The organism is Aestuariivita sp. (assembly GCF_049276915.1).
In the GTDB taxonomy this organism is placed as follows: domain Bacteria; phylum Pseudomonadota; class Alphaproteobacteria; order Rhodobacterales; family Rhodobacteraceae; genus Aestuariivita.
Genome location: NZ_JBASXK010000108.1, coordinates 1 through 46,857, shown reverse-complemented (window position 1 = coordinate 46,857; position 46,857 = coordinate 1). Strand labels below are relative to the sequence as shown.

Genomic DNA, 46,857 nt, shown 5'->3' with positions numbered 1-46,857 from the left:
GCGGAGACCGGGAAAGGCGGGCTGCTTGGGCATCGGCGAGGCTCCATTGTCGTCCCCGACAGTCTATCTCAAACCGCTCAGCACGCGAGGTTTTTCAGACGTTCCTTATGTTCTGTTTCAAGACGGGTTGGCCCCGGTCACCTACCCGGCAGATGGAAAGTCTTGGGAACGCTACTCCTACATTGACCGGGAAGGTGCTGTGGTTTGGCACCAAGAAGGCTAAACCGCGCGACGTGATCACGCATCAGAAACTGAACACTGTCGCGGGCATTCGTTGCGTTTGCAGCTTGGTCAATGTGGGCTCTGCCCGGTCGTTGGTTGCGGCTGTGCCAAGGACCGCTTGCGGCCAAACTATATTATCTTTGCCTTCTTGCTGCAGGCCCTCTCGAAACCGATATGAGGTCAACACGCGGCAGCATGTCACGTCGGAGGGTTTCCTTGGAATACCTGTACATAATAACCGGCTTGGTCGGTTTGTTTCTTGGTGGCGAAGCACTTGTCCGAGGGAGTGTGAGCATTGCCCAGCGGATGTCGATCTCGCCGCTCATTATTGGATTGACGGTGGTGGGCTTTGGCACGTCTTCTCCTGAGCTATTGGTATCGTTGCAAGCCGCTTTGCGCGGTGTTCCTGATATTGCAGTTGGCATTATCATCGGGTCAAACATTGCAAATATTTTGCTGATTGTAGGTCTGACCTCGCTTATATGGCCAATTCGAATAGCCTTCGCCACAATACGGCGAGACATAGCATTCATGATCGTATCAGCACTGGTGCTGGTGCCACTTTTTGCCTTTGGCGCAATAGGCCGGATTGCCGGCCTGCTGCTTGTAGCGGCGTTATGTGTCTATTTGGTTTGGACCTTCCTCATGTCTCGACAAGACACCCCCGAGGATGAAACGCCAACAGCACAATCTCCTGTGATCATACCTGTACTGTGGGTGGTCTTCGGCTTTACGGCATTGTTGTTTGGCGCGCAGTTTCTGGTTGACGGGGCAGTATATGTCGCCCGTGATTTCGGCGTGTCTGAGGCATTTATCGGCCTGACCATCGTTGCCGTAGGGACGTCACTCCCAGAACTTGCAACATCGCTTATCGCAGCGTTCCGTCGCCAGTCTGATATCGCGATTGGAAACGTCATAGGGTCCAACATTTTCAACGTGCTGGGTATCCTTGGGGTGACGTCTCTTATCGCACCCATCACGGTTTCGGCGCGTTTCTTGACTTTCGATTTGCCGGTCATGATCGGGGTATCTTGTGTCTTGGTCGGTCTGCTGCTGTTGCGTCCTCAGATCGGTCGCGGTGCTGGAGTGCTGATGGTGCTGGGTTACGCAGTTTACGTTTTCGCAGCGCAATGAGGGAAACAGACGTTCGTCGCATTGCACAAAACCATCGAGCTTGCCTCTGCCCGGACCTTCGCTGCGATCTGCGCAAATGACTGCTCGGCGGACAAAGCTGTTGTTGGTTGCCAATGCGGATTGGCTATCTCTTGCGTCATCAGATACTTGTGGGACAGCAATCGATTGGTTCGCGCTCGGGCGGAGAACGCGTGACTTGCCAAATACGTTGAAAGACCTTGGAAAAAGGAATTCGGTTTGTCTGACACCTTTGAACGGATTGCGGATTGGTTGCAGCGGGTTGCCCTCCTGGACGTCAGCCTCGAGGAGCTGATTGAAGGATTGGGCACGCGGCTTGTCGAGGCAGGCGTTCCGGTGGTTCGGATTTCACAGGGCCGGCTGCTCATGCATCCCATTATCGGGGTCATCGATGTGACCTGGGACGCCGATGCCAAGCGGACGAACTCGGACATCTACCCTCGCTCGGGCTTGTCCGATGGTCTTGCAATACAAGAAAAGTCACCCTTTGCCGACCTCAACGACGCCAATCAGGAGATTGCCAAATCCCAGAGCCATCTGCGGGGTATGGAACTCGCAGATGTTGTCACTGACCTGCCATTCATCCACGATGATCTGACCGATCCGGATACACTTGAAAAATACCCGCTCTACAGGCGTCTGGCCGCTTCTGGCATCACCGGGTACGTCGCCCTGACGGCCCCCTTCGGAAAGCAGGCCGTCATGATCGAAGAAATGGAAGAGGGTTACCTCGGCTCTACAATTTCTTATGCGACGCGGCGGCGATCGGGTTTTACACCTCGGGAAGTCGACGGTTTTCGCCGCATCAACATGCCTCTGATGGCCGCTTTGCGTATCGTGACAGAGAAGTTCTTTGTCTCGGAAGTGATGGAAGCCTATCTTGGGGGACTTCCGAGCCGCGCGGTCCTGAGCGGTCAAATCGCCCGAGGCGATGTCCAACGCATTGACTGCGCCCTGTTTTACAGTGACATGCGCGGATCCACGGAACTGAGCCAGAGGCTTTCGCCGGAAGAATACGTGGCCGCCATTAACCGTTATTTCGATTGTGTAGCGGGCGCTGTGCTTGAATACGGCGGTGAAGTGTTGAAATTCATAGGTGATGGCCTGTTGGCCATTTTTCCCTTCGATGGCGCGCGGCGGACTCCGGAAGACATGTGCGCCGCCGCCCTGTCAGCCGCGCGAGAGGCGTTCCAGCGTCGCGACGATTTTGCGGCAGATCTTGCTGTGGATTTTGGTATCGCACTTCATACCGGGGAGGTGATTTTCGGCAACGTGGGAACCGAAAAACGACTGGACTTCACCATTATTGGAGCAGCCGTGTCCAAGGTCAGCAGAGTGGAGGACATGACCAAAAAGCTTGGCTTTCCGCTTTTGGCGACCGGGGCCTTTTCCGCGCGGATCCCGGAGCCGGCACAGAAACTGGGCCCCCAAACGTTGCGCGGTTTTGATGAAGTTGCCGACATTGTCGCTTATGATATTGCTGACTGAAATCGGCCGCCTCATCCAGCGTTTGCCCACCGGCTCCTGCGGATTCTCCCCGCTCGTTCGCCGCGATCTGCCTCAATGACTGCTCTGCGGACGAAGCGGTCGCGCGAAGTCCCGAAAGACATATCCCGCCGATTGCCCTCGGCCTGGTCGAGGCGCTACTGCCCCAAGACTTCCAGAAGCACATCGCCCGCGGCACCGGACGGAGGCCGGGTTTGTGCCACCGAAGACAGGGTCATCGCCACATCAACCGTGTGAACGCGCCGCGATATTCTTTGTGGTTCCAGGCCATAGCCAGCAAACATGATCGGCACGAACGTGTCATAGCGCCAGGGCGATCCGTGGGTCACCGTAACCGACAATCCGTCCATGTCATTGATGAACCATTCCGGCTGGAACACGAGGTAGATGTCCCCGGATCGGTCCGGATGATAGTTGTTCAAGACCGCGCGCATCAGCTCATTGTCGGGCAGCGAGCCCTCGCGAAGACGCGAACTGGGCACAGCATAGGCCACTCCCTCGAAGGCGACCAACTCATCGGCGATCGCAGTCTCAAGCGCGATCCTGTCAATATCCGGATCGTTGCGAATAGCATCTGACAAGGTCAGGTACGGGTGGTCGTAGCCCACGAACAAAGGCCCGCTCAGGCCAAAGCGCTCCTTGATCCGAGCCACGGCCGGAGCGGAGTCCCATGCATCAGGCGTCACGTAACCGCCCGGCATCCCAAGTGACTCAAGATACCCGGGCGCTTCGGGCGCGCCGTGATCCGACGCAAGCACAATCAGAGTGTTTTCCAGACCGACCTCGGCATCGACATAGGCAAACAGGTCGGCAAGCGTACGATCGAGTTGCAACAAATTGTCCTCGGCCTCGAGGCTCGAAGGGCCGAAGAAATGACCGACATAATCCGCGACCGAAAAGCTGACCGCGAGGAAATCGGTCACATCGTCATCGCCCAGCCCTTCAGCATCGATGAGGGTCTTGGCAAAATCGGCGGTCATTCGATCTCCGAACGGGCTGAGCGTGAGAAGCGTGGTGAAATACTTGTCCTCGACCGTCCCCAGCGGGTGAGGGAAGGTCCGTCCAAACCCTGCAAAATCCGGCTCCCAGGGCTGGTCGTCCTTTTCGCCAAAAAGGTAGGTTTCGATCGAGTGCAACAATTCCCATGACTGACCGCTGTAACTCTGCGGCAATCCCTTGGCGTTCCACGCATCAACCCAAGTAGGATAGGCGTCATAGTAATAGCTGCTCGTCACGAATTGTCCGGCTGACTTCGAGAACCAGAACGCCTTACCTACATGTCCCGCCATTGCGACCGCGCCGCGATCCTTGATCGAGACACCAAATACCTTCGAGCGTCCTGCGGTTGAAAGGGCCAATTCGTCCCCGAAGGTCGATGTGAGGATCGTACGCGGAGATCGCCCGTCACTGGTTGCAGCACGCTGCGTCGGGTCGATCTCGGTGGAGTCGTCGACATCTGCACCGCTGGTCAGAATCGAATAGTCCGGGTCTTCAATGTTGTAGACGGTCCGTCCTTCTGAGCGATCATACCAGAGGTTACCGACCATCCCATGAGCCGCGGGGTTCGCGCCGGTTGAAAGCGTCGTATGCCCGACGATCGTCTCGGTATTGGCATGTGTATGGTGCGCGTTGTCATAATGAATACCTTCTTCAAGAAGGTATCTGAACCCGCCTTCGCCGAACTGATCGATGTGCCGGTTCGGCAGGTCGCCTCTTAACTGGTCAACCGTAATCTGAAGGATCAACCGAGGTTTATCCTGAGCGTTCGCGCAAACGGGGAACATGCCCATGGCCAGCAACAGCAGGATGGGCTTGGTCGTCAAAGATGCCATGGTTGGTCCAGTCATTTCTTGAATACCAGGACCACCATGCAATGATCGATCGTTGAAAGGCAACCTTGCGGGTGCCGCGTATCTCACCACCGGCTGTCAAACTTGGCTGCAGCGCAATCGACGGTCCGGAGTGTTGCAACTCCGCCAGCTAGCGCTTGACCGGGCGTTTTTCGAAGGCCGGGATGCCTTCGGGGATGTGGTGAAAGCCTTGCTGATCGCAGGTGAAAATCGCCGCCTGAGCCTTGAATATCGATGGGTCATCCAGAGTGCCCACTTTCACGATCATCGAATTGGGGCGTGACGGGCTGCGTGATCCGATGCCAGTGCCGCAGGTCGGGCAGAAATGGCGATGCACGGGCGTTTCCAGATCGCTGCGGGCGAAATTGGACACCGCGCCTTGGGTATAGGCGAAATCATCTGCCGCAAAGACCATGACGACATTGGGATTGCCGCCGGTGATGTACTGGCATTCCCGGCAATGGCACTGAAATGCGCCCTCGATCGGCCCGTCGATCCGATACCGGATCGCGCCGCAATAGCAGCCTCCTGTGGCGTTCATCCAGTTATCCTTTCGGGTTTGCGGTCACGTCTTCTGGAAATGATAGATCGTCACCGGTTGGGTCAGCGTAAAGCCAGCCTCGTCCCTTTCGCTCAGCCTGTCAAACCGTGCGCGCATCTCGGCCCGTGCCGCCGGGAAGGCGGCGGCGCGATCCGGGCTGACGCCGATCAGGTTGCGGGCAAGCGCGTCGAAATCCGCGCAGCGCCGCCTGAGAACGATCCGGCTTTGTTCGACCAGAACCAGCGGCGTGAAATTCGGCAGGCTGCGCAGATGCGCGGCCGCGGCGGTGCGTACCTCGGTCTCGTCATCCAGCGGCTGCACGATCTGCGTGACGTTCCCATCCAGATCCGGCTCGGCCACGTGGAGCCGGCCCCCGATGCGCAGAACGCGCATCGCTTCGTCCGTCGCAGCCCCGTAATGCGCCTGCGGAATGTGGTGAAACGAATGGATGAACGTCATCAGATCCGCGCTGTAATCGGGCAGCGGCAGCGCCTCGGCATAGCCCTGCAGAAACTGCGCCACGTCGCCATGGGCCGCCTGTGCCCGCGCGACCTTGCCGGCCTCGACCTCAAGCCCGATCACCCGTGCACCGCGCGCCGCCAGTTCGGCGGCAAACCCGCCATCCCCCGCGCCCACATCGACCACGTCCCAGTCCTTCAGCGTCCACAACAACCGGGCAAGCTCGTCGATCTGTCCCATTCAGTGCCCGCAGCAGTTGCCGGACAATACCGGACCCTGAACGCCCGAGTGGTTGCAGCATCCGCCCTTCCACCAATCCGCACCCGGACCATGGCAATACTTGTCATCGGCACCGGTCATGGCCATGAACATCGGGTGGTAATTGCGGCAGACCTCCAGCTCGGTCTTGACCCAGTGCAGCGGGTCGCGCCCGTAATGGTCCCAGTAATCGCCGTCCATGTTCAGCCCCGGCACAGCGGGGTTCCAGGACTCGTCCAGCCACAGATCGACATCGCCATATTTGGCGCAGAGCTTGCGGATCTCCGGATCGTCCAGCGCGCCCAGGCGGCCGTTCTCGATCAGCGTCTCGTTATCGCCTTCCCGCTCCATCATGTAGGTCGGGAAATAGAGATGCAGATGCCAGTGCCCCACAAGATTGCCAGCCCGCGCCGCGCGCCGTTCTGCCATGGAACTGATGATAGTGCCAAAGCCCATGTGGATGACGCCCGAGCGCACCCGCTCATAAAGGCAATTGACGAAGCCCGAAGGGAAATCCTTGCGCGGGCGGTGCACATGCGGGTTGGTGCCGATCGAGGCTTCCCACCAGTACATCAGGCCCTGGCCCGGGAATTCGGGATACTGGATGTGATCCGTCTCGGCCTTGAGCTTGCGCAGCTTGTCTCCGAACACACCGCCTTCGTTGATCTGGGTGATCTGCGAGTTCTCGACGATCAACTGGGTCCAGTCGCAGGGCGCGATGTGATTGGTGGTGCCCGCGATCACGCCATTGCCGTCTTCCTTGCCCGGCAGGAACATCCAGGGGCGGCCCGTCACATGGCCCGGCAGATAGGTCTTGCCGAAATGCTCGTTCCCGGTCCAGGTCGCTTGGGTCAGTTCGGCGTTATAGAACTCGCGTCTGCTATCCCAATAGCCGGCGTGATTGGTGAATTCGATATCCGTCCCTTCGGGATCCACGATACGGGCCCGTTTACAGGTGCGCACCCGGTCCCATGTCCATTTGTCGATGGCGTTCAGCACCTCGATCGGCATCGCATGGGCGGGTGAGGCCAGGATCTCCGGCGTGATGAAGGGCATGCGCTGGATCTTGATGAAGCGTTCGGCCAGTACCGGTCCGCCATAGCCCATCAGGATCTTGTCATATTGCTGCTTCTTTTCTTCCTCCTCCCACATGTCCATCCACTCGGCGAGTTCCTTGGTGCGGAAAAGGTAGTAATCGACTTCGTCGGCTCCGATCCATTGCGGCACCGGACCCCGGTCGATCACCTTGATCTCGTATCTGACGCCGTATTTCTCGAGGATCTTCTGGCAGGCCTGAATGACCATGTCGCTGTGCCAGTTATCGACACGCAACAACACGCGTTCGCCCGGTTTCAGATCCCAGCACGCGTTCAGCCCGTGGTTATAGGGCCGCTGCGCCACATGTTCGAGATAGGGCAGCAGCTGGTCGGGATGCGTCACTTCCACAAAGGGAGGGCAGCGCGGCGGTCGCAGGGATTTGAGAGGTGGCGTCTGAAACCGCGGCGCGCCGCCGGGGCGGGCCGACAGGATCTGTTCGCGTCCGGGCGTGGCCGACAGGCTGTGTTTTTCGCGCTCGGACGCGATGCGGGTAAAATCCTCTGGCATGGTTGTCTCCCTTTACGAGGCCTTCGCCGCGGCCTTCAAATCCATCAGCAGGAACCTGGCCTGCTGGTCCTCGATCTCTTCAAAACCAATGAAGTTCTTGAATTCGGCCATGCTCATCACCGGATGGGGCAGGGCATGCGTGTTCTTGTCCGCCATCAGTTGCGCAAAGTTGTCCTGCATGGCGCGGGCCACGGTCATCAGGCCGACCAGCGGATAACAGGCCAATCCGGCAACCTGGCCGATCTGTTCCTGGGTGAGGTCCTTTTCCAGCCAGCCAAGGATCTGCAGCGACAGCGGCACACCCACTGCCGCGCGCAAGCGTTGAAGGCCCGCGAAATCGGTGAAGGTGCGGCTGATCGGCTGGATCAGATCGGCACCGGCCTCAACATACATCCTGGCGCGCGCGATGGATTCATCTTCGGTCATGGCATCGGTGCGCGCGATGATCAAGGTGTCGGGATCGCGGCGCGCCTCAACGGCGGCGCGGATCTTGGCGGCATGTTCATAGGCGGGAATGATCTCGACCTGGTTGGCGGCAGCGGCACAGCGTTTGGGCGCGGTCTGATCCTCGAAGATCATGGCGCAGACGCCGGCCTGCTCGAATTCCCGCACGGTGCGCATGACATTGATTGCATTGCCATACCCGGTGTCGGTATCCGCCACCACCGGGACCGAGACCGCATTGGCGATGTTGCGCACCACCGTGAGGTTTTCCGTCATCGTGTAAAGTTCGACATCCGGGAACCCCAGATGGCTGGCCGAGACCGCAAAACCCGAGGTGAACACCGCGCTCGCCCCGGCCTTTTCGGCCATGAGGGCCGACATCGCATCGAAACATCCCGGCAAGATCTGAGTCTCGCCCGCGCGCAGTTTCGCGGCAAAAGCCTTTTTCATTTCGGCGTCGATCATGTCGCGGCCTCCTCTTCTTCGCGGGCGTGCAGATATCCGACGATCCCACCAGCTTCGAGCATCAGGCGATCCCCGTCACTGAGTGGCTCAAAGGTCAGTTCGGTGCCCTGTGTATGATTGCGCAGCAGGCTTGTGGCCCAATCCACTTCGATCTCGTCCCAGCGATTGACCGATTTCAGAATGCCGGGGCAGGCGACCTGCGGGAATCCCATCGCGATCTCGCCGCGCCAGTATCCCGGTGAAAAGCTTTCCGCGATCACACCGGCCACGCCAAGGTGGCGCATGCCGATCATCGGCGGATAATGCGGATGGCCATATCCGAAATTGTGATTGCCGATCAGCAGATCACCGGGTTTCACCTTTTCGGCGAAATCGGGTTCTTCGGCAGCCATGCACAGGCGCGCCAGTTCGGCCGGGTCCTTGATCTTGATGTTCTTGACGCCGACGATCTGATCGACGTCGAAATCTTCCTCTTCAAAGATCCAGGCGACGCGGCCTTTCAGATTTGCCAGCGCCATGTGTCTAACCCTTCAGATAGGGGCGCGGATCGGCGATCTTGCCCTCGATGGCGGCCGCCGCCACGGCGGCTGCGTTGACGATGTAGATTTCGCTGTCGGGCGAGCCCATGCGCCCGCGAACGTTCAGCGTCCCGGTAGAGACCGCGCGCTGCCCGTCGCGCATCACGCCCATGCGGCCAAAGCAGTAGTCGCAGGAAGATGAGCTGATGAAGGCCCCGGCATTGATCAGCCGGGTCAGGATGCCCTGTGCGGCGGCCTGTTCCATGATCTCTTGCGAGGTGGGAATGACATGCAGTTGAAAGCCGTCCTTGACCTTGTGGCCCTCGAGCACGTCGGCTGCAAGCGCCAGATCCTCGACCCGCCCCGACGCGCAGGAGCCAAGATAGCCGACCTGAACCTCGGTGCCCGCCACTTCGCTCAGATCTCTGGTATTGGCGGGGCTTGGCGGAATGACGGCGATGGGTTCCAGATCGGTCACGTCAATCGCATGGCGCGCGTGATAGGTGGCGTCCTCATCGGAAAACAGCGGGTCGATATCCAGCCGTTGCCGCTCGCGGATATAGCTCAGAGCCTTTTCATCCGGGTTCATAATCGCGGTGATCGCACCGGTGAACATCGCCAGGCAATTGATCGTCTGGCGTCCTTCCAGGGACAGCTCGGCGATGCCGTCTCCGCCCAGTTCCATCACCATGCCCCGGCAGGACCGCGGACCCAAGACCCGCACGATGTGGTGAAAGACGTCGCGCGCGGTGACACCGGGCTGCAACGACCCGGTGATGTCGATCCGCACGGTTTCGGGCACCTTGAACTTGATGCGTTCCTTGACGAAGGCCTCCAGCAGATGCCGCCTGACGCCCACGGCCAATGTGCCGAAAGTGCCCAGCTGCGAGATATGGCCATCGAAATGCACCACGAAAGCGCCGGGCGTGGCATAGCCCAGTTCGGCAGCCACCTGGTGACCGATGCCTTTGCGCTCATAGACGGGGACATTGTTCTTCTTGCCCCAGCTTCGGGTGATCTCGTGCAGCTCTTCCTCGGCAGTGGTGGCGGCCGGCACCATATGGTCGATGAACAGCGCAAAGCGATCCGGTTCAGCGACCTTGTCGATGCCGAATTCCTCTTCCATCTGGCGAAAGATCACATCCGTGTAACCGGGGAAGTCATAGGCAATGACAAAATCGGGTTTCGCCAGGACCTCGTCACCTGCGCGGACGGTTTCCTTATCCGAGACCCGCGCGAGTATCTTTTCTGCAATGGTTTGACCCATGCGCCGACCTCCCTTCGGACATGTTCAAGCGATGTTCGTCCCATCGCAAAACAATGTCAACAAACAACAAAGATTTCATCAGGTGAAATAGTCATCGCAATCCGCGGACAGCCTTGAGCATCTCGGCCGCGGCATGTTGCATGGCTGCCAACATGTCTGCCTGTTCGGCACCCACATATCGCGGTGTCAGGCCGCCGGTCGAAATGGCTGCAAGGATCTGCCCGTCATCATTCAGCAAGGGCACGGCCATGGCCGACAGGCCCACGGCAATCTCATCATGTTTGACGATGAAGCCCTGGGCGCGAATATTCTCGAGTTCGGCGCGCAGCGGAGAGTCGTCGCGAATACCAAGCTCGGCAAGAATGCGGCTCTGCTTGTCGGGCTCAAGATGCGCAAGCAGGATGCGCGGGCCTGTTCCGAGGTTGAACGCACGGGTCTCGCCGACCGCCCACCAACGCACTTCAATCGCCTGTCCGCCATTGTGCCGCGCTGTGCACAGCGCCATGTCACCCTGTGAAATCGACAGGTAGACGGTTGTTTGTGTCTCTTCTGCCAGTCGGATCAGCATCGGCTCGACCAGGCTGGTCAGGGTCAGCGACTCCGGCACCGCGCGGCTGAGTTCGACCAGCCCTGTCCAGGCGCTGTACCGGCCCGAGACAGGGTCCTGATTGACCAGCCCTTCGTCGCGCAAGGTGACCAGAATGCGCCGTGTGGTGCCCGCATCCAGCCCCGTGGCGCGCACGATTTCATTCAAGGCAAGGTAGGGATTGGACGGAGAAAAGGTGCGCAAGATCGCCACTGCACGTGAGATCGCCCGCACACGGGGCAAGGTCGCCCCTTTTTGCCCGCGTGGTTTGGTGGAAACGGTCACGCCGGAATATTCCTTATATTTCATCAGGTGAAATATGATTTATTTGTTGACACAGTGCAAGCCCACCATGTGATATTGGTGCGACTGGTCTAAAATGGCCGGCACAGGGAGGATAACGAATGAAACACTTGATCAGCGGATTGCTGGTACCCGCAGTTATGGCTGCAGGGCTGGTTTTCACATCACTACCAACGTCAGCCGAAGCGCAGATGCGCGAATTGCGATTTGCCGAGTTTGGCCCCAACCGCGGCACCCGCGCAGCGGCGATCGAATGGCTTGACCAGGAAATGCGCGACCGCAGCGGCGGCACGCTTGGCCTGGACATCACCTGGGGCGGTGCCCTGCTGGGTGCCAAGACGGCCGCACAGGGCCTGTCTGACGGCGTGGCCGACATGGCGTCGATCGTGCCTGTCTACGCACCCGGCCAGCTGGTCGCCTATGAGGTGACCGACACGATCCAATTCGGTGACGAATGGGTCGGCATGATGGCCACCTATGAATTCATGACCACGAACGAAGCCGCCCTTGATGAGCAAAAGAAAGCCAACATCAAGTATTTCGGCAATTACACGACCGGCCCCACCCAGCTTCTGATGCGCGACACAGCCGTCGCGACGGCCGCTGATCTGGACGGCAAGACAATTCGTGCCACCGGTGCCTTCGTTCCGGCACTCGAGGCCAAAGGAGCCTCGACCGTGTCGCTGTCCCAGCCTCAGGTTTACGAGGCCATCTCCAACGGTTCCGTGGATGGCTCGACAACCTATTACTATGTGGCCAAGGCCTATAAGCACTATGAGGTGGCCAAATACATCACCGAGCTGGACATGGGTCAGGTTCTGGCCTTCGGCATCGGGATGAACATGAACACCTACATGAGCCTGACACCGGAACAACAGGCTCTGGTCGATGAGCTGGGTCGCGAATTCACCGTCTTCATGGCTGAAAAGATGTATAACTCGCGCACCGGCGTCAAAGCCGAGCTTGAGGCCGGCATTGATGGTCATCAGATCACCATGGTGCAACCCACGCCTGAGCTGCGCGCAGCGCTGGTGGAGATCGCCAATGCCGATGTCGAAAGCTGGAAACAGAAGGCCACCGAAAAAGGCATGGATGCCGAAGGTGTCTATGGTGCCTTTGAGGCCCTTGTTGCCAAATACACGGCTGAACGGGATGCCAATGGCTATCCCTGGGATGCCAAAAGCAACTGATCTGACATGATCCGACAACCGATCCGGAGCACGCGTGCTCCGGGTCGGTCCGTTTCCCAGCAAAGTGCGCCCCCATGTTGTTGCGTCTTCTGACCGCCATCGAGAATATCGCGCTCTGGGTCGCCTGCATCGCGCTGTTGGTGATGGGTGCGCTGGTGACCGGCTCGGTTCTGGGCCGCAGCCTGTTCAATCAACCCATTCCCGACGACCTGCTGATGATTGGCCTGATGATGGTCTGTGTCATCGTCCTGCCGCTCAGCTATGTCGAGCGCGGCAATGGCCATATCGTGGTGACGGTGATCGCCGATCGCCTGCCGGGCTTTGTGCAAAAGGGGCTGCGTGTCATCGGGCGACTGATCTTTGCGGCCTTTCTGGGGACGATGGGCTTTGTGATCGCGCGCAAGATCCCGTCGGAATTCGAGCAAAACCTCTATTACGACGGCCAGCTCGAAATCCCGACATGGCCGATGAAAGTCATCTTTGCCTTCGGCATAGCGGTGTTCCTGCTGCGCCTGCTGTCCAACATCATTCAGGATCTGCGCGGCACGCTGCCGACCGCACAACATACGGACGCAGGCTAGGGACATGGACCCACTCTCAGTTGGTATCTACGGGCTGATCGCCACGCTGGTTCTGCTTGCGCTGCGCGTACCCATTGCGGCGGCGCTGGGCGGGGTGGCATCGGTCGGCATCTTCATCATCTTCGCCTGGCGTCCCGGCGCAGAGTTCACGCCGCAATGGGCCTGGCAGCCGACCTTTTCGCTGCTGGCCAACAATCCTTATGCCTTCATCACCAGCTATACGCTGTCCACGATCCCGCTGTTCATTTTCATGGGCCATCTGGCCTATGAGGCGGGCTTTACCACCGACATCTACCGCGCTGCACGGCTCTGGCTGGCCAGGCTCAAAGGCGGGGTGGCCATCGCATCCGTGGTGGGCTGTGGCGGGTTTTCGGCCATTACCGGCTCTTCGGTTGCCTGTGCGGCGGCCATGGGGCGCATCGCGATCCCCGAGATGCTGCGCTTTGGGTATTCCAAGTCGCTGGCCTCGGGTTCGGTCGCCATCGGCGGAACACTGGGTTCGCTGATCCCGCCCAGCGTGCTGTTCATCCTCTATGGCGTCTTTGCCGAGCAATCCATTGCCAAGCTGTTCATCGCCGCCGTGATCCCCGGCCTCCTGTCTCTGGCCGCCTATATTCTGGTGATCTACATCTGGGTGTCACGTCGCCCGCAGGATGCGCCGATCCCCCAAGAGGAAATCTCGCGCGAGGACAAGATGAAATCCCTGCGCGATTGCTGGGCCATCGTTACGTTGTTCATCGTGGTGGTGGGCGGCATCTATGCCGGCTTCTTCACACCGACCGAAGCCGCCGGTATCGGGGCTGCCGCCACGCTGGTGCTGGGTGTGGTGCTGGGCCGGTTGAACCTGTCGCGGATTTTCGCAGCCCTTAAGGAAAGCGTCTATCAATCCTCGATGATCTTCGTCATCGCGATTGGCGGAAAGCTGTTCGTGAACTTCATGGCGCTGACGGGGCTGGCCAGCGAGATCACCGTCTGGATCGAAACCTCTGGCGTGTCGGTTGTCACGGTGATGCTGCTGATCGTGCTGCTCTATCTGTTGCTGGGCATGTTTCTTGATCCGATCGGGATCATCCTGCTGACCCTGCCTCTGACCATTCCGATCGTGGAAAACTTCGGCTTTTCGCTGATCTGGTTCGGCGTCGTGGTGATCAAGCTGCTTGAGATCGGTCTGGTGACGCCACCGATTGGGCTGAACGTCTTCGTGATCAAGTCCATCGTGGGCGACAAGATCGCGTTGGAAAAGATATTCGGCGGCGTGGCGTGGTTCTTGCTGATCGAGATTTTCGTGCTGGCCGCGATCATCCTGATCCCGGCGCTTTCGCTGTATCTTACCGCCTTCGTCTAGGCCGCGCCCGGGCGTTGGTGACGGGTGCCGCGAAAGGTCGTTTGACTCCGGCCACCATGTGGTTTCCCATGACCTTCCAGTCCTAGCCATGTCCGGAGCCCATGCCCTCACCTGCGCTCACCCTTGATTCGTCCGGAAAAACGGCCACCCTGCGGCTGTCCGGCGACCTCGTGACCAAATCACTGGGCATGATCGAGACCGCTTTCGAGCAGGTCACGACCTCGCAGCCCCTGATCCTGGACCTGGGGGCGCTCGACAGCCTTGATACCGGTGGGGCGCTGTTGATCCTGACGCTCAAATCCCGGCTCGAGGCAGAAGGGGCCAGCGTCACCCTGACCGGGGCCAACGGGGATCAGCAGGCGCTGCTTGACACCGTCAGCGCGGCCATGCCCGCGGAAGAAGGCCTCGAGGAACCGCCCCGCGGTTTCATCCCCTGGCTCACCCATGTGGGTGAATTCACAGCCGGGGCAGGGGCATCGCTGCGCTCGTTGATGACGTTCTTCGGTCTTACGCTGCACCGGTTTGCGCGCATGCTGATCCAGCCGCGCCGCCTGCGCACCGCCGCGTTGTTCAGCCAGATGCAGGAGGTGGGCCTCAACGCCGTTCCGATCATTGCGCTCATGGGTTTTCTGATTGGCGTCGTGCTGGCCTTTCAGGGGGCCACCCAGCTCAGGCAGTTCGGTGCCGAAGTCTTTGTTGTCGACCTGATCTCGATCTCGATCCTGCGCGAACTGGGTATCCTGCTGACCGCCATCATCGTCGCGGGCCGCTCGGGGTCGGCCTTCACGGCTTCCATCGGGTCGATGAAGGTGCGCGAAGAGATCGACGCGATGCGCACCCTCGGCCTTGATCCGATCGACGTGCTGGTGTTGCCCCGCGTCATGGCGCTGATCATCATGCTCCCGGTGCTGGGGTTCATCGCCAATGTCTCGGGCCTTTTCGGCGGCGCATTGATGAGCTGGATCGACCTTGGCGTGAGCCCCGGCATGTTCGTCACGCGCCTGCATGAAAACACCGATATCTGGCATTTGGCCGTGGGCATGATCAAGGCACCGTTCTTTGCGGTGGTCATCGGCATCGTGTCGTGCTGGCGCGCCATGCAGGTCAAGGGCTCGTCCGACAGCGTGGGGCGGGAAACCACCGCCTCGGTGGTCCAGTCGATCTTCCTGGTGATCGCGCTTGATGCGGCCTTCTCGATCTTCTTTTCCAACGTGGGTGTGTGATGGACGGCAGCGCGGCCCCAAAGACCAGTCAAGCGGACTCCCGGCGCGAAGCGGTGATCAAGGTGCGCGGCCTCGTGAACCGCTTTGGCACGCAGGTGGTACATGATAAGCTTGACCTTGATGTCTATCGCGGCGAGGTGCTGGGCATCGTCGGCGGTTCGGGCACCGGCAAATCCGTGCTGCTGCGCACCATCGTCGGCCTCAACCGGCCCGCTGCAGGTTCGATCGAAGTGCTGGGGGTCGATGTTCTCAACGGCCCCGAAGCCGAAAGGCGCAGCGTCGAAAAACGCTGGGGCGTCGCGTTTCAGGACGGGGCGCTGTTTTCCTCGCTTACGGTGCTGCAAAATGTCATGGCTCCGCTGCGCGAACACATGAACCTGTCACCAGGTCTGATGAAGGCGCTGGGCGAGCTGAAGATCAGCCTCGTGGGCCTGCCGCCGCTTGCCTGCTCCAAGCTTCCCTCGGAACTGTCGGGCGGAATGCGCAAACGCGCAGCCCTTGCCCGCGCCCTTGCGCTGGATCCCGAGATCGTCTTTCTGGACGAACCCACCGCCGGTCTCGATCCGATCGGGGCTGCGGCCTATGATGATCTGATAGGCGAATTGCAGCGCTCGCTGGGCCTGACGGTCTTCATGGTCACCCATGATCTGGACAGTCTCTATGCGATTTGTGACCGTATCGCGGTGCTTGCGGAGAAACGTGTTTTGGTAGAAGGACCTATCGAAATGATGACATCCGTGGATCATCCTTGGGTGCAGGAATACTTTACCGGCCCGCGCGCCCGCGCGACGCAGGAGAAAGGGAACTAGGGCTCAGAGCAGACATGGAGACCAAAGCGAATTACCTGCTGATCGGCATCTTCACACTTGCCTCCATTCTTGGAGCATTTGCGCTGTTCCTGTGGCTGGCCAAGATCCAGGTGGATCGCCAGTTTGCCTATTATGACGTGCTGTTTGATGATGTCTCAGGCCTCAGCGCGGCAGGAGATGTGCGCTATAACGGTCTGCCCGTGGGGCAGGTGGTGGATCTCAGGCTTGATCCCGAAGACAGTTCCAAGGTCCGCATCCGTATCGAGGTCGGCGCAGAGACGCCGGTGAATTCCGAAACCGTCGCCGAGCTGCAAAGCCAGGGCGTGACCGGCGTCAGCTATGTGGCGCTGTCGGGCGGCTCGACCGCCTCGTTGCCGCTGCCAGAGGGGGCGGTAATTCCTTCGCAGCGCAGCGCCCTGCAGTCGGTGTTCGAAGGCGCGCCGCTGCTTCTGGAAAAGGCGGTAGTCCTGCTTGAAGATGTGAATGCCGTCTTCAGCGACGAAAACCGCGATGCCATCAGCGCCATCCTTGAAAACGCCGCCAGCGCCACCGAGCGTCTGGATGCGGCGCTGGAAAGCTTTGAAACCCTCTCGGCCGATCTCAGTGCCGCCGCGCAAGAGGTCGCCGCCTTCTCAAGCCGGCTGGACTCGCTGGCGGACACGGCAGATACCACGCTCAGCACCGCGACCGAGACCCTGTCCTCGGCGACCACCACATTCGACGAGGTGACGGCCTTTGCCCAGAACGACCTGCCGGGTATCGTCACGGATATCCGCACCGTGGCCGACACGGCCAATCGCGTGATCGACCAGCTTGGCACCGACGTCAGCACCGCTGTCACTGAATTCGAAGGGCTGGCCTCCAGCGGCACCACGGCCCTTGAGGGGGCCAATGAGACCTTTGCACGTGCCAATGACACGCTGGACGCGGTCACCCGCGCGATGGACACGGCCGACAGCACCCTGATCGCCGCTCAACAGACCGTTGCCGGGATCAACGATATCCTGAACACGCAGGTCGACGGCATCATTGTCGATCTGCGCGAGGCCGTGAATGTGTTTTCCACCTCGGTCACATCCGCCTCCCGCGATCTTGCCGAAGTCGCGGTGGAAGTCCGCTCGGCCTCGACATCCGCGGCCTCCTTCCTCGGGACGCTGGATGATCTGGTCCTTGGCAACAGCCGGCAGGTCTCGGACTTCCTGCGCCTCGGGCTGGCCGAGTTCACGCGCCTGACCGAAGAAGCCCGCCTTCTGGTGTCCAGCCTCGACCGGCTGGTGGACCGTGTCGAACGCGATCCGGCCCGGTTTCTTCTGGGCACAACCAATTCGGAGTTCCAACGATGACCTTATCCTTGCGGCATTGCGGCGTTGGTCTGGCTCTGATCCTGAGCCTGACGGGATGCAGCGGTCTGCAGCGACTTGAATCCGCCGCCACTCCAAGTGAGCTTTATGCCCTCACGCCCAAAAGCACCTTCTCGTCGGGTTTGCCCAACCTCTCGCAACAGCTTGTTGTCGAAGTGCCGACCGCCACCGCCGCCGTCAACACCGACCAGATCGCGGTTCAGCCATCCGCGCTGCGCGTGCAGTACCTGCCCGGCGCGCGCTGGGTCGACCGCGTTCCGCTGTTCGTGCAGGCGCTGTTGATCGAAAGCTTCGAGAATTCCAACCGCGTGCCCGCCGTGGGTGGCTCGGGGATCGGCCTGCGGGCGGATTACTTCATCACCTCCAATATCCGCGAGTTTCAGGCCAGCCTGCCAGCAAATGCCACAGCCGAAACACCGCTGCGGATTCAGGTGCAGATCAGCGTCAAGATCGTCGACGCCGATGTGGACCGGATCTTTGCCTCACGGTCGTTCAACGAATATGCAACCGCAGCCAGCGATGCAGCCGCCGATGTTGCAGCCGCCTTTGACGAAGCACTGGGCGACGTGATGCGCGACGCCGTGGAATGGAGCATTCGCAGCATCCACAGCTACGCCAGCGAAAAGGAACGTCAGGCCGTGCAGGATCGCCGCCCCGAACCCAGACCCTCGCCGCTGGATGCCCCGGCCGCCGCGCCCGAACCCGCGCCGGCACCCGAAACCGCGCAAGACAGCGATTCCTGAGCCCTCTTTCGGATCGGACTCAGTCCAGCTTTCCACCCATCACACGGGTCAGAAAGCCGACGACAAAGGCCGTGGTGATCCCGAACATGAGGATTCCACAAGCCGCCGCCATGGCACCGAAGATCCGGTGATCCACGCCCAGCGTCACGTCGCCATATCCAAGCGTCGTATAGGTCACGAGCGAGAAATACAGCGGCTGTTCATACCCCGGTAGCGCCCCCATCAGCCAAAGCGCGGCCGCCCAGAAATAAATATGCAGCGTATGCGAAAGCAGCAGCGCCGTCACGAAGATCGAAATCGTCCTGAGCAATTCAGCCGGAGCCGGTGTGCCCGCCAACTGTTTGGAGCGGCGCACGAACAGAATGATCCTCCAGCCCACAATCAGATGGGTACTGGTGCACAGCAGCAAGATCGCGCTGCCCAGAGCAATTTGCGTCAGAACCTGCATGAGATCTGCCCGTTTGTTCTTTACTGTTCCCACAGCTTAGCGCGCGCGGGTCACGGGATGAAGCACAGGCATGTCGCGCGCCCGCTTGAAGATCGAAAAAACTCTGGTCAGGGTGGTACAAAACGGCCAACCGGGCCTCTCAGGGTGGTACAAAATGGACAAAACTCGGCAAAATCCGGCACAGTCGCTGATCGCGCGCTCGGGCGTCGCAACGATCGCAGGTCTCTTTTCGCAACAGGTCGCCTCAAGCCCGGATCACCTTGCCATCGTGGACGGGGCACGTCGGATGAGCTATCGCGAGCTGGAAGAGCGCACCAATCGGCTTGCGAATGTTCTTCTGAATCAGGGGCTTGGCGCGGGTGCGCGGGTTGCCATCCTGTCGCGCAACCGTCTTGAGTATCTTGAACTCGAACTGGCCGCCGCAAAGGCGGGCCTGATCGTCGCCGCCCTGAACTGGCGCCTGGCCAAGCGCGAAATGGCCCATTGCATCACCCTGGTCAATCCCGATCTGATCCTTGTCGAGCCCGCTCTGAGCGATCAGCTGGCGGCGCTGGATATTCCGTCTGTTGATCGGATAACCATTGGAGAAGATTATGAAAATCAGCTTTCCCAGGCGTCGCCGGAAGCGCCCGTTTGCGATCTTGATCCCGAGATGGGCCTCATCATCCTTTACACATCCGGCACCACTGGCCTGCCCAAAGGGGCCCTGATCAGCCACCGCGCCCTGATCGCGCGGGCGATGTCCTTCGCCTCGGAACTCCAACTGCCGCGACAGGACACATTCTGCGCCTGGGCCCCGCTTTATCACATGGCCTCGACGGATCACTCTCTGGCGAGTTTGATCCGGGGCGGTACGGTGCATGTCGTTGACGGCTATCAGCCTGAAAAGATGATAGAATTTCTTGCAGAAAACGAAACAGGCCTGTTCTTTCTGCTGCCGGGAATGGTGCGGCGATTCATCGACGACTGGCGTAAGAAAGGGGCCCGTGCACGCGGTCTTGTCGCCTGCGGAGCCATGGCCGATCTGGTCCCGCCCGAGGATATCGCCGAGGTCACAGCCCTGTTGAATGCACCCTATTTCAACAGTTTCGGCTCGACCGAAACCGGCTTGCCTCCGGCCTCTGCCAGCTTTCTGGAAATTGGTAAGCTACCGAAATCATTGTCGAAAAAGCAGTCTGCCATGTGTGAACTGCGCCTTGTGGACGACGATGACATCGATGTTGCTCCCGGCACGCCCGGCGAAGTCGCCCTGCGCGGGCCCACGCTGTTCAGTGGCTATTGGAACGCAGACACCACGAACCTGAAGGATTTCCGCAACGGTTGGTTCCACATGGGCGATGTCATGCGCCGCAACCCGGACGGCACGCTCGACTATGTGGATCGCAAGAAATACATGATCAAGTCGGGCGGCGAGAACATCTATCCCGCTGAAATCGAAGCCGTTCTTCTTACCGACCCAGGCGTCGCTCAGGCCATCGTGGTCAAGCAGGCCGACGCCACCTGGGGCGAAGTTCCGGTGGCCTTTGTCGTGCCCAAGGACACCCTTGATCCCGCCGCGCTTCAGGAGCATTGCACCAGTCATCTGTCCCGCTACAAACGGCCCAAGCGGATCATTCTCATCCAGGATTCCGACATTCCGCGATCAACCACCGGCAAGGTGCAACGTCATGTTCTTGAAGAGAAATTAGGCCGCTCACAGATCTGATACAGTGGCGGCAAGGCTCAGAAGGTCGAGAAATACTCGGTCTGCTCCCAATCGGAAACGGTCATGGCATAGCGCTCCCACTCGGCGCGTTTGAGCGTGGAGAGATAGTCGACGAAATCATCCCCCAGCATATCGCGATAGAGCGGTGAGGCTTCGAAATGCCCGATCGCCTCCAGCAAGCTGGTGGGCAGCAGTTCGGCACCGTCGTCATAGGGCCGCGTCAGCGGTGCCGGCGCGTTCAGCCCCTTGGTCAGACCATCAAGCCCGGACAGGATCTGGAAGGCCAGCGCGAAATAGGGGTTGGCCGTGCTGTCTGCCACCCGGTTTTCCACCCGGGACGCCGGATCGCCCACATCCATCAGCGCACGCACCATGGCCCCCCGGTTGTCGGTGCCCCATCCGATGCGGTTGGGTGCAAGCTCATAGGGTTTATAGCGTTTGTACCCGTTCACTGTCGGTGTCGTGGCGATGCACGAGGCCGCTGCATGCTCAAGAAGCCCGGCAATCCAGGCACTGGCCAGGGGCGAAAGCGTCTCGCCCTGTTCGGGGGCAAACAGGTTGTTGCCTTCGGGATCCGAGATCGACTGATGGATATGCCAGCCATTCGCCGCGGCATTGGGCAGGTTCGGTTTTGCCATGAAGGATGCGTGCAATCCTTTGCGATGACACACTTCCTTGACCAGCGTGCGGAAATTCACCGCCATATCTGCCACCGACATCGGATCGGCGGGTGCAAAGGTGAATTCGAACTGGCTTGGGCCCATCTCGATCTCGACGCTGCGCACGGGCATGCCAAAGTCCTGCGCGGTGCAGCGTAACAGATCGAGGATGTCTTCCACTTCGCCGTAGCGGGTTTCCGACAGGTACTGATAGCCCTGGGTCAGCGCCCGCGTGCGCGGCGGCTGTGGCGGCATGGTGGTATCGGCATGCTCCAGCGCCGGATCGATGACCTGGAAGATCTGGAACTCGACCTCGAGCCCCATCACGGCGCGCAATCCACGATCGGCCAGAGCATCCATCGCGTGTTGCAACACGCTGCGCGCCGCAAAGGATACCGGAACCCCCGAGGTTTCGACCACACCACAATGGATCAGCGCGGAATGCGGCGACCAGGGCAGCACGCGGAATGTATCGGGAACCGGGGCAAGCACCACGTCGCCCGCGCCGCGCATCGGGGCGGGGCCATCTTCGGCCCAGACAGGAAAGACCGTGCGCTGGGCCGTGTCCTTGAGCAACAAGGTGGATGGTACGCGAATGCCCGCGGTAAAGGCCGAAACCAGGGCCTCCTGCGTGATCGTCTTGCCGCGCAGAATGCCATGAGGGTCGGCAAACAGCACCCTTATGGTCTCGATCCCGTCGGCCTCAACCCCTGCGATCACCGCCGCAGCCTTGGCCTGATCCTGATATGACAATAGCCCGTTTCGGGCCAGAAATCCGGCGCTCAGCCTGGCGTGAAGGTCGCTGTCCGCGCTCACACCCGGGCATCCCAGGGACAGGCGGCGCGCCGTTCTTCATCCGCGGCGCGGCTGGCTTCGGCCCAGTCGGCCTGATCGGTGATCGTATCGTTGGACAAGGGCCCGACGATCTGCGTCAGGTCACGGTTGCCGCGCATGGGCAGCGCCCCTTCATTGCCCTCGGCCAGATTCTGGATCGCGGCGCGCAGCATCCGACGATAGCGGATGATCCCCACGTCGGTCTGCCCCAGATGTTCCTGCGTTCGATCCTGAATGGCGCCCATGCTCTCCACCGCCCACTGATCGTGCACGTTAATGTCCAGACCCATGCCTGTATAGGTCTCACGCGCCTGTTCATCGGGGTTGTATCCGTATTGATTGCGGCTGTTTTTCAGCGGCGCATAGTCCGGCAGGCTGTGTTCCCTGAGGCGTTGTTCGCGCATCAAGGTCTTGTTCACGGGGGCATCAAAGCTGGTGAACATCGAATACCAATAGCAATTCTCGTTATCGATCGGCACGTGCCACTGGGTGATTGTCATCTCGCGGCTGATTGGGATGCAGATCGCCTCGGGAAAGATCTGGTTGGTGATACGCACATGGGTGATGCCGCCTTCCATATGGCGCAGCGAGGTCAGTTTCATGCCGAACTCGGTTTCCTCCACCTCGATCTTGGGGCGGGGATAGTCACGCAGCACCTTGGTCATCGGGATGTCGGTGCTGCCAGCGGTGTCGCGGAACTGTTTGCCATAGCTGTCGGCAGGGTCCTCGTCCTGCAAGAAACGGTGCAGAAACGAGGCATGGGCGGGGTCGATACCCACCTCCATGGCCTGTAGCCAGTTGCACTCCCATTTTCCCTTGAAGGCAAAGACATGCGTGTCCGGTGCGCGGAAACAGTCGAAATTCGGAAAGTCGGGGGGCGCACCGGGACCCATATAGGCAAAGATGATCCCGTTTCTTTCAACCACCGGATATGAGGCGGTTTTGATCCTCTCGTGCATGCGCGAGTCTTCGGGTTCACCGGGTTGTTCGACGCATTGGCCGTCGCGGTTGAAGTGCCAGCCATGGAACGGGCAGCGCAGACCGTTGTCTTCCAGCCGCCCATAGCACAGATCAGCGCCACGGTGCGGACAGTGACGCCCGATCAGGCCCATCTGGCCGTCTTCATCGCGAAACAGAACCAGCTTTTCGCCCAGCAGGGTCACAGGCACCACCGGGCGGGGGCCGTTCAACTCATCTGCCAGGGCAGCCGGTTGCCAGTAGCGGCGCAGCACTTCTCCGGCGGGCTTGCCTGCGTCCACCAAGGTAATCTGATCGTTGAGTTCCTGGCTGATCATGTCATCTGCTCCTTCTGACCTCTTCAGGAGAGGCGCATAAGTGACCAATATGTCCGTTATACGCACATTAGGGGGTGTTTTGAGTTGTCGTCAACGCCTCATCCTTTAATATCCACAGAGATCCCGAAGGAATTCGCGCCATGCAGAACCGCAACATTTCGACTGCCTTCATGAAGGGGCTTGATCTGTTGATGGCCTATCGGGACGGGCCTGCGGGCATGACGCTGGCCGAATTGTCCAAGCGCACCGGCATGGACAGGGCCACGGTGCGCCGCTTGTGCCTTACCCTGACCCAAGCGGGCTTCATGGTGCAGGTGGATCGGGTCTTTCAACTCTCCCCGCGGGTTCTGACACTGGGCGGCAGCTTTCTTGCCGCGCAGGATATCGGGCATGCGGTTCAGCCGGTTCTCAATGCGTTTTCCGAACGTGTGGGCGGCGAGATCACATTGGCTGTGCGTGATGGAGACCGCGCTCTTTATGTGGCAAACTCGTCAACGGTGGATGCGCGGATTTCCTTCGGGTTGACCGTGGGCAGCACCTTGCCGCTGCTGTCCACGGCGGTCGGGCGGATGATCCTTGCCTCGCTGCCCGGGTCGGAGCGGTCGGCGTTGCTGGCCGAGTTGCCGCTGGATGCGTTCACCGAACAGACCTGCCTTGATCGCGCCGTGCTGGCGCGCGAGATCGACAGCATCGCCGCCAGCGGGGTGTCGGTGGTGAACGGCGAATACGAGGCCGGAATCTGCGGGATCGCGGTGCCCATCGGCCCGCCCTCGCAGGTGCGCGGTGTTCTGGGGTCGACCCTGCCTTTGTCCCTGACGGATCTTGCCGGCAAGCAAGCCGAGACGATCTTTCAGTTGCAGCAGGCCGCCACGGCCCTGAGCAAGACACGATCGCTGGTCTATGCCCTGCAAAGCGCCTGAGGGCACGAAATCCGCATACAGCCCGAATTTTCCGCCCAAACCATCGGTGCAAAACTGCGGGAACGCAGAATCCTTTACTCTTTGCAGGCGTGTAATAAGGTGTCTGCACAATTCAAATAACGGGGAGTAACTCATGAAGAAACTACTGGCTGCAAGCGCGGTTGCCGCTTTGCTCGCCCCTGCTGCGATGGCGGAAGACATCAAGCTGGGCATCATTTTCGGTTTCACCGGCCCTATCGAATCGCTCACTGGCCCGATGGCGGCCGGAGCGGAAATGGCCATGCAGGAAGTCACGGACAGCGGCCTTTTGCTGGACGGCGCGACGGTGACATCGGTGCGCGGCGACTCGACCTGCATCGACTCGGCGGCGGCGACGGCGGCGGCGGAACGTCTGATCACATCCGACCGCGTCAACGCGATTGTCGGTGCGGATTGTTCGGGCGTTACCGGCGCGATCTTGCAGAACGTGGCGGTTGCCAACGGGATCGTCATGATCTCCCCCTCGGCCACCAGCCCGGCCCTGTCCACGGCTGAGGACAATGGCCTGTTCTTCCGTACTGCCCCGTCGGATGCGCGCGAAGGTCAGGTCATGACGGATATCCTCATGGAAGAAGGCATCAAATCCGTCGCCTTGACCTATACCAACAATGACTATGGCAAAGGTCTTGCCGACAGCTTCCGCACCGCATTCGAAGCGGCGGGCGGCGAGGTTACCGTAAGCATCAGCCACGAGGACGGCAAAGCCGATTACTCGGCAGAAGTCGCGACACTGGCCTCTGCCGGCGGTGAAATCCTTGTGGTTGCCGGCTATCTGGATCAGGGCGGTCGCGGCATCATCGAAGGTGCGCTTGATACCGGCGCATGGGATCGCTTTGTGCTGCCCGGCGGTATGATCGGCGACAACATCCTGACGATTGGCGATGCTCTGAATGGCTCGTTCGGTCAGGTGGCCGGTACCGACAGCCCCGGCACTGCGATCTATTCCGAGATGGCAGCCGCCGCCGGTTTCGACGGCACTTCGCCGTTCACCCCGGAAAGCTATGATGCGGCGGCTCTGATCATGCTGGCGATGCAGGCGGCAGGGTCGTCCGACAGCGGTGCGCTGAAGGATCACGTGTTGGCCGTGGCCAATGCGCCGGGCGAGCGGATCTATCCCGGTGAACTGGCCAAGGCGCTGCAGATCCTCAAGGACGGCGGTGAGATCGATTACGTGGGTGCATCAGCGGTCGAGCTGATCGGACCCGGTGAATCGGCGGGCAACTACCGCCAGGTGATCGTCAAGGACGGCAAGTTCGAGACCGTTCAGTTCCGTTAAGGCCTGAACATTGACCTCCTAGGCACCCCGGACATGTCGTTCGGGGTGTTTTTCGCGGCGCAGGGCATCAGAACCGCTGCAGCGCTGCGGACCGTATGGCGCTCTGATCCCCCTCGACACGGACGATACTGCCTTGATAGCCTGACACGGCTCAACCCTCCCTCAGACCGGATACCGTCATGCTGACCAATTCTGCGCATTCTGGCTATTTCCTGTATCACTCCATCGGGATGTATCCCGGCAAGGAGCAGGAACTGTCCGACGCCATGGCCGAGTTTTCCAAGGTCTGGGCCGCCCCGAACGACAAGCAATGGGGCTATGTCCTGCTCAAGCGGCAGGATTTCATCGACTACTGGCGCCGCATCATCAATGTGCCCAAAGGGTCTACCACCACTTGCGAAAGCGTCACGGACGGGCTGCACAAACTGATGCGCGCCTTGCCCGAAGGCATGCTCAGGGGAAAACGTGTGCTGATCGCTGCCGACTGTTTCCCCTCGCTGCATTTTCTGCTGGTGGGTCTGGCGGCGAAGATGGGGTTCACCCTTGACACGGTGGCGATGCGCGCAGGCGAAAGCTGGGTGCGTCAGGAAGATTTTCTGGAGCGTTGGGGCCCGGATGTCGGGCTGTCGCTGATCACCTGGGTGACCTCGACCGCCTCGGCGCGTGTCGATCTTGAGTCGCTCGTGGCCCATGGCCGCAAGATGGGCAGCCTGATCGGTGTGGACATCACTCAGGCCGCCGGGCTGATCCCGTTTGATGCGATGAACCCCAAAGTCGATTTCGTGCTGTCCACATCGCTGAAATGGATGTGCGGCACGCCGGGTGCGGGCATGCTTTATGTCGAGAAATCCCTGGTGCGTGAGCTTGAGCCCGAAGGGCGCGGCTGGTTCTCGCAGAACAATCCGTTTTCATGGGACCTGGACAAGTTCGAATACGCCCCCGATATCCGCCGCTTTGACAGCGGCACGCCCGGTTCAATGGCTGCACTGGCATCGCTTCCGGCGCTGCGCTGGCATGCGCAACAGGATCATGCAGAGCTTGCCGCCTGGAACCGCAAACTGGTGGATCGGATCATCGCGCGCGCCGATGCGCTGGATCTGGCGCTGCATTCCCCGCGCGATGCGGATCGGCGTGGCGGGTCGGTCATGCTGCGCTTTCCCGACAAGCCAGAGGCGGCGGCGATCACGGGCGCGCTTGGGGTTGAAGGATACTCGGTCGATTTTCGTGGTCACCTGATGCGACTGTCGCCGGGAAACGTGACCGGCGAAGACACGATCGACGCGGTGTTCGACATCACCGAAGACACCATGAGCCGCCGCAAGCGCCGCTTTGCAGGGCGGGGGTCCGCGGCACTCTGCGACGGGGCGACAGCGCAGACCAGTTCGGCGGACCTGCTTGGATCGCTTGGCGCATTGTTGTTGGCGGGGCAGGTGAAAATCGTCGATTGCACTGCGGAACTGGGCCCTGAAACACCCATCCTGCGCCTGCCCGAGGATTTTGCCAGGAACACCCCCAAGGTCGAGATCCACCGGATCAGCGAATATGACGCCGATGGCCCGTTCTTTGCCTGGAACTGGCTGAAACTGGGCGAGCATTCCGGCACGCATTTCGACGCCCCCAATCACTGGATCACCGGCAAGGATTTCCAGGACGGCGCGACCGACACTCTGGATGTGCAGCGTCTTGTGGCTCCGGTCAACGTGATCAACTGCTCGTCGCAAGCCGCCGCCGATCCCGATTTCCTGCTGACGGCCGACCATGTGAAAGCCTGGGAACGCGAACACGGAGCCATCAATCCCGGCGAATGGGTGGTCATGCGCACCGACTGGGACGCCCGCGCCACTGACGCAGAGGCGTTTCTGAATGACGACCCGGATCCGCATGAGGATGGCTCGCACAGCCCCGGCCCGACCACGGGGTGCATGGACTATCTGTTGTCCAGGGGCATTGTCGGCTGGGGGACCCAATGTATCGGCACCGATGCGGGCATGGCCGGCAAGATGAGCCCGCCTTACCCGGCGCATAACTATCTGCACCGCGACAATTGTTTCGGTCTGGCAAGCCTGTGCAATCTGGATCAACTGCCGCCAAAGGGCGCGATCCTGATCGCGACGCCTCTCAAGATCGCGCAGGGAACGGGTTCGCCGATCCGCGCGCTTGCGCTGGTGCCCCAGGGCTGATCTGCCGTGGATCTGGTATAAAGCGCCCGCTCTTGATCAACATATAGCTGCTGTTGTATCGATTGAGGGGCCAAAGGGCCCATAATTCCGGTTGCACAGCAACCGGGCGGCAGGGCAGACTCGGGGGATGTCATTGTTGCGCCGGGCAAGGGATTTCGAAGAATGAGCCGATCAGGTTTCCTTTCCCGGGTGTTGATGGGAGTGACCTGGCTGGTGTTGCTTTCTGCGCCGCTCCAGGCGGCACCGAATGTCGCGCTGAATGTTGCCAGCGCAGACGAAGACCTCACCCGGGATCTGCGCGCCGCGTCGTTGACCCTGGTTGCAATCGAACAGGAACAAACCGGATCCGCCGATCTGGTTTCCGCTGCTCTGGCCGATTACAAGCGCTTCATCGAAACGCTCTATGCCTATGGGTATTACAGCGGCGTGGTGCGCATCCGCGTGGATGGGCGAGAAGTCGCCTCGCTGTCCCTTGTTTCCCTGCCCGGCGAAATCCGCAGTATCGAGATGTCCGTCGATCCGGGTCCGCAGTTCCGGTTTGGTCAGACCTCGGTTGCTCCGTTGGCATCGGGCGATGCCCCGCCGGAAGGATTTGCGCCGGGTGAGCCCGCATTTGCAACGGTGATCCGGGTCACCAGCCAGGCGGCGGTGGTTGGCTGGCGCGAAGCTGGCTATGCCAAGGCCCAGCAGGGCGATCAACGGATCGTGGCGGATCATGCGGCCAATACCTTGTCAGCGGATCTGCGGATTATCCCCGGTCCCAAGGTGCGCTTTGGAGATCTGATCATCAAAGGCGATAGCGCGGTGCGACGTGAGGCGATGGCCCGGATCGCCGGCTTTCCCGGGGGTAGGGAGTTTTCTCCGGATCGCATGTCCGCTGTCGCGACCCGGCTCCGCCGGACGGGTGCCTTCGCCTCGGTGTCATTGCGCGAAGGCGAGGTGGAACCCGACGGCTCGATGGATGTGGAGTTGACTGTGGTCGACCGCAAACCCCGCCGGTTCGGTGTCGGTGCCGAGCTGACGTCGTTCGAAGGGCTCGACCTGACGGGCTTCTGGATGCACCGCAACATTTTTGGCGGCGCGGAGAACCTGCGCGTCGAAGCGGAAATCAACCAGATCGGGGCGCAAACAAGCGGTATCGACTATCTGCTCAGTACCCGGCTCACTTTCCCTGCGCTGTTGCGTGCGGATGTGGATGTGTTCGCGCAGGCCGAACTGGAAAGCGTTGATGATCCGCTCTATGCGTTGGACCGGCTTGAACTGACCGGGGGGATCGTCTGGTATGCGCGCGCCGGGATCTCAGCAGAACTGGCCGCATCGCTCCTGCGCTCGCGGACTGTTACTGCCCTCGGTGAGCGCTATTTCAGCATGTTGTCCTTTCCCGCGGTCGTCTCGTGGGATCGACGCGATGATCCGCTTGATGCAACAACCGGGACATTCCTGCGGGTCGAGGTCACGCCCTATGTCGGGTTTTCCGGCACCGCCTCGGGGGCGCGGTTTTATGCGGATGCGCGCGGCTATCGCAGCATCGCGGGTGGCCGTGCCGTGATTGCCGGACGCGTGCAGTGGGGCTCGATCCTCGGGTCCTCACTTACGGAAACATACCCTGACTTTCTGTTCTATTCCGGCGGCGGTGGCACCGTGCGCGGCCAGCCCTATCAGTCGCTTGGCGTTGGCTTGCCCGGGATCAACGGTCAGGTTGGCGGGCGCAGTTTTCTCGGAACCATGCTCGAGCTGCGCACAAGCGTCACCGAAAGCATCGGAGCAGTCGTGTTTGCAGATACCGGGTTCATCGGGTCGGACAGCTTTGTGAACGGATCAGGCGATTGGCATGCAGGCGCTGGGGTCGGGTTGCGTTACAATACCGGGATCGGACCCCTGCGTGTGGATGTCGCAGCGCCCGTGCAAGGCACGACAGGGGACGGTGTTCAGATCTACATCGGGATAGGACAGGCGTTTTGAAACTTGCAAGATCCATTGCTTTTTGCGCCCTGCTGATTCCGGCGAGCCTGCCTGCGCAGGCACAAGATGACGCGGATCGCGGGTTTGTTCAGCGCACCATCGAGGACGCGCTGTCCGGCGATGGCCGCAAGGTGCGCATCACCGGCTTTCAGGGTGCGCTCAGCTCGACCGCGACACTTAAAGAACTGACGATTTCGGATGCCGAAGGAGTCTGGCTCACCTTGAGCGATGCCCAGCTTGACTGGCGCCGTGCGGCCTTGTTGCGCGGTCGGCTTGAACTGGACAGCCTGACTGCTGCCTCTGTGACACTGACGCGCTTGCCCTCGGCACAGCAAGAACCCGAGCAGGACGAAGGCTTTGCCCTGCCTTCGCTTCCGCCGCCCGAAGCCACGCAGTTTTCCCTGCCCGAACTGCCGGTGTCGATCCAGATCGGCGAGGTCAGAATCGACAGGGTCAGCATCAGCGAACCCGTGTTCGGTGAGGCTGCCGTCGTCAGCATGACGGGCTCGGCCTCGCTGGCCGAAGGCGAAGGTGCTGTCGATCTGAACATTGCACGCATTGACGAACGGCGCGGGACATTCGTTCTGGATGGCAGCTATGCCAACAGTACGGAAATCCTGTCCCTGTCCTTTGTCCTCTCGGAAGATGCGGACGGTATCGTGGCCAATCTGATTGATCTGCCGGATCGCCCGCCAGTGGACCTGCGGATCGAAGGAGAAGGCCCGCTGAGTGATTTCATCGCCCAGATCGCCTTGCAGACCGAAGGTGTGGATCGCCTCAGCGGCGCGGTCGAACTGGGCACAACCCAATCGGATGCGGGGCTGAGCGAACAGATGTTCTCTGCCCAACTGGCCGGCGATATCCGCCCGCTTCTGCAGCCCGATTACCGCTCGTTCTTCGGCTCCGAGGTTTCGCTCGACATTCGTGCCCTGCGCTCGGATCAGGGGGGGCTGGATATCAACCGCCTCGCCCTCAACTCGGCGGCGCTCAACATCAATGGTCAGATCACGCTTGACCCCGAGGCCTGGCCGCAACGGATTGATCTGCGGGCCTCTATCACACCGCCCGAGGGCGAAAGCGTGCTTTTGTCAATTCCCGGTCCCGAGACTCGGCTGGAGCGCGCCAATCTGACCTTCGCCTTTGACGCGGCACAGGGCGATGAATGGCGGCTGGATCTGCTGGTAGACACGCTCACCCGCGACGGCTTTGCGCTGGGCGGGGCACGCATGAGCGGCAACGGCACGATCAGCACCGGCGATGGGGTCGCGATCGGGCAGGCAGGCGGCGACATAGCGCTTGATCTGACCGGACTGGATCTGGGCGATGAAGATCTGACGCGCGCGGTGGGTTCTGCTCTGGCTGCGAGTTTTACCTTCGCCTTGCAAGAAGATGCGCCGTTCCGCCTGAGCAACCTTGATCTGTCGGGCGGAGATTATGGTCTGACCGGTGATGTTCAGGTCGACCTGCCCGAGGGCAGCCAGAGCCCTGTCATCACCAGCGACCTGACCTTGACCGCTTCTGATCTCAGCCGGTTTGCGGCTGTCGCGGGGCAAACCATCTCGGGGGCCGTGCGCGTGGATGTCACGGGCGATGTCACGCCGCTGGACAGTGCGTTCGATCTTGAGATTGCCGGGACGTCTGAAGATCTGGCCGTTGGCTTGTCACAGGTGGATCCCCTGATTGCGGGCGTGGGCTCTCTTGACGTCAAGGCGCGGCGCGACGCTACGGGCACATATCTTGACCTCTTTGATATCGCGACGCCGCAATCCGAGATTTCCGGAAATGCCTCGCTGACCACCGGCAAGAACAGCGGAGAGATCGACGCGCTGCTGAAGGATGCCTCGATCATCCATCCCGATATGTCGGGGCAGGGCAGGCTTGCTGTGGTCTTTGATCAGGAAGGCACAGCCTGGAACGCGGATCTCTCGGCCTCGCTGCCCGGAGACACGCAGGCCAAAGTAACCGTGCGCACCCCCCAGGAGACAGGCGTGACCCGGCTGTCCGGCACCATGTCCTCTGGTGATCTTTCGCAATATGCCTGGGCTTTGGACCGGCCGGTCGCAGGCGGCGTCGACCTCCAGCTGCAGGGCGAAGGGGATATCGGGGCGCAAACGGGCGCGGTCCGTCTGGAGGGCACGGCCACCGATCTGGTGCTTGAGATTGTCGAACTGGATACGATGCTGTCGGGGGCTGCCGGATTTGTTCTGGATGCACGGCGCGATGCGGCCGGGGTGATCACCGTCAACACGCTGTCAGTTGACGCGCCACGCCTGAAGGCCAATGTCAGTGGTTCGGTTTCACCCGATCGCAGCCGGATCGAATACAGCGTCGATATCCCGAACATCGGTGTGCTGGTCGCGGCCCTTCCCGGCGCGGTCTCATCTCAGGGGCGCATTTCATCCGACGGGGGTGACTGGCAGATCGACAGCCAGTTGCAGGGCCCCGCTGGCATGGAGGCAGCTGTTGCCGGATCGCTTGCGCAGGACGCAAGCCGTGGGGATCTGACGGTCACGGGTGCGGCCCCGCTGGCGCTGGCGAACGCTCGGCTGTCACCCAATATTGCCGAAGGATTGCTTCGCTTTGATCTGGGCCTCAACGGTCCGCTTGAGCTGAATTCCGTGAGCGGAACCCTGTCGACAAACGGGGCGCTCATGTCGCTGCCCGGTCAAAAGATCGGCTTGCAGCCTATCGACAGCACCATCACCTTGTCCGGTGGGCGGGCGCAGACACAGGTCAGCCTTGGCGTCTCTTCTGGAGGGCAGGTTCAGGTGTCAGGGCCGATCACCCTGAGCGCTCCGTTTTCCGGTGACCTGACGATCGTTTTGCAGCAGGTCGGCCTGATCGAACCCGGCCTTTATGAAACAAAGGCAAATGGGCAACTGAGCGTCAGCGGTCCGTTGACTGGCGGTGCTCGGATCGCGGGGCAGATTGTTTTCGACGAGATTGGTGTTCAGGTGCCCAGCACATCCGGTGCGTCTTCGGCGGCTCTGCCCGGACTTATCCATGTCAATGAAAGCGAGGCTGGCAGGCGCACGCGCGATTATGCCGGACTTATCCCGAAGGAAGACGATGGCAGCGCGAACTCCAACGCCCCGCCCTATCAGTTGGATGTTCTGATCTCGGCACCTTCGCGGATATTCATTCGTGGACGCGGCCTCGATGCCGAGATGGGCGGCGAGCTGCGTTTGCGGGGCAACGCCAATCAGGTGGTGCCATCCGGTCGCTTCAATCTGATACGGGGGCGGCTGAACATCCTGGGCCAACGGGTGGATCTGACCGAAGGATATATCGAACCCCAGGGCGATCTCGCGCCCTTCATGCGCATCGTAGCCGCCGCGCAGGCCGGGTCCACGGATGTGATCTTTACCATCGAAGGGGAAGTCTCCGAGCCGAAACTGACGATCACGTCCAATCCCGAACTACCCGATGACGAAATCCTGTCTCGCTTCCTTTTCGGGCGCGATCTGACCCAGATTTCGACTCTGCAGGCGCTTCAGATCGCGGACGCGCTTGCGACGTTGACCGGAGGCGGCACAGGGGTCTTTGGCCGGGTGCGCGAGGGCCTTGGTTTGGACGATCTGGATGTCTCGACCACCGATACGGGAGAGACGACTGTGCGGGCGGGCAAGTATCTGACCGAGAATATCTATTCCGACATTTCCAGTTCGACCGATGGTGAGACCGAGATCAACCTGAACCTGACGCTCAGCCCCAGCCTGACGGCGCGGGGAACAACGCGCTCGGACAATGAATCAAGCATAGGCATCTTTCTCGAGAAAGATTACTGAGGCAGCAACTGCCAATAGAAAATCTCACGAGGTATCATCCCATGGCAAAACCCTGCATCATCTGCGTGGCAATCACAGGGTCGGTTCCCCGCAAGGAGAACAACCCGGCCGTGCCCATCACGATCTCCGAGCAGATCGAAAGCACGCAGGCCGCTTTCGAAGCCGGGGCCAGTATCGCCCATTGCCATGTGCGTATGGAAGATCAGACGCCCACCTCGGACCCCGAAAGGTTCGCGCGGCTCAAGGAAGGTATAGAAACCCATTGTCCGGGAATGATCGTGCAGCTTTCGACCGGAGGACGGTCAGGGGCCGGCAAGGAGCGGGGCGGGATGCTGCCCCTGAGGCCTGACATGGCCTCGCTGACCGTGGGATCGAACAATTTCCCCACCCGCGTCTATGAGAACCCGCCCGATCTGGTGGATTGGCTGGCCTCGGAGATGCAAACCTATGGCGTGAAGCCCGAGATCGAAGCCTTCGATCTCAGCCATATCTTTCAGGCCGTCAAAATGGCCGGTGACGGGCGATTGACGGGGCCGCTTTATGTGCAGTTCGTCATGGGCGTAAAGAACGCGATGCCGGTCGATAAGATCTCATTTGACTTTTTCGTGCAGACACTGGGCCGTCTGGCGCCGGATGCAGAATGGTGTGCGGCTGGCATCGGGCAGGGGCAAATCGTGGTCAACGAATGGTGTATCGCCGCGGGGGGGCATTGCCGCACCGGGCTGGAGGACAACATCCGCTGGGACAAGGACAGCCTTGCGCCTTCGAATGCGGCTCTGGTTCAGCGCACCGTGGATCTGTGCCACCAGTATGAACGCCCCGTGGCCACCCCCGCCGAGGCGCGCGCCCTGCTTGGGTTGCGTGCCGCGTGATCAGCGAAACTGTTCGGGCGCGTATTTGAGAAGAACGGGCACCACCAGTTCTTCTTCATCCAGCAGATGGCGGTTCAGCAGCGCGCCGAACGCATCAAGCTGGTGATGAAACGCGCCGGTCTTGTCGTGAAATCCGGCACCCTCGGCCTGTAGCAGCGCGTTCGCACCCGTCGCCAAAGCGTGCAGCGTTTCGTCCATCAGGTGATGATCGCTGTCCAGAATGTCAAAGCCGCTGGCAACCCGCGCGTCCAGACCGGACATGACGGGAAAGTAATGGGCATCTTCGATCTGGTGATGCCCATGCAGTTCATTGATCAGCATGCCGCCGAAGCGGTGCACCCGCGCCTTGTAGGCCTGCGCCTCCAGCTTGCGATCCACGGCGGCTTCGGCATCCGTGTTCAACTGGGTCAGCAGTTTGCGAAACATCATGTGGCGGTTCAGCCAGAAGTCGATCAACTGGGAATAGTTCGCATGCGCCTGCCAGGCCTCGCGCGGGAACTCCTTTGCCAGAACGCGCAGGGCGTCGGGCAGGCCCGCGCGGGATGTCAGATCAAGCAGGTCTGTCGTCATGGCTGTGAATACCGGCTGAGAAGGGCTTGGACAGGACCTAGCCCATTGCGGGGCCGGGTCCAAGCCGATGATCTCAACTGACTTCGGCCAGCAGGCTGGCGTTACCTCCGGCAGCGGTCGTGTCGACGCAGATATGCCGTTCGATCCGACAGCGTGCCGCCAGATCCGTTTCGGCAAACAGCGGGATCAGCTTGCCACTGCGCGAGGCCAGAGCGATACGGATCGCGCTCAGCAGGGCGTCCTCGGCTTCGCAGATCACCGCATCAAAGCCGTCAAGCGCGCCAAGGGCTGTCGGGTCAAGCTGCCCATCCACACAGCCTGAACCACTCAGGCCCGGTGCGATGCCGACGGCGGCACAGCCATTCGCGGCGGCAATGCGCATCTGCACGCGCGCCGCGCTGGCGTTAGGCCCAAGGCACAGGATGACCCCGCGCCCGAATTCGGACAGGCGGTTGGATTCCCCGGTGGGACCGGGCAGTGAAATCGTACCCAGAGGCCCGTGGTCGGGCCGCGCAGCGTCAATCGCGGCCTGTATGGGTTTCAGATCACCGCTTGTGCGGGTGGTTGCGGGATGAATCACCCGTTCGGCGCTTGCAAAGCGGGGGACATAAGCTGGCCCGCCCGCTTTTGGGCCAGTGCCCGACAGGCCTTCGCCGCCAAACGGCTGAGAGCCGACGATGGCTCCGATCTGATTGCGGTTGATATACATGTTGCCTGCCTTCAGACGCCGGGTGACCTGCTCGATGCGATCGTCAATGCGCGAGTGCATGCCGAAGGTCAGGCCAAAGCCGGTCGCATTGATCTGATCGACCACGCGGTCCAGATCATCCGCGCGGTAGGTGGCCACGTGCAGAACCGGCCCGAACACTTCGCGCGCAAGGTCGGCGATCCCGTTCACACGGATCACTGTGGGCGCGATGAACGTTCCGGTCGCGGGGGCCGCGAGCTCTTTGAGGATGCGCCCTTCCGAACGGGCCTGCGCGATATGGCCTGCGATATCGGCCCGTGCAGCCTCGTTGATCACGGGGCCCACATCGGTTGCCAGATCCCAGGGGTTGCCCAGCCGCAGCTCGTCCATGGCCCCATAGAGCATCCTGAGGAAGGGTTGGGCGATATCCTCCTGCAGATAAAGCATCCGCAGGGCAGAGCAGCGCTGACCGGCGGATTGAAAGGCCGAAACAACGATATCCTTGACCGCCTGTTCCGGCAGGGCGGTGCTGTCCACGATCATCGCATTCAGCCCGCCTGTCTCGGCGATCAGCGGGGCAGTGGGCGCAAGATCAGCGGCCATCGCGCGGTTGATCACCTGCGCGGTGGCGGTGGAACCGGTAAAGCACACGCCGCCCACACGCGGGTCCGAGGTGATGCGCGCGCCGACAACCGATCCATGACCGGGCAGAAGTTGCAGCGCCTGGGCCGGCACACCGGCCTTGTGCAAAAGGCCCACGGCCAGCACCGCGGTCAGGGCCGTGGGTTCGGCCGGTTTTGCCAGCACGCCATTGCCGGCAGCCAGAGCGGCGGCGATCTGGCCGGTGAAGATGGCTAGCGGGAAGTTCCACGGCGAGATACAGGCAAAGACGCCGCGCGCCGGGTGGTCAAGCCCGGTGCTGCGCGCTGCGTAATAGCGCAGGAAATCGACAGCTTCGCGCAGCTCCGCGATGGCATCGAGCGGCGTCTTGCCTGCTTCGCGGGTGAGCAGGGCAAAGATCTCGCCGAAATGCGCCTCATAGAGGTCAGAGGCGCGGGTGAGGATTTCTGCGCGTTCGGCGGGGGTCGCATCCCAGGCGCGCGCGGCCTCCAGCGCGGCCTCGACATCCGCCTTGGAACACAGCGTGATCCCGCCAACGGTATCGGAGGCATCCGCAGGGTTGAGGACGGTCAGGGTTTCGCCGGTTTCCAGAGGGGCTGCGATCAGCGGGCCGCCGTCCCAGCGATAATCGGCCCATGGGCTGCGGGCGGCTTCGATGGCGGCCAGATCAATCGGGTTGCGCAGGTCCCAGCCTTTCGAGTTGGTCCGTTCGGGCGCGTAAAGATCTGCCGGGGCTTTGACCGGGGCATATCCCGGACGCAGGGTATCAAACGGGTCTGCGGCCACGGTTTCGGGCGGGACGGTTTCATCAACGATCTGGTTGACGAACGAGCTGTTCGCGCCGTTCTCCAGAAGACGCCGCACCAGATAGGCCAGCAGATCGCTATGGGCTCCGACCGGCGCATAGATCCGGCAGCGCGTGGCATTGGCGGCCAGAACGCGGTCATGCAGCGCTTCGCCCATGCCATGCAGGCGCTGGAATTCGAACGCGGTTGGATCCTCGGCCATTTCGATGATGGTGGCGACGGAATGGGCGTTATGGGTGGCAAACTGCGGATAGATCCGGTCGGTCATGCCCAGCAGCTTTTTCGCGCAGGACAGGTACGAGATATCCGTCGCGGCCTTCTGGCTGAAGACCGGAAAGCCGGGCAACCCTTCGACCTGCGCGCGCTTGATCTCGGTGTCCCAATAGGCCCCTTTGACCAGCCGGACCATGATCTTGCGATCCAGATCACCGGCCAGCGCATAAAGCCAGTCCAGCACCGGGGCGGCGCGTTTGCCATAGGCCTGCACCACGACGCCAAAACCATTCCAACCCGCCAGCGACGGGTCGCGCAGGACCGCCTCGATCACATCCAGTGACAGGTCCAGCCTGTCGGCCTCTTCCGCGTCGATGTTCAGGCCCATGCCTGCGTCCTTGGCCATATGGGCCAGGGTCAGGGTGCTCTGGACCAGTTCGCGCATCACGCGGGCCTTCTGGCCGAGTTCATAGCGCGGGTGCAGCGCCGAAAGCTTGATCGAGATACCGGGGTTGTTGCGGATATCGGCATCGCGGCATTCGGGCGACAGTCGGGTGATCGCATCGGCATAGGCGTCATAAAACTCCTGCGCATCGGCAGCGGTAAGCGCGGCCTCGCCCAGCATGTCATACGAGAACGTGTATCCCTGCGCTTCTTTCTTGCGGCCGCGCTTGACGGCCTCCGAGATGGTTTCGCCCAGCACGAATTGCGCGCCCAGTTCCTTCATGGCGCGCGCCACTGCGGTGCGGATCACCGGCTCGCCAAGACGTTTGACCGCCCCTTTCAGAACAGCCGCCATGCCCTTGCCGTCCTGCAGCACCTTGCCGGTCAGCATCAAGGCCCAGGTCGAGGCGTTCACCAGAGACGAAGAAGATTTGCCCAGATGTTCACCCCAATGGGACGGCGCGATCTTGTCTTCGATCAGCGCATCAATCGTGTCGGTGTCAGGCACGCGCAGCAGGGCTTCGGCCAGACACATCAGGGCAACGCCTTCGTCGGTGGACAGGCCGTATTCGGCCAGAAACACCTCCATCAGTCCGGGGTCGTCGCCGTTGCGGATCGCGCGCACCAGATCGGCGGCGCGGTGGCTTGCCTGTGCGCGGACATCTTCGTCGATCGGGTTGTCGGCGATGAGCCGGGCAAGGATCTCGCTGTCGGGGCGGAGCGTATCGGCACGGATCGTGTGGCGGATCTGGTCTAGGGTTTGCATGAGGCACCTCAGGGCTTGGGGTTGGCGAAAGATACCAGAAAGCATTTGGTCGAGGTGCCTGATTTGGGATATCTGATAGGCCAATAGACCAATGATTGGATCGAAAGGCGGTCAGATGAGGCTCAAAGCAGGTCAATATAGTCAACTGGACCGATATGATATCGCGATTCTGAATCTTCTGTCACAGGAAGGTCGCTTGCCCGTGACGGATCTGGCCCGACGCATAGGGCTGTCGAAAACCCCCGCTCAGGCACGTCTGAGGCGGTTGCAGACAGAAGGCTATATCACCGGGTTTCGCGCTGTTCTGAACCCGGCCAAGCTGGGGCATGATCACGTGGCATTTGTCGAGTTGAAGCTGACCGACACCACCGAGCGCGCTCTGAGCGCGTTCAACGATGCAGTTCAGCGGATGCCCGAGGTCGAGGAATGCCACATGATCGCCGGTGCGTTCGACTATCTGCTCAAGGTGCGCACGACGGATATCAAGGCATACCGGCAGGTTCTTGGCGAGAAGATCTCGGCCTTGCCCTATGTGGGCAGCAGTTCGACCCATGTGTCGATGGAGGCGGTCAAGGACATCGGCTATTGAGCCGGGCACGCGCTGTCAGGCGTGCACGGCGTCAGATGTCAAAGAACACGGTCTCACCCTCGCCCTGCAGGCGAATATCAAAGCGATAGACCGGCACATCGCCGTCATCACTGCGCTGGGCAATCAGCGTCGCCCGGCGGCGTTCCCACTCGATCGTGTTGATCACCGGGTCGGTGGCGTTGGCCTCGGCTTCGTCCGAGAAATAGAGCCGCGTGTTCAGCCCCACATTAATGCCGCGCGCCACAACCCAGAGGTTGATATGCGGGGCCTGCACCTGACCGTTGCGCCCCATGGCGGGGCCGGGTTTGATGGTATCAAATCCCCATTCCCCGGTTTCGAAATTGGTGATCACGCGGCCCCATCCGCGAAAGCCGTCCTCGACCTCGCCGGTCGCATCGGGATGCGCATAAACGCCCGCGGCATTGGCCTGCCAGGCCTCAAGCAGCACATCTTTCACCGGGCTGCCGGTGCCGTCGATGACGATCCCTTCGACGCGAATACGCTCGCCCTTGGCGTTGGGTCCGGCAATGTCCCAGCCCAGTTCGGATTTATAGATTTCAAATCCGGCGGCACCGGGTGCCAGGCCGATATGCACGTAAGGACCGGCCGTCTGCGAGGGCGTTTCCTTCAGATAATCCAGGCGTTGTGGCATGTTCTGTCTCTCCTGTGTCGGATCTGGAAACCGGAGCCCCGGTTCCCGCCTGTCCCGGAACCGCTCAGTTCCCCTCGAGCCGATTTTCAAACAAGGTCGAGCGTCGCCCGCGCAGCACGATATCGAATTTATACGCGATGCTGTCCAAGGGGATGGTCGCATTCCTGTCCAACGGGGCGATCAGTTGCTCGACCGCCTTGGGATCGGGGATGGATTTCACGATGGGGCAGGTCTGGATCAGCGGATCGCCTTCGAAATACATCTGGGTGATCAGGCGCTGGGCAAAGGCGGTGCCAAAGACCGAAAGATGGATATGCGCCGGGCGCCAGTCATTGATCCAGTTGCGCCATGGATATGCACCGGGTTTGACCGTGCGAAAGACGTAATACCCGTTCTCATCCGTCAAGGTCCGCCCGCAGCCGCCAAAATTCGGATCAAGCGCGCCAAGATAGGTGTCTTTCTTGTGCCGATACCGCCCGCTTGCATTGGCCTGCCAGATCTCGACCAGAGTGCCGGGCACGGGTCGTGCGTTTTCGTCCAGCACGCGCCCATGAAGGATGATGCGTTCGCCCACAGGGCTTTGGCCGGGGGCGGCGAAATTCTTCAGAAGATCATTATCCAGCGGGTCGATATCGTTGTGACCAAAGGTCGGTCCGGTGATCTCGCTGACGGTGTTCTCAAGGCTGATCAGCGCATATTGCGGAGAGCGGGTCACAGATGTCTTGTAGTCGCGCACCAGGGCAGGCGGGTGCCATTGCCGGTCGCGCTGATAGAATTCACCCTGTTTTGGCATCGCACGCATCCTCCCGTTCCATTTCGGCATATGTTTCCTTGGCCAGTTTCAGCGCCTGGTTGGCGCGTGGCACACCGGCATAGATCGCCACGTGCTGAAAGCTCTCAAGAACGTCGGTCTTGCTGGCCCCTGTATGCGCGGTGGCGCGGATATGCATGGGGATTTCCTCGAAATTGCCCATCGCGGCCAAGAGAGCCAGCGTCAGCATCGATCGATCCCGCGCACTGATCCGGTCATTCGCCCAAAGGTTGCCCCAGGCGGTTTCGGTGATCATCTCCTGAAAGGGCGCGTCAAAGGCAGTCTTGGCGGCCTCGGCCCGGTTCACATGCGCATCGCCCAGAACTGCGCGGCGCACCTGCATTCCCTTTTGATATCGTTCATTCATCGCAGGCCCTTTCAGTATGGCAGACCGACATAATTCTGCGCCATCACGCTCTGAGCGTTGTGGTTGTCGCGCAAAAAGGCAATCTCGGCCTGTTGCATTTTCAGATCAAACTCGGATTGATCTGGATAGCGGTGCATCAGATTGGTGAACCACCAGCTGAAGCGCTCGGCCTTCCAGACCCGCGCCAGCGCGCGTTCGGAATAGCGCTCGATCCCCTCGTCATCGCCGTCGCGGTAATGCTGCACCAGCCCGTGATACAGGTAATGCACGTCAGAGGCGGCGGTGTTCAGTCCCTTGGCACCTGTGGGGGGCACGATATGGGCGGCATCGCCACACAGGAACAGACGGCCCCAGCGCATCGGCTCGGTCACGAAAGACCGCAACGGGGCGATGGATTTTTCAATAGATGGGCCGGTCACCAGCGCTTCGGCCTGGCTGGCAGGGATGCGGCGGCGCAGTTCGTCCCAAAAGGCGGTGTCGCTCCAGTCATCGGGACTGTCTGACAGGGAACACTGGATGTAATAGCGGCTGAGATTAGCATTGCGCATGGAGCACAGTGCGAAACCACGCTCCGAACTGGCATAGATCAGTTCGTCATTCACCGGTGGTGTTTGCGACAAGATCCCCAGCCAGCCGAATGGATAGACCTTTTCATATTCGCGCCGCACGCTCAGCGGGATGGTCTGGCGGCTGATCCCGTGAAACCCGTCACAACCCGCGATGAAATCACAGTCGAGCCGCTGTTCCATGCCGTCCACGCGATAGGTGATGTGGGGGGTTTGACCATCCGCGTCGTGAATAGCCACATCACTGGCGTTGTAGATGATCGGCGCGCCTGCCGCCTCGCGCGCTGCGTAAAGATCGCGGGTCACTTCCGTCTGGCCATAGACCACCACCGAGGTGTTGGTGTATTCCTTGAAGTTGATGCCGAACAGATCATCGCCATAGGAAATCAGGGTTCCGTCATGCACAAAGCATTCGCGGTCCATGCGCTCGCCCACACCGGCTTCGCGCATCAGCTTGACCATGCCGACCTCGAGAATCCCGGCGCGGATGCGGCTGAGGACATATGCCTTGGTCTTGCGCTCGAGAATGACGGTGTCGATGCCCTGACGGTGCAACAGCTGGCCCAGCAGCAAACCTGATGGTCCTCCGCCAATTATGGCAACCTGAGTGCGCATGATGGCCTCCCTTGGTGTCTTGGAGGGTCACTATTGCTGAATCAAAAACGTATGGAAATTGAAAAAATGGCTGATACAGTTGCCTGAATTGGAAAGTATGAGGCGCATATGGACCGGCGGATCAAGATCAGACACCTGCAGGCTTTCGTGGAAATCAGCCGTCAGAAAAGCCTCAAACGTGCGGCTGAGGTGTTGAACCTGACGCAACCGGCGATCTCGAAGACGTTGAAGGAACTGGAGGAGGTGGTCCAGACCCCCCTCATGCAGCGCGATCGCGGTGGTGTGCGCATGACCCCGGCGGGGGAGGTTTTCCTGCAATCCGCCGCCAGCGCCCTCAGCATGCTTGAGCAGGGGCTGAACGGGCTGACCCGGATGCGCGATGGCGGGCCTGCGCGCATCGCTGTGGGGGCGCTGCCCTCGGTTGCTGCGCGGGTGCTGCCTCTGGCAAGCCAGACATTCGGAGCGCTGCGGCCCGAAGCGACGCTTTACTTCGAAGAAGGTCCGCACGGGTTTCTGATGGATCGGCTGCGGCGTGGCGCGTTGGATCTGGTTGTCGGACGGATGGGGCCGCCGACGTCGATGAAGGGCGTGTCCTTTGTGCAGCTTTACATTGAAACGGTGGCATTCGTGGTGCGCCCCGGCCATCCTCTGGGAAAGGCCATGCGGCTGGGGGATCTTCAGAACTGGCCGGTGATCTTTCCGGCCGAGGGATCAGCGATTCGTCCTCTGGTGGATCGCTTGCTTATGGCCGAGGGCATGACCCGCATCCCCAACCGTATCGAGACCGTTTCGGGGGCTTATGGGCGCGAGCTGGTGCGCGCCTCGGATGCGATCTGGGTCATCTCTGAAGGGGTGATCGCGGCGGATGTCGAGGCCGGGATTTTGCGCAAACTTCCCATTGATACCACCCTGACAGCCGGGCCCGTCGGCATCATGACCCGTGCCGAGGAAGAACCCAAGATGCTGGTGCGCCATTTTCGTCAGGCGGTGCGCACAGCGGTCGAAACCCTGGCCCTGTAAAGCGCGCCTTGGGTTAAAAGCGGCGCGTGCTGTCGCGCCAATCTTGTTCAAAACACGACCAGAAAAGCGGCTGAATTCACCCGGCTGACACTGTTGGTCCCAAATTTGGACAGAATTTTAAACAATATTGGCACCCTAAGAATGTAGTGGGACAGGTGCCTCTTATGGCGAACAAAGTACAAAAGAAGACCCGTGTTCTGGCCGTCGATGACGAGCCGAGCATTCTTGAGCTTCTCAAGACTGCGTTGAATGCGCTTGGAACCTATGACGTGACCACCGCCTCTTCGGTCGAGAATGCGATCCAGTTGATGGAACGTCAGGACAAGCCCTTTGACTGCCTGCTGCTGGATATCCAGATGCCCGATGTGAACGGCGTCACCTTTTGCCGCGAATTGCGCAACATCAGCGATTACCAAAAGACGCCGATCATCATGCTGACCGCGATGTCGGATCGCGACTATATCGACCGGGCCTTTGCGGCCGGGGCGACGGATTATCTGACCAAGCCGTTTGATCTGCTTGAACTGCGCTCCCGTCTGGGAACCGCGGCCCTGCTGATCGAAGAGCAAAGCCGCGCGCGCAGCTCGATCGAGGTCGCCAAGGCGCTCAAGGAAGAACTGGATGCGAACCTTCATTTCGCACTGGATGATCCGATCTCGATCGACGATGTCGAAAGCGTTCTGGGTTATGCCGAGTTTGAAAACTATGTGATTCAACTGTCGCAGGGCAAACTGTTCAACTCCTTTGCAACGGCTGTGAAAATCGCCAATGCGACCGAGCTTTATGCCAAGCTTCCGTCTCCGGTTTTCCGCCAGATTCTGCAGGATACGGCGACGGGCCTCTCGCGGCTTGTGCGCAAGGACGGCAACCTCATCTGCTATCGCGGGAACGGAGTGTTCCTGTCGGTCAGCCACCGTCGCAACACCGCGCTTCATCCGCGCGTCGAGCTTCATCTGAACCAGATTGCCGCCACGATCATGGCGCGCAATCCACAGCCCGAGTCGGTTGAACTGATCGTGGGTGAGCCTGTGGCGATGCGCTCGATCACCAAATACGGTGCGCTCTATGCGCTCAACAAAGCGGTCGAGAATGTCGAGGCACGGGCCATGCAGACCCAGGATGTCGTGAGTCTGCCTTCGCACGCAGTGCTCAACCGTCCGCGCAGTTCGGCTCATGCCCATCTTGAACGGCGCGCCTATGAGACCGTGCTGGATGACCTGTTGCGCGACGAGCCCGCCTTACGCAGCCAAAGCCACTAGGCACAACATCGCAGACACAGAACAAAACGGGCGGCCTTCAGCGGGCCGCCCTTTCGTTTTGCGTTTTTGGGGGTTTATTGGGTAAAAATATCCTGAAGGACCGGCATTAATGCATTTATGTGCCGCGCATCGACCAGGGCCAGTATGCGGACCTTGTCACACATAGCGCAGACCAGATGCGCGCCTGTCGCCGTATCCGTGCCAAGACTCATGCAGCCGTTCTTTTGATTGCGCCCCAGGGTCTGAGCCATGGACAGGGTGATGTCATGCAGATGTGCCTCGGCCAGATCCTGCAGCCAGCCTGCCACCACATCGTTGCCAAGCGTTTGAGTGATGTGGCCATGCCCGTCCACCACCACAAGGCCTTGCGCCTGTCGACCCAGGGCGCGCATTGCTTTCTTGGTGGTGCTTTCGCCATCAAGGGCTTCAAGGTCCAGACCAAGCGCATCGGCCAGAGTGCTGGCCGAACTGCCGACATCCTCGCGGTCCTGTGCGCTGTCCATGCGATAGGTCTGAAGGGTGACTTCGGTTGCGCGGATCAAGGCGCGTTTCAACTCGCCCGCCAGCACCCGCGCCGCCTCGAATGGATCATCCGGCGCACTAACGCTGCCGCCGCTGCCGCTGATGACCATGCGCAACAGACGCCGCCCGGCCACATCCAGAGTAAAGGTCTGGCCGGCATTCGTGGTCACACGTACATGGCGCGGCAGGATCGTCTCGTCGATATCGCGCAGAATCGCCGTGGTCAGCGCGCGGGTATCGCCCCCGGACAAACGCCGGTGCCCCAGCCCGTTCAACCGGACGCGTTGGCTCAGACGATGGAGGCGCGCAGCGGTTCGCCCTTTGATCGCACCGACAGCATCGCCGGGATATGTGGCAAGGGCGGTGTTCATGACAATTGCGATATCCGATGCAGCGTGGATCTGCCCGCAGTCACCATGTCCCGGATATCGGTCTGATCGGCAAAGGTGCAGAACAGGGCATCGCAGGCATCCAGATCCGAGCGCAGGAAGACCTGGATTTCTCCGGGGCCGATGCTGACGACTTCGCTCAACCGCGCGCCGCCGAGAAAGCTGGCAACAGGCTCGCTATGGCTGCCGTTCAAAGAGGCGCTGGCAGCCATGCAAAGCGCATCCAGTTCTTCCTGTGGCCGCTTTTGGGCCGCGCTGGCGCAAAGCACGATCCGCGTGCCAAGATCGCCATAGGCAACCAGCGTACAGCCGGGCAGGGTGGCGCGCAGTTTGTCCAGTTCATCAGCGACGCTCATGGGGCACCTTGAAACGGGTGGCTTCCATCAAGGCGGCGGGTTTGCCCGTTCTCAGCCATGGGGCACCGCAGCAACAGGCGGGCGCGGGCGCATAGTCCCTGCGTCCGGGCGCGGTGTCACGCGGACGGGGCGCACTGGAGTGATCTGGCGGATGTCTGCGGTTGGTGCGGCGTCTGGTTGTGCGACAGGCTCCTGGGCGTCGGCTGTCGAGCCGGGATTGGTCAGCAGATCAAGCAGCTTGGCAATAAAGGGCTCTGCCCCGCTGCGTTCCCATCTGTCGCGGTCCTGACCGGATTTCAGCGCATCCAGCAACGCCACCGGGAAGATCGCGCGAAACTGGCCCCGGGTTTCGGCATGAACCCGCGCCATCACGCGTTTGCGGTCTCGATCCGTATGCAGCTTGTCAAAACGTGTGATCAGCAGAATGGCGTTTTTCTTCAGCCGCTCGGGCAGGCTGTCAAAGGCGGCGGCTTCGGACTGTCGCCAGGCCTGCGTCGCATGGGTGCACCAGATGACCAGGTCAGCCTCGCTGATCACATCGCCCCAGACCGAGCTGTCCATGTTCGGATCGGAAATGCCGGGCATGTCCACCAGATCGCAGATGTTGAGAATATCGGAAGTCATCTGCATCTGGATCAGGCGCGTATCCTCCATGCGCACGCCGTCCAGACCCTCGGGCCCCAGTTCATGCACCTCGCCCATGGAGTCTTCGCGCAGGCTTGGTCCGGTGCCATGGGTGATCCAGACCGGAGGCAGCCGTGTCGCGGTGATCTGAACCGGCAGGGGGTCGGCCCCAAGCAACAGGTTGGTTAGGGTGCTTTTGCCTGCGCTGAATTCTCCCATCAGGGCGACGCGCGGGGTGCGCTGTGTGGTATCGGGGTCTGTGTCCTGCATATCGCTCATGGGTCTTGCTCCAGCCGCGCCCTGTGTCAGGCCGCGCATGTCGTGAAGGTGCGCATCGTGTCTTCCAGTGCCGCCAGACGATCGCTTTGATCATCCGCCGAGAGGGCCGCGTCGAACGCATCCGCGCCGTCTTCGGCCTTGACCGCCAGTTCCAGCAGGAGTTCGCGCTGCTCGCCCAGAAACTGCACCAGCGTCTTGAGCGCGGCCGCCTGCACGGCATCGGCCTGTTCAAACTTCAGTTCGGCCAGAACGGCGTCTGTTTCGCCCTTGATCATGGCACGAAAGCTTTCGGCA

41 protein-coding genes are annotated in these 46,857 nt (G+C 60.8%); 20 read left to right on the top strand and 21 right to left on the bottom strand.

All coding sequences use genetic code 11. The features are described from left to right. From WAO69_RS12030 to WAO69_RS12020, 3 genes are all read left to right on the top strand, one after another. Positions 1 to 223, top strand: a 223-nt coding sequence (locus tag WAO69_RS12030; RefSeq protein ID WP_422179407.1) for a hypothetical protein, incomplete at its 5' end; no start/stop codon positions are given. 215 nt (positions 224 to 438) lie between these two features. After that, positions 439 to 1,356: a calcium/sodium antiporter gene (locus WAO69_RS12025; protein WP_422179405.1), complete on the top strand. Its 918-nt coding sequence runs from the start codon at positions 439 to 441 to the stop codon at positions 1,354 to 1,356. Between the two features lie 237 nt (positions 1,357 to 1,593). Beyond that, complete coding sequence (locus WAO69_RS12020; RefSeq protein ID WP_422179402.1) at positions 1,594 to 2,862, top strand: adenylate/guanylate cyclase domain-containing protein; 1,269 nt, start codon at positions 1,594 to 1,596, stop codon at positions 2,860 to 2,862. Between the two features lie 155 nt (positions 2,863 to 3,017). On the opposite strand, the gene WAO69_RS12015 is transcribed toward WAO69_RS12020, so the two are convergent. The 8 genes from WAO69_RS12015 to WAO69_RS11980 all read right to left on the bottom strand — a co-directional run bounded on the left by WAO69_RS12015 (position 3,018) and on the right by WAO69_RS11980 (position 11,182). Further along, positions 3,018 to 4,712 (bottom strand): alkaline phosphatase family protein, encoded by a 1,695-nt coding sequence (locus WAO69_RS12015; RefSeq protein WP_422179400.1) that lies wholly within the window; start codon positions 4,710 to 4,712, stop codon positions 3,018 to 3,020. 148 nt (positions 4,713 to 4,860) lie between these two features. Next, positions 4,861 to 5,271: a GFA family protein gene (locus WAO69_RS12010; protein WP_422179398.1), complete on the bottom strand. Its 411-nt coding sequence runs from the start codon at positions 5,269 to 5,271 to the stop codon at positions 4,861 to 4,863. A gap of 24 nt (positions 5,272 to 5,295) precedes the next feature. Further along, the gene (locus tag WAO69_RS12005; RefSeq protein WP_422179396.1) at positions 5,296 to 5,970 is read right to left on the bottom strand and encodes a class I SAM-dependent methyltransferase; all 675 of its coding nucleotides are present in this window, start codon (positions 5,968 to 5,970) and stop codon (positions 5,296 to 5,298) included. After that, positions 5,971 to 7,593: a hypothetical protein gene (locus WAO69_RS12000; protein WP_422179394.1), complete on the bottom strand. Its 1,623-nt coding sequence runs from the start codon at positions 7,591 to 7,593 to the stop codon at positions 5,971 to 5,973. Between the two features lie 12 nt (positions 7,594 to 7,605). Beyond that, the gene (locus tag WAO69_RS11995) at positions 7,606 to 8,502 is read right to left on the bottom strand and encodes an isocitrate lyase/PEP mutase family protein (RefSeq protein WP_422179392.1); all 897 of its coding nucleotides are present in this window, start codon (positions 8,500 to 8,502) and stop codon (positions 7,606 to 7,608) included. Next, positions 8,499 to 9,020 (bottom strand): hypothetical protein, encoded by a 522-nt coding sequence (locus WAO69_RS11990; protein WP_422179390.1) that lies wholly within the window; start codon positions 9,018 to 9,020, stop codon positions 8,499 to 8,501. The genes WAO69_RS11995 and WAO69_RS11990 overlap by 4 nt, the downstream gene beginning before the upstream one ends. 4 nt (positions 9,021 to 9,024) lie before the next feature. Next, positions 9,025 to 10,287 (bottom strand): 3-isopropylmalate dehydratase large subunit, encoded by a 1,263-nt coding sequence (locus tag WAO69_RS11985; protein ID WP_422179388.1) that lies wholly within the window; start codon positions 10,285 to 10,287, stop codon positions 9,025 to 9,027. 91 nt (positions 10,288 to 10,378) lie between these two features. Next, entirely contained in the window at positions 10,379 to 11,182 is an 804-nt protein-coding gene (locus WAO69_RS11980) for an IclR family transcriptional regulator (protein WP_422179386.1), read from the bottom strand. Positions 11,183 to 11,277: 95 nt separating this feature from the next. Here WAO69_RS11980 and dctP point away from each other — a divergent pair, with 95 nt between their 5' ends. From dctP to WAO69_RS11945, 7 genes are all read left to right on the top strand, one after another. Further along, positions 11,278 to 12,366 (top strand): TRAP transporter substrate-binding protein DctP, encoded by a 1,089-nt coding sequence (gene dctP / locus WAO69_RS11975; protein WP_422179384.1) that lies wholly within the window; start codon positions 11,278 to 11,280, stop codon positions 12,364 to 12,366. A 74-nt stretch (positions 12,367 to 12,440) separates the two neighbouring features. Beyond that, positions 12,441 to 12,947 (top strand): TRAP transporter small permease, encoded by a 507-nt coding sequence (locus WAO69_RS11970; RefSeq protein ID WP_422179382.1) that lies wholly within the window; start codon positions 12,441 to 12,443, stop codon positions 12,945 to 12,947. A 4-nt stretch (positions 12,948 to 12,951) separates the two neighbouring features. After that, positions 12,952 to 14,292: a TRAP transporter large permease gene (locus WAO69_RS11965; protein WP_422179380.1), complete on the top strand. Its 1,341-nt coding sequence runs from the start codon at positions 12,952 to 12,954 to the stop codon at positions 14,290 to 14,292. Between the two features lie 101 nt (positions 14,293 to 14,393). Beyond that, positions 14,394 to 15,515 (top strand): MlaE family lipid ABC transporter permease subunit, encoded by a 1,122-nt coding sequence (locus tag WAO69_RS11960; RefSeq protein ID WP_422179378.1) that lies wholly within the window; start codon positions 14,394 to 14,396, stop codon positions 15,513 to 15,515. Continuing rightward, entirely contained in the window at positions 15,515 to 16,324 is an 810-nt protein-coding gene (locus tag WAO69_RS11955) for an ABC transporter ATP-binding protein (protein WP_422179376.1), read from the top strand. Before WAO69_RS11960 ends, WAO69_RS11955 begins: the two co-directional genes overlap by 1 nt. 14 nt (positions 16,325 to 16,338) lie before the next feature. Continuing rightward, positions 16,339 to 17,667 (top strand): MlaD family protein, encoded by a 1,329-nt coding sequence (locus WAO69_RS11950; RefSeq protein WP_422179374.1) that lies wholly within the window; start codon positions 16,339 to 16,341, stop codon positions 17,665 to 17,667. Beyond that, positions 17,664 to 18,428, top strand: a complete 765-nt coding sequence (locus WAO69_RS11945) for an ABC-type transport auxiliary lipoprotein family protein (protein WP_422179371.1) — start codon at positions 17,664 to 17,666, stop codon at positions 18,426 to 18,428. Before WAO69_RS11950 ends, WAO69_RS11945 begins: the two co-directional genes overlap by 4 nt. A 19-nt stretch (positions 18,429 to 18,447) precedes the next feature. Here WAO69_RS11945 and WAO69_RS11940 read toward each other — a convergent pair whose 3' ends face one another. Continuing rightward, the gene (locus WAO69_RS11940) at positions 18,448 to 18,876 is read right to left on the bottom strand and encodes an ion channel (protein WP_422179369.1); all 429 of its coding nucleotides are present in this window, start codon (positions 18,874 to 18,876) and stop codon (positions 18,448 to 18,450) included. Positions 18,877 to 19,030: 154 nt separating this feature from the next. Here WAO69_RS11940 and WAO69_RS11935 point away from each other — a divergent pair, with 154 nt between their 5' ends. After that, a complete protein-coding gene (locus tag WAO69_RS11935; RefSeq protein WP_422179367.1) occupies positions 19,031 to 20,581 on the top strand; it encodes a class I adenylate-forming enzyme family protein in 1,551 nt (516 codons plus the stop codon). Positions 20,582 to 20,598: 17 nt separating this feature from the next. Here WAO69_RS11935 and WAO69_RS11930 read toward each other — a convergent pair whose 3' ends face one another. Next, entirely contained in the window at positions 20,599 to 22,056 is a 1,458-nt protein-coding gene (locus tag WAO69_RS11930; protein ID WP_422179365.1) for a glutamine synthetase family protein, read from the bottom strand. After that, complete coding sequence (locus tag WAO69_RS11925; RefSeq protein ID WP_422179363.1) at positions 22,053 to 23,369, bottom strand: Rieske 2Fe-2S domain-containing protein; 1,317 nt, start codon at positions 23,367 to 23,369, stop codon at positions 22,053 to 22,055. Before WAO69_RS11925 ends, WAO69_RS11930 begins: the two co-directional genes overlap by 4 nt. 140 nt (positions 23,370 to 23,509) lie before the next feature. Between WAO69_RS11925 and WAO69_RS11920 the strand changes: the two genes are divergently transcribed. The 6 genes from WAO69_RS11920 to WAO69_RS11895 all read left to right on the top strand — a co-directional run bounded on the left by WAO69_RS11920 (position 23,510) and on the right by WAO69_RS11895 (position 34,406). Next, a complete protein-coding gene (locus WAO69_RS11920; protein ID WP_422179361.1) occupies positions 23,510 to 24,289 on the top strand; it encodes an IclR family transcriptional regulator in 780 nt (259 codons plus the stop codon). A 133-nt stretch (positions 24,290 to 24,422) separates the two neighbouring features. After that, entirely contained in the window at positions 24,423 to 25,604 is a 1,182-nt protein-coding gene (locus WAO69_RS11915) for an ABC transporter substrate-binding protein (protein ID WP_422179359.1), read from the top strand. Positions 25,605 to 25,783: 179 nt separating this feature from the next. Next, complete coding sequence (locus WAO69_RS11910) at positions 25,784 to 27,784, top strand: aminotransferase class V-fold PLP-dependent enzyme (RefSeq protein WP_422179357.1); 2,001 nt, start codon at positions 25,784 to 25,786, stop codon at positions 27,782 to 27,784. A 162-nt stretch (positions 27,785 to 27,946) separates the two neighbouring features. Then, positions 27,947 to 29,746 carry an autotransporter assembly complex protein TamA gene (locus WAO69_RS11905; protein WP_422179355.1) on the top strand — a complete coding sequence of 600 codons (1,800 nt, stop codon included), beginning with the start codon at positions 27,947 to 27,949 and terminating at the stop codon, positions 29,744 to 29,746. Beyond that, positions 29,743 to 33,534, top strand: a complete 3,792-nt coding sequence (locus tag WAO69_RS11900; protein ID WP_422179353.1) for a translocation/assembly module TamB domain-containing protein — start codon at positions 29,743 to 29,745, stop codon at positions 33,532 to 33,534. Before WAO69_RS11905 ends, WAO69_RS11900 begins: the two co-directional genes overlap by 4 nt. Before the next feature lie 41 nt (positions 33,535 to 33,575). Further along, a complete protein-coding gene (locus WAO69_RS11895) occupies positions 33,576 to 34,406 on the top strand; it encodes a 3-keto-5-aminohexanoate cleavage protein (protein WP_422179351.1) in 831 nt (276 codons plus the stop codon). Here the strand turns inward: WAO69_RS11895 and WAO69_RS11890 are convergent, their stop codons facing one another. Both WAO69_RS11890 and putA read right to left on the bottom strand, forming a co-directional pair. Beyond that, positions 34,407 to 34,976: a hemerythrin domain-containing protein gene (locus WAO69_RS11890; RefSeq protein WP_422179349.1), complete on the bottom strand. Its 570-nt coding sequence runs from the start codon at positions 34,974 to 34,976 to the stop codon at positions 34,407 to 34,409. It lies immediately after the preceding gene. 73 nt (positions 34,977 to 35,049) lie between these two features. Further along, on the bottom strand, positions 35,050 to 38,514 hold the full coding sequence (putA, locus tag WAO69_RS11885) for a bifunctional proline dehydrogenase/L-glutamate gamma-semialdehyde dehydrogenase PutA (protein ID WP_422179347.1): 3,465 nt from the start codon (positions 38,512 to 38,514) through the stop codon (positions 35,050 to 35,052). 115 nt (positions 38,515 to 38,629) lie between these two features. On the opposite strand from putA, the gene WAO69_RS11880 reads away from it, so the two are divergent. Continuing rightward, positions 38,630 to 39,103 carry an Lrp/AsnC family transcriptional regulator gene (locus tag WAO69_RS11880; RefSeq protein WP_422179345.1) on the top strand — a complete coding sequence of 158 codons (474 nt, stop codon included), beginning with the start codon at positions 38,630 to 38,632 and terminating at the stop codon, positions 39,101 to 39,103. Between the two features lie 31 nt (positions 39,104 to 39,134). On the opposite strand, the gene pcaG is transcribed toward WAO69_RS11880, so the two are convergent. From pcaG to pobA, 4 genes are all read right to left on the bottom strand, one after another. Further along, the gene (pcaG, locus tag WAO69_RS11875) at positions 39,135 to 39,755 is read right to left on the bottom strand and encodes a protocatechuate 3,4-dioxygenase subunit alpha (protein ID WP_422179343.1); all 621 of its coding nucleotides are present in this window, start codon (positions 39,753 to 39,755) and stop codon (positions 39,135 to 39,137) included. A 64-nt stretch (positions 39,756 to 39,819) separates the two neighbouring features. Further along, positions 39,820 to 40,548: a protocatechuate 3,4-dioxygenase subunit beta gene (pcaH, locus tag WAO69_RS11870; protein WP_422179341.1), complete on the bottom strand. Its 729-nt coding sequence runs from the start codon at positions 40,546 to 40,548 to the stop codon at positions 39,820 to 39,822. Continuing rightward, on the bottom strand, positions 40,532 to 40,933 hold the full coding sequence (gene pcaC / locus WAO69_RS11865; RefSeq protein WP_422179339.1) for a 4-carboxymuconolactone decarboxylase: 402 nt from the start codon (positions 40,931 to 40,933) through the stop codon (positions 40,532 to 40,534). Before pcaC ends, pcaH begins: the two co-directional genes overlap by 17 nt. A gap of 11 nt (positions 40,934 to 40,944) precedes the next feature. Continuing rightward, on the bottom strand, positions 40,945 to 42,114 hold the full coding sequence (gene pobA, locus WAO69_RS11860) for a 4-hydroxybenzoate 3-monooxygenase (RefSeq protein ID WP_422179337.1): 1,170 nt from the start codon (positions 42,112 to 42,114) through the stop codon (positions 40,945 to 40,947). 108 nt (positions 42,115 to 42,222) lie between these two features. On the opposite strand from pobA, the gene pcaQ reads away from it, so the two are divergent. After that, the gene (pcaQ, locus tag WAO69_RS11855; protein WP_422179335.1) at positions 42,223 to 43,134 is read left to right on the top strand and encodes a pca operon transcription factor PcaQ; all 912 of its coding nucleotides are present in this window, start codon (positions 42,223 to 42,225) and stop codon (positions 43,132 to 43,134) included. A 164-nt stretch (positions 43,135 to 43,298) separates the two neighbouring features. Continuing rightward, positions 43,299 to 44,393: a response regulator gene (locus WAO69_RS11850; RefSeq protein WP_422179333.1), complete on the top strand. Its 1,095-nt coding sequence runs from the start codon at positions 43,299 to 43,301 to the stop codon at positions 44,391 to 44,393. 74 nt (positions 44,394 to 44,467) lie between these two features. On the opposite strand, the gene WAO69_RS11845 is transcribed toward WAO69_RS11850, so the two are convergent. The 4 genes from WAO69_RS11845 to WAO69_RS11830 form a co-directional block, all read right to left on the bottom strand. Continuing rightward, positions 44,468 to 45,286 (bottom strand): hypothetical protein, encoded by an 819-nt coding sequence (locus WAO69_RS11845; protein WP_422179330.1) that lies wholly within the window; start codon positions 45,284 to 45,286, stop codon positions 44,468 to 44,470. Further along, a complete protein-coding gene (locus WAO69_RS11840; RefSeq protein WP_422179328.1) occupies positions 45,283 to 45,660 on the bottom strand; it encodes a hypothetical protein in 378 nt (125 codons plus the stop codon). The genes WAO69_RS11845 and WAO69_RS11840 overlap by 4 nt, the downstream gene beginning before the upstream one ends. Before the next feature lie 51 nt (positions 45,661 to 45,711). Then, positions 45,712 to 46,563, bottom strand: a complete 852-nt coding sequence (locus tag WAO69_RS11835; protein ID WP_422179326.1) for a dynamin family protein — start codon at positions 46,561 to 46,563, stop codon at positions 45,712 to 45,714. A 26-nt stretch (positions 46,564 to 46,589) separates the two neighbouring features. After that, a partial coding sequence (locus tag WAO69_RS11830; protein WP_422179324.1) for a hypothetical protein occupies positions 46,590 to 46,857 on the bottom strand: 268 nt, incomplete at its 5' end.

What these genes read in the sequence shown, in the direction of transcription:
- WAO69_RS12015 (WP_422179400.1), bottom strand. Translation starts at nt 4,712, where the DNA reads ATGGCATCTTTGACGACCAAGCCCATCCTGCTGTTGCTGGCCATGGGC.
- WAO69_RS12010 (WP_422179398.1), bottom strand. Translation starts at nt 5,271, where the DNA reads ATGAACGCCACAGGAGGCTGCTATTGCGGCGCGATCCGGTATCGGATC.
- WAO69_RS12005 (WP_422179396.1), bottom strand. Translation starts at nt 5,970, where the DNA reads ATGGGACAGATCGACGAGCTTGCCCGGTTGTTGTGGACGCTGAAGGAC.
- WAO69_RS12000 (WP_422179394.1), bottom strand. Translation starts at nt 7,593, where the DNA reads ATGCCAGAGGATTTTACCCGCATCGCGTCCGAGCGCGAAAAACACAGC.
- WAO69_RS11995 (WP_422179392.1), bottom strand. Translation starts at nt 8,502, where the DNA reads ATGATCGACGCCGAAATGAAAAAGGCTTTTGCCGCGAAACTGCGCGCG.
- WAO69_RS11990 (WP_422179390.1), bottom strand. Translation starts at nt 9,020, where the DNA reads ATGGCGCTGGCAAATCTGAAAGGCCGCGTCGCCTGGATCTTTGAAGAG.
- WAO69_RS11985 (WP_422179388.1), bottom strand. Translation starts at nt 10,287, where the DNA reads ATGGGTCAAACCATTGCAGAAAAGATACTCGCGCGGGTCTCGGATAAG.
- WAO69_RS11980 (WP_422179386.1), bottom strand. Translation starts at nt 11,182, where the DNA reads ATGAAATATAAGGAATATTCCGGCGTGACCGTTTCCACCAAACCACGC.
- dctP (WP_422179384.1), top strand. Translation starts at nt 11,278, where the DNA reads ATGAAACACTTGATCAGCGGATTGCTGGTACCCGCAGTTATGGCTGCA.
- WAO69_RS11970 (WP_422179382.1), top strand. Translation starts at nt 12,441, where the DNA reads ATGTTGTTGCGTCTTCTGACCGCCATCGAGAATATCGCGCTCTGGGTC.
- WAO69_RS11965 (WP_422179380.1), top strand. Translation starts at nt 12,952, where the DNA reads ATGGACCCACTCTCAGTTGGTATCTACGGGCTGATCGCCACGCTGGTT.
- WAO69_RS11960 (WP_422179378.1), top strand. Translation starts at nt 14,394, where the DNA reads ATGCCCTCACCTGCGCTCACCCTTGATTCGTCCGGAAAAACGGCCACC.
- WAO69_RS11955 (WP_422179376.1), top strand. Translation starts at nt 15,515, where the DNA reads ATGGACGGCAGCGCGGCCCCAAAGACCAGTCAAGCGGACTCCCGGCGC.
- WAO69_RS11950 (WP_422179374.1), top strand. Translation starts at nt 16,339, where the DNA reads ATGGAGACCAAAGCGAATTACCTGCTGATCGGCATCTTCACACTTGCC.
- WAO69_RS11945 (WP_422179371.1), top strand. Translation starts at nt 17,664, where the DNA reads ATGACCTTATCCTTGCGGCATTGCGGCGTTGGTCTGGCTCTGATCCTG.
- WAO69_RS11940 (WP_422179369.1), bottom strand. Translation starts at nt 18,876, where the DNA reads ATGCAGGTTCTGACGCAAATTGCTCTGGGCAGCGCGATCTTGCTGCTG.
- WAO69_RS11935 (WP_422179367.1), top strand. Translation starts at nt 19,031, where the DNA reads ATGGACAAAACTCGGCAAAATCCGGCACAGTCGCTGATCGCGCGCTCG.
- WAO69_RS11925 (WP_422179363.1), bottom strand. Translation starts at nt 23,369, where the DNA reads ATGATCAGCCAGGAACTCAACGATCAGATTACCTTGGTGGACGCAGGC.
- WAO69_RS11920 (WP_422179361.1), top strand. Translation starts at nt 23,510, where the DNA reads ATGCAGAACCGCAACATTTCGACTGCCTTCATGAAGGGGCTTGATCTG.
- WAO69_RS11915 (WP_422179359.1), top strand. Translation starts at nt 24,423, where the DNA reads ATGAAGAAACTACTGGCTGCAAGCGCGGTTGCCGCTTTGCTCGCCCCT.
- WAO69_RS11910 (WP_422179357.1), top strand. Translation starts at nt 25,784, where the DNA reads ATGCTGACCAATTCTGCGCATTCTGGCTATTTCCTGTATCACTCCATC.
- WAO69_RS11905 (WP_422179355.1), top strand. Translation starts at nt 27,947, where the DNA reads ATGAGCCGATCAGGTTTCCTTTCCCGGGTGTTGATGGGAGTGACCTGG.
- WAO69_RS11895 (WP_422179351.1), top strand. Translation starts at nt 33,576, where the DNA reads ATGGCAAAACCCTGCATCATCTGCGTGGCAATCACAGGGTCGGTTCCC.
- WAO69_RS11890 (WP_422179349.1), bottom strand. Translation starts at nt 34,976, where the DNA reads ATGACGACAGACCTGCTTGATCTGACATCCCGCGCGGGCCTGCCCGAC.
- putA (WP_422179347.1), bottom strand. Translation starts at nt 38,514, where the DNA reads ATGCAAACCCTAGACCAGATCCGCCACACGATCCGTGCCGATACGCTC.
- WAO69_RS11880 (WP_422179345.1), top strand. Translation starts at nt 38,630, where the DNA reads ATGAGGCTCAAAGCAGGTCAATATAGTCAACTGGACCGATATGATATC.
- pcaG (WP_422179343.1), bottom strand. Translation starts at nt 39,755, where the DNA reads ATGCCACAACGCCTGGATTATCTGAAGGAAACGCCCTCGCAGACGGCC.
- pcaH (WP_422179341.1), bottom strand. Translation starts at nt 40,548, where the DNA reads ATGCCAAAACAGGGTGAATTCTATCAGCGCGACCGGCAATGGCACCCG.
- pcaC (WP_422179339.1), bottom strand. Translation starts at nt 40,933, where the DNA reads ATGAATGAACGATATCAAAAGGGAATGCAGGTGCGCCGCGCAGTTCTG.
- pobA (WP_422179337.1), bottom strand. Translation starts at nt 42,114, where the DNA reads ATGCGCACTCAGGTTGCCATAATTGGCGGAGGACCATCAGGTTTGCTG.
- pcaQ (WP_422179335.1), top strand. Translation starts at nt 42,223, where the DNA reads ATGGACCGGCGGATCAAGATCAGACACCTGCAGGCTTTCGTGGAAATC.
- WAO69_RS11850 (WP_422179333.1), top strand. Translation starts at nt 43,299, where the DNA reads ATGGCGAACAAAGTACAAAAGAAGACCCGTGTTCTGGCCGTCGATGAC.
- WAO69_RS11845 (WP_422179330.1), bottom strand. Translation starts at nt 45,286, where the DNA reads ATGAACACCGCCCTTGCCACATATCCCGGCGATGCTGTCGGTGCGATC.
- WAO69_RS11840 (WP_422179328.1), bottom strand. Translation starts at nt 45,660, where the DNA reads ATGAGCGTCGCTGATGAACTGGACAAACTGCGCGCCACCCTGCCCGGC.
- WAO69_RS11835 (WP_422179326.1), bottom strand. Translation starts at nt 46,563, where the DNA reads ATGAGCGATATGCAGGACACAGACCCCGATACCACACAGCGCACCCCG.